At 59.9% G+C, this 54,854-nt stretch carries 55 protein-coding genes and 1 pseudogene (1 of these 56 running past the window's edge); 32 read left to right on the top strand and 24 right to left on the bottom strand.

Features of this window, described 5'->3' with window-relative positions; translation table 11 throughout:
* A protein-coding gene (locus tag AC4PS6_RS06260) for an alpha-amylase family protein (RefSeq protein WP_032902961.1) crosses the window boundary here: on the bottom strand, positions 1-310 show its 5' portion. It extends 59 nt beyond the left edge of the window; the window shows 310 of its 369 coding nt (coding positions 1-310); the start codon lies at positions 308-310; the stop codon falls past the left edge of the window.
* 132 nt (positions 311-442) lie between these two features.
* On the opposite strand from AC4PS6_RS06260, the gene earP reads away from it, so the two are divergent.
* Entirely contained in the window at positions 443-1,576 is a 1,134-nt protein-coding gene (earP, locus tag AC4PS6_RS06255; RefSeq protein ID WP_032902962.1) for an elongation factor P maturation arginine rhamnosyltransferase EarP, read from the top strand.
* A gap of 49 nt (positions 1,577-1,625) precedes the next feature.
* Positions 1,626-2,198 (top strand): elongation factor P, encoded by a 573-nt coding sequence (locus tag AC4PS6_RS06250; protein ID WP_003172723.1) that lies wholly within the window; start codon positions 1,626-1,628, stop codon positions 2,196-2,198.
* Positions 2,199-2,263: 65 nt separating this feature from the next.
* Here the strand turns inward: AC4PS6_RS06250 and AC4PS6_RS06245 are convergent, their stop codons facing one another.
* The 3 genes from AC4PS6_RS06245 to AC4PS6_RS06235 form a co-directional block, all read right to left on the bottom strand.
* Positions 2,264-2,683, bottom strand: coding sequence for an organic hydroperoxide resistance protein (locus tag AC4PS6_RS06245; RefSeq protein ID WP_014717668.1), 420 nt, complete (start codon positions 2,681-2,683; stop codon positions 2,264-2,266).
* Positions 2,684-2,938: 255 nt separating this feature from the next.
* Positions 2,939-3,391, bottom strand: a complete 453-nt coding sequence (locus AC4PS6_RS06240; protein WP_032902963.1) for a MarR family winged helix-turn-helix transcriptional regulator — start codon at positions 3,389-3,391, stop codon at positions 2,939-2,941.
* An 81-nt stretch (positions 3,392-3,472) separates the two neighbouring features.
* Positions 3,473-4,423 (bottom strand): LysR family transcriptional regulator, encoded by a 951-nt coding sequence (locus AC4PS6_RS06235; protein WP_102666498.1) that lies wholly within the window; start codon positions 4,421-4,423, stop codon positions 3,473-3,475.
* A 108-nt stretch (positions 4,424-4,531) separates the two neighbouring features.
* Here AC4PS6_RS06235 and AC4PS6_RS06230 point away from each other — a divergent pair, with 108 nt between their 5' ends.
* Positions 4,532-5,281: a sulfite exporter TauE/SafE family protein gene (locus AC4PS6_RS06230; protein ID WP_032902966.1), complete on the top strand. Its 750-nt coding sequence runs from the start codon at positions 4,532-4,534 to the stop codon at positions 5,279-5,281.
* Here the strand turns inward: AC4PS6_RS06230 and AC4PS6_RS06225 are convergent.
* A complete protein-coding gene (locus tag AC4PS6_RS06225; RefSeq protein ID WP_014717672.1) occupies positions 5,271-6,152 on the bottom strand; it encodes a LysR family transcriptional regulator in 882 nt (293 codons plus the stop codon). The two genes, AC4PS6_RS06230 and AC4PS6_RS06225, sit on opposite strands and share 11 nt — an antisense overlap.
* A gap of 70 nt (positions 6,153-6,222) precedes the next feature.
* Between AC4PS6_RS06225 and AC4PS6_RS06220 the strand changes: the two genes are divergently transcribed.
* Entirely contained in the window at positions 6,223-6,429 is a 207-nt protein-coding gene (locus tag AC4PS6_RS06220) for a DUF1127 domain-containing protein (RefSeq protein WP_014717673.1), read from the top strand.
* Positions 6,430-6,474: 45 nt separating this feature from the next.
* Entirely contained in the window at positions 6,475-7,704 is a 1,230-nt protein-coding gene (locus AC4PS6_RS06215; RefSeq protein ID WP_019820345.1) for a winged helix-turn-helix domain-containing protein, read from the top strand.
* 96 nt (positions 7,705-7,800) lie between these two features.
* On the opposite strand, the gene AC4PS6_RS06210 is transcribed toward AC4PS6_RS06215, so the two are convergent.
* Positions 7,801-9,147: a class II 3-deoxy-7-phosphoheptulonate synthase gene (locus tag AC4PS6_RS06210; protein ID WP_019820346.1), complete on the bottom strand. Its 1,347-nt coding sequence runs from the start codon at positions 9,145-9,147 to the stop codon at positions 7,801-7,803.
* 124 nt (positions 9,148-9,271) lie between these two features.
* On the opposite strand from AC4PS6_RS06210, the gene AC4PS6_RS06205 reads away from it, so the two are divergent.
* Positions 9,272-10,027, top strand: a complete 756-nt coding sequence (locus AC4PS6_RS06205; RefSeq protein ID WP_014717675.1) for a spermidine synthase — start codon at positions 9,272-9,274, stop codon at positions 10,025-10,027.
* Positions 10,028-10,160: 133 nt separating this feature from the next.
* Here the strand turns inward: AC4PS6_RS06205 and AC4PS6_RS06200 are convergent, their stop codons facing one another.
* Positions 10,161-10,952, bottom strand: a complete 792-nt coding sequence (locus AC4PS6_RS06200) for a crotonase/enoyl-CoA hydratase family protein (RefSeq protein ID WP_014717676.1) — start codon at positions 10,950-10,952, stop codon at positions 10,161-10,163.
* Positions 10,953-11,375: 423 nt separating this feature from the next.
* Between AC4PS6_RS06200 and AC4PS6_RS06195 the strand changes: the two genes are divergently transcribed.
* Positions 11,376-13,049 carry a DEAD/DEAH box helicase gene (locus tag AC4PS6_RS06195; protein WP_014717677.1) on the top strand — a complete coding sequence of 558 codons (1,674 nt, stop codon included), beginning with the start codon at positions 11,376-11,378 and terminating at the stop codon, positions 13,047-13,049.
* 193 nt (positions 13,050-13,242) lie between these two features.
* Here the strand turns inward: AC4PS6_RS06195 and AC4PS6_RS06190 are convergent, their stop codons facing one another.
* The gene (locus AC4PS6_RS06190) at positions 13,243-14,010 is read right to left on the bottom strand and encodes a DODA-type extradiol aromatic ring-opening family dioxygenase (RefSeq protein WP_336827066.1); all 768 of its coding nucleotides are present in this window, start codon (positions 14,008-14,010) and stop codon (positions 13,243-13,245) included.
* Between the two features lie 102 nt (positions 14,011-14,112).
* On the opposite strand from AC4PS6_RS06190, the gene AC4PS6_RS06185 reads away from it, so the two are divergent.
* Positions 14,113-14,769 (top strand): thiopurine S-methyltransferase, encoded by a 657-nt coding sequence (locus AC4PS6_RS06185; RefSeq protein ID WP_492180754.1) that lies wholly within the window; start codon positions 14,113-14,115, stop codon positions 14,767-14,769.
* 90 nt (positions 14,770-14,859) lie between these two features.
* Here AC4PS6_RS06185 and htpX read toward each other — a convergent pair whose 3' ends face one another.
* Both htpX and AC4PS6_RS06175 read right to left on the bottom strand, forming a co-directional pair.
* Positions 14,860-15,747, bottom strand: a complete 888-nt coding sequence (gene htpX / locus AC4PS6_RS06180) for a protease HtpX (protein ID WP_003189904.1) — start codon at positions 15,745-15,747, stop codon at positions 14,860-14,862.
* A 304-nt stretch (positions 15,748-16,051) separates the two neighbouring features.
* A complete protein-coding gene (locus AC4PS6_RS06175) occupies positions 16,052-17,263 on the bottom strand; it encodes a pyridoxal phosphate-dependent aminotransferase (protein WP_003209058.1) in 1,212 nt (403 codons plus the stop codon).
* A 202-nt stretch (positions 17,264-17,465) separates the two neighbouring features.
* Between AC4PS6_RS06175 and msrB the strand changes: the two genes are divergently transcribed.
* The gene (gene msrB, locus AC4PS6_RS06170) at positions 17,466-17,858 is read left to right on the top strand and encodes a peptide-methionine (R)-S-oxide reductase MsrB (protein ID WP_014717680.1); all 393 of its coding nucleotides are present in this window, start codon (positions 17,466-17,468) and stop codon (positions 17,856-17,858) included.
* 149 nt (positions 17,859-18,007) lie between these two features.
* Positions 18,008-18,493, top strand: a complete 486-nt coding sequence (locus AC4PS6_RS06165; RefSeq protein WP_014717681.1) for a glutathione peroxidase — start codon at positions 18,008-18,010, stop codon at positions 18,491-18,493.
* A 21-nt stretch (positions 18,494-18,514) separates the two neighbouring features.
* Here the strand turns inward: AC4PS6_RS06165 and AC4PS6_RS06160 are convergent, their stop codons facing one another.
* On the bottom strand, positions 18,515-20,824 hold the full coding sequence (locus AC4PS6_RS06160; RefSeq protein ID WP_014717682.1) for a hybrid sensor histidine kinase/response regulator: 2,310 nt from the start codon (positions 20,822-20,824) through the stop codon (positions 18,515-18,517).
* 164 nt (positions 20,825-20,988) lie between these two features.
* On the opposite strand from AC4PS6_RS06160, the gene AC4PS6_RS06155 reads away from it, so the two are divergent.
* Positions 20,989-21,879, top strand: a complete 891-nt coding sequence (locus AC4PS6_RS06155; RefSeq protein WP_019820351.1) for an ATP-binding protein — start codon at positions 20,989-20,991, stop codon at positions 21,877-21,879.
* Positions 21,876-22,358: a GAF domain-containing protein gene (locus AC4PS6_RS06150; protein ID WP_014717684.1), complete on the top strand. Its 483-nt coding sequence runs from the start codon at positions 21,876-21,878 to the stop codon at positions 22,356-22,358. Before AC4PS6_RS06155 ends, AC4PS6_RS06150 begins: the two co-directional genes overlap by 4 nt.
* Positions 22,359-22,428: 70 nt before the next feature.
* On the opposite strand, the gene AC4PS6_RS06145 is transcribed toward AC4PS6_RS06150, so the two are convergent.
* From AC4PS6_RS06145 to AC4PS6_RS06115, 7 genes are all read right to left on the bottom strand, one after another.
* The gene (locus AC4PS6_RS06145) at positions 22,429-26,064 is read right to left on the bottom strand and encodes a transporter substrate-binding domain-containing protein (RefSeq protein ID WP_492180753.1); all 3,636 of its coding nucleotides are present in this window, start codon (positions 26,062-26,064) and stop codon (positions 22,429-22,431) included.
* A gap of 8 nt (positions 26,065-26,072) precedes the next feature.
* On the bottom strand, positions 26,073-26,699 hold the full coding sequence (locus tag AC4PS6_RS06140) for a response regulator transcription factor (RefSeq protein WP_014717686.1): 627 nt from the start codon (positions 26,697-26,699) through the stop codon (positions 26,073-26,075).
* Between the two features lie 249 nt (positions 26,700-26,948).
* Positions 26,949-27,350, bottom strand: coding sequence for a response regulator (locus tag AC4PS6_RS06135; RefSeq protein WP_014717687.1), 402 nt, complete (start codon positions 27,348-27,350; stop codon positions 26,949-26,951).
* Positions 27,351-27,518: 168 nt separating this feature from the next.
* Entirely contained in the window at positions 27,519-28,850 is a 1,332-nt protein-coding gene (locus AC4PS6_RS06130) for a deoxyguanosinetriphosphate triphosphohydrolase (protein ID WP_014717688.1), read from the bottom strand.
* A 165-nt stretch (positions 28,851-29,015) separates the two neighbouring features.
* Entirely contained in the window at positions 29,016-29,357 is a 342-nt protein-coding gene (locus AC4PS6_RS06125) for a hypothetical protein (RefSeq protein WP_014717689.1), read from the bottom strand.
* A complete protein-coding gene (locus AC4PS6_RS06120) occupies positions 29,354-29,758 on the bottom strand; it encodes a phage holin family protein (RefSeq protein ID WP_005786473.1) in 405 nt (134 codons plus the stop codon). Before AC4PS6_RS06120 ends, AC4PS6_RS06125 begins: the two co-directional genes overlap by 4 nt.
* A gap of 2 nt (positions 29,759-29,760) precedes the next feature.
* Positions 29,761-30,075, bottom strand: coding sequence for an ElaB/YgaM/YqjD family protein (locus AC4PS6_RS06115; RefSeq protein ID WP_019820355.1), 315 nt, complete (start codon positions 30,073-30,075; stop codon positions 29,761-29,763).
* A gap of 345 nt (positions 30,076-30,420) precedes the next feature.
* Here AC4PS6_RS06115 and AC4PS6_RS06110 point away from each other — a divergent pair, with 345 nt between their 5' ends.
* Positions 30,421-31,629, top strand: coding sequence for an ammonium transporter (locus AC4PS6_RS06110; RefSeq protein WP_014717690.1), 1,209 nt, complete (start codon positions 30,421-30,423; stop codon positions 31,627-31,629).
* On the opposite strand, the gene AC4PS6_RS06105 is transcribed toward AC4PS6_RS06110, so the two are convergent.
* Positions 31,616-33,346, bottom strand: a complete 1,731-nt coding sequence (locus AC4PS6_RS06105) for a cation:proton antiporter (protein WP_336827069.1) — start codon at positions 33,344-33,346, stop codon at positions 31,616-31,618. The genes AC4PS6_RS06110 and AC4PS6_RS06105 overlap by 14 nt on opposite strands.
* A 173-nt stretch (positions 33,347-33,519) precedes the next feature.
* On the opposite strand from AC4PS6_RS06105, the gene AC4PS6_RS06100 reads away from it, so the two are divergent.
* The 3 genes from AC4PS6_RS06100 (at position 33,520) to AC4PS6_RS06090 (ending at position 35,126) form a co-directional block, all read left to right on the top strand.
* Positions 33,520-33,756, top strand: a complete 237-nt coding sequence (locus tag AC4PS6_RS06100; protein ID WP_014717692.1) for a glutaredoxin family protein — start codon at positions 33,520-33,522, stop codon at positions 33,754-33,756.
* A gap of 74 nt (positions 33,757-33,830) precedes the next feature.
* Positions 33,831-34,166: a hypothetical protein gene (locus AC4PS6_RS06095; protein ID WP_003189932.1), complete on the top strand. Its 336-nt coding sequence runs from the start codon at positions 33,831-33,833 to the stop codon at positions 34,164-34,166.
* Between the two features lie 69 nt (positions 34,167-34,235).
* Positions 34,236-35,126 (top strand): pseudouridine synthase, encoded by an 891-nt coding sequence (locus AC4PS6_RS06090; protein WP_336827070.1) that lies wholly within the window; start codon positions 34,236-34,238, stop codon positions 35,124-35,126.
* A 55-nt stretch (positions 35,127-35,181) separates the two neighbouring features.
* Here AC4PS6_RS06090 and AC4PS6_RS06085 read toward each other — a convergent pair whose 3' ends face one another.
* Together AC4PS6_RS06085 and mobA are read right to left on the bottom strand one after the other, a co-directional pair.
* Positions 35,182-35,403, bottom strand: a complete 222-nt coding sequence (locus AC4PS6_RS06085; protein WP_003189935.1) for a YgdI/YgdR family lipoprotein — start codon at positions 35,401-35,403, stop codon at positions 35,182-35,184.
* 79 nt (positions 35,404-35,482) lie between these two features.
* Entirely contained in the window at positions 35,483-36,085 is a 603-nt protein-coding gene (gene mobA, locus AC4PS6_RS06080; protein ID WP_014717695.1) for a molybdenum cofactor guanylyltransferase MobA, read from the bottom strand.
* 76 nt (positions 36,086-36,161) lie between these two features.
* Here mobA and moaB point away from each other — a divergent pair, with 76 nt between their 5' ends.
* Together moaB and AC4PS6_RS06070 are read left to right on the top strand one after the other, a co-directional pair.
* On the top strand, positions 36,162-36,701 hold the full coding sequence (gene moaB, locus AC4PS6_RS06075) for a molybdenum cofactor biosynthesis protein B (protein WP_014717696.1): 540 nt from the start codon (positions 36,162-36,164) through the stop codon (positions 36,699-36,701).
* Positions 36,685-37,911, top strand: coding sequence for a molybdopterin molybdotransferase MoeA (locus AC4PS6_RS06070; RefSeq protein WP_032874106.1), 1,227 nt, complete (start codon positions 36,685-36,687; stop codon positions 37,909-37,911). The genes moaB and AC4PS6_RS06070 overlap by 17 nt, the downstream gene beginning before the upstream one ends.
* A gap of 70 nt (positions 37,912-37,981) precedes the next feature.
* Here AC4PS6_RS06070 and AC4PS6_RS06065 read toward each other — a convergent pair whose 3' ends face one another.
* Both AC4PS6_RS06065 and fliK read right to left on the bottom strand, forming a co-directional pair.
* Positions 37,982-38,311, bottom strand: coding sequence for an EscU/YscU/HrcU family type III secretion system export apparatus switch protein (locus AC4PS6_RS06065; protein ID WP_014717698.1), 330 nt, complete (start codon positions 38,309-38,311; stop codon positions 37,982-37,984).
* Positions 38,308-39,885: a flagellar hook-length control protein FliK gene (fliK, locus tag AC4PS6_RS06060; protein ID WP_014717699.1), complete on the bottom strand. Its 1,578-nt coding sequence runs from the start codon at positions 39,883-39,885 to the stop codon at positions 38,308-38,310. Before fliK ends, AC4PS6_RS06065 begins: the two co-directional genes overlap by 4 nt.
* A 200-nt stretch (positions 39,886-40,085) precedes the next feature.
* Here fliK and ccmA point away from each other — a divergent pair, with 200 nt between their 5' ends.
* From ccmA to AC4PS6_RS06010, 10 genes are all read left to right on the top strand, one after another.
* Positions 40,086-40,721 (top strand): cytochrome c biogenesis heme-transporting ATPase CcmA, encoded by a 636-nt coding sequence (gene ccmA, locus AC4PS6_RS06055; protein ID WP_014717700.1) that lies wholly within the window; start codon positions 40,086-40,088, stop codon positions 40,719-40,721.
* The gene (gene ccmB / locus AC4PS6_RS06050; RefSeq protein ID WP_014717701.1) at positions 40,718-41,386 is read left to right on the top strand and encodes a heme exporter protein CcmB; all 669 of its coding nucleotides are present in this window, start codon (positions 40,718-40,720) and stop codon (positions 41,384-41,386) included. Before ccmA ends, ccmB begins: the two co-directional genes overlap by 4 nt.
* Positions 41,387-41,473: 87 nt before the next feature.
* Positions 41,474-42,229 (top strand): heme ABC transporter permease, encoded by a 756-nt coding sequence (locus AC4PS6_RS06045; RefSeq protein WP_014717702.1) that lies wholly within the window; start codon positions 41,474-41,476, stop codon positions 42,227-42,229.
* The gene (gene ccmD / locus AC4PS6_RS06040) at positions 42,226-42,402 is read left to right on the top strand and encodes a heme exporter protein CcmD (protein WP_003172771.1); all 177 of its coding nucleotides are present in this window, start codon (positions 42,226-42,228) and stop codon (positions 42,400-42,402) included. Before AC4PS6_RS06045 ends, ccmD begins: the two co-directional genes overlap by 4 nt.
* Positions 42,399-42,857 carry a cytochrome c maturation protein CcmE gene (gene ccmE, locus AC4PS6_RS06035; RefSeq protein ID WP_014717703.1) on the top strand — a complete coding sequence of 153 codons (459 nt, stop codon included), beginning with the start codon at positions 42,399-42,401 and terminating at the stop codon, positions 42,855-42,857. The genes ccmD and ccmE overlap by 4 nt, the downstream gene beginning before the upstream one ends.
* 3 nt (positions 42,858-42,860) lie before the next feature.
* Complete coding sequence (locus AC4PS6_RS06030) at positions 42,861-44,849, top strand: heme lyase CcmF/NrfE family subunit (RefSeq protein ID WP_014717704.1); 1,989 nt, start codon at positions 42,861-42,863, stop codon at positions 44,847-44,849.
* Entirely contained in the window at positions 44,846-45,382 is a 537-nt protein-coding gene (locus AC4PS6_RS06025) for a DsbE family thiol:disulfide interchange protein (RefSeq protein WP_014717705.1), read from the top strand. The genes AC4PS6_RS06030 and AC4PS6_RS06025 overlap by 4 nt, the downstream gene beginning before the upstream one ends.
* A complete protein-coding gene (locus tag AC4PS6_RS06020) occupies positions 45,379-45,852 on the top strand; it encodes a cytochrome c-type biogenesis protein (protein ID WP_019820370.1) in 474 nt (157 codons plus the stop codon). Before AC4PS6_RS06025 ends, AC4PS6_RS06020 begins: the two co-directional genes overlap by 4 nt.
* Complete coding sequence (gene ccmI / locus AC4PS6_RS06015) at positions 45,845-47,035, top strand: c-type cytochrome biogenesis protein CcmI (protein WP_019820372.1); 1,191 nt, start codon at positions 45,845-45,847, stop codon at positions 47,033-47,035. Before AC4PS6_RS06020 ends, ccmI begins: the two co-directional genes overlap by 8 nt.
* A 16-nt stretch (positions 47,036-47,051) precedes the next feature.
* Complete coding sequence (locus AC4PS6_RS06010; RefSeq protein ID WP_005786516.1) at positions 47,052-47,447, top strand: hypothetical protein; 396 nt, start codon at positions 47,052-47,054, stop codon at positions 47,445-47,447.
* 647 nt (positions 47,448-48,094) lie between these two features.
* Here AC4PS6_RS06010 and AC4PS6_RS06005 read toward each other — a convergent pair.
* On the bottom strand, positions 48,095-49,444 hold the full coding sequence (locus tag AC4PS6_RS06005; protein ID WP_336827071.1) for an MFS transporter: 1,350 nt from the start codon (positions 49,442-49,444) through the stop codon (positions 48,095-48,097).
* 216 nt (positions 49,445-49,660) lie between these two features.
* On the opposite strand from AC4PS6_RS06005, the pseudogene AC4PS6_RS06000 reads away from it, so the two are divergent.
* From AC4PS6_RS06000 to AC4PS6_RS05985, 4 genes and pseudogenes are all read left to right on the top strand, one after another.
* Positions 49,661-49,758 (top strand): annotated as a pseudogene (locus AC4PS6_RS06000) (hypothetical protein); the annotation flags it as partial.
* Between the two features lie 79 nt (positions 49,759-49,837).
* Positions 49,838-50,404: a phosphonate metabolism protein/1,5-bisphosphokinase (PRPP-forming) PhnN gene (gene phnN / locus AC4PS6_RS05995; RefSeq protein WP_014717708.1), complete on the top strand. Its 567-nt coding sequence runs from the start codon at positions 49,838-49,840 to the stop codon at positions 50,402-50,404.
* A gap of 405 nt (positions 50,405-50,809) precedes the next feature.
* Positions 50,810-52,375: a M57 family metalloprotease gene (locus AC4PS6_RS05990; RefSeq protein ID WP_336827072.1), complete on the top strand. Its 1,566-nt coding sequence runs from the start codon at positions 50,810-50,812 to the stop codon at positions 52,373-52,375.
* A gap of 922 nt (positions 52,376-53,297) precedes the next feature.
* The coding region (locus tag AC4PS6_RS05985; RefSeq protein WP_492180752.1) for a M10 family metallopeptidase C-terminal domain-containing protein at positions 53,298-54,854 on the top strand (1,557 nt) is incomplete at its 3' end.

The following is a 54,854-nucleotide window of genomic DNA, read 5'->3' as shown; positions in this document are numbered from 1 at the left end:
GTTGCAGCCAGAACTGGCATTTGGGGTTGGACAGGTTACGCGCGTTGCTTCGGGCCTGGTCCAGGGCCTGTCGTTGTTCCTGTTTTTGCAGGTTCTGTTGGTACTGTTCGAACAGACGGTTCGGTGGCTGCGGCTCAACCATGGCCGGTTTGCCCAATTGCTGAACCGCCTGTGCCACCGGCGCCAGGCTCTGGGGGAACAGGTAGCGAGACGCCAGCCAGGCGGTCAGCGCAATGGCGATAAACCCTAGCCACACGCCGGCGGCAATCGCGATGCAGAGCTTGAACAGCGATAACGGACGGTCAGACATAAGGGCCTCCTGGCAGGCATTGACGGCATGACGGTGATTGTCGCACAGCCTCCGTGCAGAATAATCGCGATCAAGCCTTCTGCATCCACGCATTTATGCGGACAATCGAACCTTTGATCGATGGAGCCCGGAATGAAAGCCCGCTGGGATATTTTTTGCAGTGTCGTCGACAACTACGGCGACATCGGCGTGACCTGGCGCCTGGCCCGGCAGTTGGTGGTGGAGCATGGCTGTGACGTGCGCTTGTGGGTCGATGACCTGCGCGCCTTCGAACGCATGTGCCCGGACATTGATGTGCAGGTGGGCCAGCAATGGCAAGAGGGCGTCCAAGTGCGCCACTGGCCGGCCGAATGGCCAGGCGCACACCCGGCGGATGTGGTGATTGCTGCGTTCGCGTGCCAGCTACCGCCCGAGTACATGGACCGCATGGCCGAGTGTGAACGTGCGCCGTTGTGGATGAACCTGGATTACCTCAGCGCTGAAGACTGGGTGGTGGGCTGCCATCGCTTGCCTTCGGTGAAGTACAAGGGCGTGCAGAAGTACTTTTTCTTCCCCGGGTTTCGCCCTGGTACTGGCGGCCTGTTGCGCGAAGCCGGCTTGTTGGAGCGACGCCGGGCGTTTCAGCAGGACGCGGCCGCGCAACAACGGTTCCTGCAAAGCCTGGGCGTTGCTCCGACGGCCGGCGCGCGTTTGATGTCGCTGTTTGCCTATGAGAATGACGGGTTGGCCGGCTGGCTGGACGTATTGGCGGCCGATGGACGGGGGACGCACTTGCTGGTGCCGGAAGGGCGCATTCTGGGGGACGTGCAACGCTGGCTGGGGGTGAACAGCTTGTCGGCGGGAGACATCCAAGTACGTGGTGCGCTGACCGTACAGGTCATTGCATTCGTACGTCAGGAGCAATATGACCGATTGCTATGGTGCTGCGAATTTAACGCCGTACGTGGCGAAGACTCGTTCGTGCGTGCCCAGTGGGCGGGGAGGCCATTGCTGTGGCACATCTACCGCCAGGACGAAGACATCCACCTGGACAAGCTCGATGCCTTCCTGGAACTGTACACAGCCGCACTTTCACCGGCCGCCAAAGCTGCCGTCGTCACGCTCTGGCAAGCCTGGAACGCTGATGGCGATATGGCACAGTCCTGGAAAATGCTGCTGGAACATTGGCCCGAGGTCAGCCAGCACGCTGAGAACTGGTGTCTGGAACAAGGCTTGCAGGCCGATCTTGCGACGGCGCTGGTACAGTTTTATGAAAGTTGGATATGATACGCCACCTTGATTTTTGTCAATCCCATCCAAATTTCGGATATACGCAATGAAAACTGGTAAAGAACTGAAACCCGGTACAGTGATCCGTCTCGAAAACGACCCTTGGCTGGTTCAGAAAGCTGAGTTCACCAAGTCTGGTCGTAACAGCGCAATCATGAAGACCAAGCTGAAGAACCTGCTGACCGGTTACAAGACCGAAATCGTCTACAGCGCCGATGACAAACTGGACGACGTGATCCTCGACCGCAAAGAAGCGACCCTGTCCTTCATCAGCGGCGACACCTACACGTTCATGGACACCACTGACTACACCATGTACGAGCTGAACGCTGAAGATATCGAAGCCGTTCTGCCGTTCATTGAAGAAGGCATGGAAGACGTCTGCGAAGCTATCTTCTTCGAAGAGCGCCTGGTTTCCGTAGAGCTGCCGACGACCATCGTGCGTAAGGTTGCTTACACCGAAGGCTCCGCTCGCGGCGACACTTCCGGCAAGGTGATGAAGCCTGCCAAACTGAGCAACGGTACCGAACTGCAAGTGGCCGATTTCATCGAAATCGACGACCTGATCGAGATCGACACCCGTGAAGGTGGTTCGTACAAAGGCCGCGCCAAGAAGTAATTCTGGCCCCGGCTATACGAAAAAAGCCCGACCTTGAGTCGGGCTTTTTCATGGGCGTCTGTTTTTCAGACCGTTACATGCAAGCGCACCTCAACGTTGCCACGGGTGGCATTGGAGTACGGGCACACTTGGTGCGCAGCGTCGACCAGGCTTTGCGCCTCATCTTGGGCCAGGCCCGGCAGGCTGATATGCAGGTCGATATCCAGGCCGAAGCCGCCCGGGATCTGGCCGATGCCCACGTGGGCGGTGATCGAGGCGTCATCCGGGATTTTGCGTTTGGTCTGGCTGGCCACGAACTTCAGTGCGCCGATAAAGCAAGCGGAGTAGCCGGCAGCAAACAATTGCTCTGGGTTAGTGGCCTGGCCACCGGCGCCGCCCAACTCCTTTGGAGTCGACAGTTTGACGTCGAGGATATTGTCGCTGGAAACGGCGCGACCATCACGGCCGCCAGTGGCGGTGGCTACTGCGGTATAGAGCGTTTGCATGGGGCGTTCCTCTGTGTGGTTAGCGCTAAACATTTGTGCGCTAAGTAGTTGGTGAGGTGAATGTATAGCGCTAATGTTTAGTGCGCAAGTTAATTTTTCAGCGTTGAAGAATTTAAGGGTGTCGCAGAACAAAAAGTGGGAGCTGGCTTGCCTGCGATGACGGTGTATCAGTCACTGCATGGTTGACTGATGAATCGCAATCGCAGGCAAGCCAGCTCCCACTTTTGAGTATGTTTAGTGCTGGGGCCTAGCGTGTCAGATGCTGGTTTGCAGATTGGCGCGCAACGCGATCAGGTCGCCTTGCAGATTGCGCAATTGCTCCAGCGCCATCCCGCTGGCGCCCAGGATGCATTGCGGAACATCCTTGGCCTTCTCCTGCAAGGCGCGCCCGGCGTCGGTCAGTTTCACCACCACCACCCGCTCGTCTTCGCGGCTGCGCGTGCGGCTGAGCAGGCCCTCGGCTTCCAGGCGCTTGAGCAGTGGCGTCATGGAGCCTGGGTCCGTCAGCAGGCGGCTGCTGATTTCACTGACGGTCAACTCATCCTCTTCCCACAGCACCATCATGGCCAGGTACTGCGGGTAGGTCAGGCCGATGGCCTGGAGCAGGGGCTTATAGACCTTGGTCATTAGCAGTGAGGTGGAGTGCAGGGCGAAGCACAGCTGGTTGTCCAGCAACAGCGATTCGCAAGGATCAGGGTTTTTGCTCATGGTGGCGTCTCGAAAAAGCATGTCTGGGCTGGAATCTAGCGGGCAAATCTTTAATGCGCCAGGTAATTCTTGCCGTAGGCGTCAGACCAAGCCACTTTGCAATGCCAGATCCCAGGGCGGCACCGGGCTGAAACGGGATTTGAGGTATTCAAGCAACAATCGGCTGCGTGCATTGGGCTGTTGCTCCAGGCGCAGCGCATAAATGCCTGCGGTTTCCGGACTGGGCAAACCGTCTTCACAAAACAGCGGCAACAATTCGCCGCGCACCAGGTATTCACTGGCCAACCAGGTCGGCAAGTGAGCGATGCCCAGCCCGGCCAGTGCGCCCGAGAGCAGGGCTTCGGCGTTGTTGGCACTCATGCGGATGCGTCGCGGGCGATAGGTGGTGCGGCGCCCGTCCAGTTCGAAGCGCCAGGCGAACATTGGCGCCAGCCCGTCCCAGTCCAGGCCGTCATGTTCGCTCAGCTCTCGAGGATGGGCCGGCGTGCCACGGCTTTTCAGGTACGCGGGGCTGGCACAGGCGATACGCACGATACTCGCCAGCGGCGTAGCGACCAGTCGGGTGTCGACAATATGCCCTGCGCGCAGAACCAGGTCGACCTTGCCCAGATGCGCGCCGTGCATATCGACAAAGCTGTCGATCAAGTGCAGGTGCACGTCCAGGCCTGGATACAGGCTCAAAAAATCCGCAATGACCGGCGCCAGGTGCCGGCGGCCGAATGCTGCGGGCGCATCGACCCGGATCAACCCCTCCGGCGCATGGCTCAGCGAGACCGCCTCTGCCCGTGCCAGCTGCAACTCGCTGACAATCCGTCGCGCCCGCTCGGCAAAGGCCAGGCCTGCGGAGGTGGGCACCACCGCATGGGTGCTGCGTTGGAACAGGCGGCTACCCACGGAGCTTTCCAGGCTGTCGATGCGCCGGGCCACGGCTGAAGGTGTCAGCGGATGGAGGCGCGCGGCGGCGGAAAAACTGCCGGCTTCCATTACGTCGAGAAACAGGCTCAGTTGGTCGGTCAGGGTGTTGGGGTTCATAGCTCAACGCTTATGCGAGATTGGCACAGCCATTGTGCGTTGCTGTGCGTTTCCGCGCCAGGGTCGACTGCGTAGCATGCCAAGCATGAAATTGCGGAGTACCGAGCGGTGTGGGATTTAGTGATGTACCTGGCATTGGGTGCGGCGTTGGGCACTGTAGGTGGGCTGTTTGGCATTGGTGGTGGGCTGATTGCCATCCCGGTGCTGGGCGTGTTGTTCGGCCTGGATCAGCAGATTGCCCAAGGTACCGCCTTGGTGATGGTCGTGCCGAATGTGATGCTCGCGCTGTGGCGCTATCATCAGCGTAACCGCATCGAGTTGCGTCACGCTTTACCCCTGGGTGTGACCGGCTTTTGCTTTGCCTGGCTGGGATCGATCTGGGCGGTGGGCCTGGATGCGGGCGCCATGCGCATCGGTTTTATTGCGTTCTTGGTGGCGTTGTCTGCCTACAACCTGCTGCGCATGTTCACTCGCAATGCGCCGCCCACCGCACAAATGCGTTATTCCTGGCCCTGGCTTGGCGTCTTGGGCGCGGCATCCGGTTCCATGGGCGGGCTGTTCGGGGTCGGCGGCGCGGTGGTCGCCACGCCGGTACTCACCAGTGTCTTCGGCACTACTCAAGTGGTCGCCCAAGGCTTGTCGTTGGCCTTGGCGTTGCCCAGCACCGGTGTGACCCTGGTCACCTATGCCTGGCACCACGAGGTGGACTGGATGATCGGCCTGCCACTGGCGGTGGGGGGCCTGCTGAGTATCAGTTGGGGCGTGAAAGTGGCGCATGCCTTGCCAGAACGTCTGTTGCGCGGCCTCTTCTGTGGCTTCTTGGTGGTGTGCGCGCTGATGCTGACCTTTAAAGTTTGAAGCCTTCGACGATGTAGTCCGCCAGGCATTCGGTGATCGGCGAGGTCATCTGCGGGTTACGCAGCAAGCGCAGGTTCATCGACGGTAAAGGCGGGAAGCCTTCGTCGCTGCCGAGCACTCGCAGGTCGTCGGTGACCAGGCTTTCCATGCTGACCATCGCCGCCAGGCCTGCACTGACCACTGCCAGGATCGCTGCTCCGTTAGAGCTGTGATAGGCCAGGCGATAATCTCGCCCGGCCGCCTCCAGTGCGGCCCGTGCCCAATGGGTGTACAGGCACTCGTCGCCGGACACCGCCAGGGGCAGGGCATCGTGCTCCTCCACACAAAAGCACGGTGATGCTGCCCACACCATGCGCTCGGTACGCAATAACTCACCCAGATCATTGCCGGGCTCGCGGCTGATTACGGTCAACGCCAGGTCCCGCCGTTGCATCAATACGGTCGATGCTTCGCAGTGCATTTCGATCTGGATCAGTGGGTAGGCTTTGGAAAATTGCTTGAGGATGCCTGGCAGAAAGCGCATCACGTAGTCATCCGGCGTGCCGATACGCACCAACCCCACCATATGCGGCTCGCGCAGGGTATTGAACACTTCGCTGTGCAATTTCAGGATGCGCCGCGCATAACCCAACAGCACCTGGCCTTCGGGCGTGAGCCGTACCTGGCGGCCATCGCGCTCGAACAGTTTGCGCTGCAACACGTCTTCTTCCAGGCGCTTCATCTGCATGCTCACCGCCGATTGAGTGCGGTTGACCTGCTCGCCGGCGCGGGTGAAACCGCCCTGGTCGGCAATGGCGACGAAGGTGCGCAGCACATCAGTGTCGATGCTGGGATAGGCGGACAATTGATCAATCTCCGAGATGTAATGCATAAGAAACATTCGTTGGATTGATCATAATGCCGGGCACACACTGTCGTCATCCCCACTGGAGGGCGAGAAGATGAAAGGTCAAAAAGGTTTCATATCGACGGATAAATGGCCGTTTGCCGGGCTGTTTCACACATTCGCGCGTTGGCAGCTGTTGCATCAGGAGCGTCAGATGCTGGCGACCCTGAGCGATGACGCCCTCAAGGACATCGGGCTCAATCGCGCCGACGTCGCGCAGGAAAGCCATCGGCATTTCTGGGAAGACCCGCTGCGAAAATAAGCGCGGATGCAGTAGGGTAGGGGGCGAGCTTCTATGGAGATTGCCATGCCCGCCGACCTGTGTTTTTCACTCAAGCAAGCTCGACGCATGGCGCTGGCTGCCCAGGGATTTTCCGGGCGCCAGGCGCCTGCACAGATAAAGGCTGCGCACCTCAACCGCTTGATCGAACGCCTGGGCGTTTTACAGATCGACTCGGTCAATGCGCTGGTGCGTTCTCACTATCTGCCGGTGTTTTCCCGCCTTGGTTCTTATTCCCCGTCGATCCTTGAGCAGGCCGCCTGGAGCCAGGGGCGGCGACGCTCACTGTTCGAATACTGGGGGCATGAGGCATCGCTGCTGCCCATGGCGCTGTATCCGATGATGGGTTGGCGCATGGAGCGCGCCCGGCAAGGGCGGGGGATTTATGCGCAAATGGCACGTTTTGGCCGTGAACAGCAGGCGACGATCCAACGCGTGTTGCGCACCGTCGAACAGCAGGGCGCCTTGGGGGCGGGTAGCTTGTCGACCCGCGAGGAGCGTGCCGGACCCTGGTGGGATTGGAGTGATGAAAAGCACGCGCTGGAATGGCTGTTCGCCGCTGGCCTGGTCACGGTTGCCGGTCGTCGAGGGTTTGAGCGGCTTTATGATCTGCCCGAGCGTGTTATTCCCGCAGAGGTGCTCAGGGTCTCCATGAGTGAAGGTGAAGCGCAGCGTGGCTTGCTGTTGCACAGTGCGACTGCATTGGGTGTCGCCACCGAAAAAGACCTGCGCGATTATTTCCGCCTCGACCCCGCCGACAGCCGCAACCGCTTGGCCGAGCTGGTTGAGGATGGGCAACTGCTGGCGTGCCAGGTGCGGGGCTGGAAACAACCAGCGTATTGCCTGGCGGCGCCCAAACTGCCGCGCAACGTGCCGGCCAGTGCATTGTTGTCGCCGTTCGATTCGCTGATATGGGAGCGCAGCCGCACCGAGCGCTTGTTCGACTTTCGCTATCGCCTGGAGATCTACACGCCGCAAGAAAGACGCGTGTACGGCTATTACGTCCTGCCGTTTCTCCACAACGAACGCATTGCCGCACGCGTCGACCTGCGGGCCGAGCGTGCCCATGGGCGCCTGGCCGTGCATGCAGTGCACGAGGAAGAACCTGGGCTGGATGAGGAAGGTATGTTGGCGCTGGCCTTGAACCTGCGAAAGATGGCCGACTGGCTAGGGCTGGAACAGATCCAGCTCAATTGCCAGCGGCCCAGTGCTGCTCGGTTAAGGGCAGCGATGCCGAACCGGGATACCAACCTTTAAACCTCTATCGCGGGCAAGCCCGGCTCCCACAGAGAAACGCGTTCAAATGTGGGAGCCGGGCTTGCCCGCGATGGCGTCATCCCCGTCGCTAAAACGTCAGCGCTTTACCTGTTTCAAGGTCTCTGCAATCAGAAACGCCAACTCCAGCGATTGATCGGCATTCATCCGTGGGTCGCAATGGGTGTGATAACGGTCCGACAGGCCATCTTCGGTGATCGGCCGTGCGCCGCCGATGCATTCGGTGACGTTCTGCCCGGTCATCTCGATATGGATCCCGCCAGCATAGGTGCCTTCTGCCTGGTGCACTTGGAAGAAATCCTTCACTTCGCCAAGGATCTGCGCAAAGTCGCGGGTCTTGTAGCCGCTGCTGGCCTTGATGGTATTGCCGTGCATCGGGTCGCAGCTCCACAGCACTTGCTTGCCCTCGCGCTGCACGGCGCGGATCAGGTTGGGCAAATGGTCGCCGACCTTGCCTGCCCCCATACGGGCGATGAGGTTGAGGCGGCCAGGGTCGTTATCCGGGTTGAGGATGTCGATCAGGCGGGTCAGGTCGTCCGGGTTCATGCTAGGTCCGACTTTCACGCCGATCGGGTTGTTCACTCCGCGCAGGAACTCGACATGGGCGCCGTCCAACTGACGGGTGCGGTCGCCGATCCACAACATATGCGCCGAGCAGTCGTAGTAGTCGTTGGTCAGGCTATCGCGGCGCACGAAGGCCTGTTCATAGTTGAGCAGCAATGCTTCGTGGGCGGTGAAGAAGCTGGTTTCGCGCAATTGCGGCGAGCTGTCCATGCCACAAGCGCGCATGAAGGCCAGGGTTTCGTCGATGCGGTCGGCCAGTTGGCTGTACTTCTCGGCGAGCGCGGAGTTGGCGATGAAATCCAGGTTCCACTTGTGCACCTGGTGCAGGTCAGCGAAACCGCCCTGGGCAAAGGCGCGCAGCAGGTTGAGGGTGGCGGTGGACTGGTGGTAGGACTGCAACAGGCGGTCCGGATCTGGCACGCGGCTTTTTTCGTCGAAGCCGATGCCGTTGACGATATCGCCCCGGTAGGCGGGGAGGGTGATGCCGTCGATGGTTTCATCGTTGGCCGAGCGTGGCTTGGCGAACTGGCCGGCCATGCGCCCGACTTTCACCACCGGGCAACCGGCAGCGAAGGTCATGACAATGGCCATCTGCAGCAGCACCTTGAAGGTGTCGCGAATCTTCGCGGCGGAAAACTCGGCAAAGCTCTCGGCGCAATCACCGCCTTGCAGCAGGAACGCACGACCTTGGGTCACTTCGGCAAACTGACGGCGCAATTCGCGGGCTTCCCCGGCAAACACCAGGGGCGGGTAGCTCGCCAGGCTCTGCTCCACTTGCAGCAAGTGTGCAGCGTCCGGGTATTGGGGTTGCTGCTGGATCGGCAGGGCTCGCCAGCTATCGGGGCTCCAGGGTTGGCTCATCATGAACTCGTTTGCGGGTGGATGTTCGGGCGTCAATGTTAGCAGCAATTAGTGCGTGACCTGTTGCTGCCGCTTGGCCGACAATCGCGCCTTTGCCGTGCAGCAGACCCTTTTAGGAGTAGTGATGAGCGAGGAGCGTGTCGAGCACCTGCTGGCCGAAGTCCATGATGAATTCGGCATGATCCGTGTGCTTGAAGTGGCTGATTACCGCTTTCTCGAATTTGGCGACGCCATCGAGCAAAGCTGTGTGTTCACTGCTGACCCGAGCTGGCTGGAGTACGACTACACCCGCGCCATGCTGATCGGCGCGTTGTGCCATGAACAGCCGGAGAGTGCATTGTTTCTCGGCCTGGGCGCGGGCACGTTGACCCAGGCGTGCCTCAAGTTCCTGGCGCTGGAAGATGTCGAAGCCATTGAGCTGCGCCCTGATGTGCCGCGCCTAGCCATCGAATATCTGGGGCTGGATGACGACCCGCGCTTGTACATCCGCATTGGCGACGCGTTGCAATTGCTCGACAGTGCCGAATCGGCCGATTTGATTTTCGTCGACCTCTACACCGATGTCGGCCCGGGCGTGGGGCATCTGGCCTGGACCTTCCTGGAAAACTGTCAGAAGAAACTCAACCCCGGCGGCTGGCTGGTGATCAACCAATGGGCCACCGATGATGGCAAGCCGTTGGGGGCGGCGTTGTTGCGTGGGTTGTACCACCGGCATTACTGGGAGCTGCCGGTGAAGGAGGGCAATGTGATTCTGTTGGTGCCTTCGGAGCTGGATCAGGTGCTGGACCTGGAGGCGCTGTCAGCCCGCGCCGAAGCTTTGGCGCCGCGCTTGGGGTACTCGTTGCAGCCGTTGATCAAGGCGATTCGGCCGGCAACTTAGTTGCCAGTTCGGACGCTTTCGCGGGCAGGCCCGCTCCCACAGGGGATTGCATTTCAACAGAGCATGCAATTCAACTGTGGGAGCGGGCTTGCTCGCGAAGAGGCCCTCACTGCCGACCGCTAATTCAGTTCGTTCAAATCCCCTTGAACACCCCCGGCCGCTTCTCGACCATCGCCCGAACACCCTCCTTGGCATCTTCACTGTTGAGCAGTTTATCCACCATGGGCGGCAGCGCGGCGGCTGCCACAGCCTCACCCTCCATACGCGCCAGCCGTGCCGACATCAACGTGGCCTGTACACCCAGCGGTGCCTGGCGCGCAATGCGGTTGGCCAACTCGATGGCGCGGGGCAACAGGTCTTCACTGGCCATCACTTCCTGCACCAACCCCAGGCGCAGGGCTTCATGGGCGTCGAACTCGTCGCCGGTGAGCAGCCAGCGCATCGCATTGCCCCAGCCGGCAATCTGATGAAAGCGCAATGTCGCGCCGCCAAACGGGAAGATCCCGCGTTGCACCTCCATCTGGGCAAAGCGGGTATTGCTGGCGCAGAGGTTGATATCCGCCGCCAGCATCAATTCGATACCGATCGTCAGGCAATAACCCTGGGCGGCGACGATCACCGGCTTGCTCACGCGCGGGCCGGCAAACACCCCCCACGGGTCGCACCCTCCCAGCGGCGGTTGCCAGCCACCCGCCATCACGCTGCTGACATTGGCCAGGTCCAGCCCGGCCGTGAAGTGGTCGCCATGGGCAAACACCACGGCCACCCGTGCGTCATCGTTTCGATCAAATTCGCCGTAGGCCAGGCTCAGCGCATTGAGCAAATCCAGGTCGAAGGCGTTGCGCTTGGCCACACGGTCCAGGCCCAGCAATAGAACATGACCCTCAAGTGCGCGGCTGACACGGCTACTGCTGGCTTGATTCATGGGGTGTGCCCTCGGGGCGCGGGTAAGGTTTCAGACCAAAGGGTCTCAGCGGGTGGGTGAACCGTTTAAGCTCGATGACCAACAGGGCCGGGCCTTTGAAAAATAGACCCTGGCGCACGGATCTGCAAAGCGCGTGATGCAGTGCGGTTTATCGGTGCCTGGCGATAAAAAAAGCTCCCTTTTTCAGCTATTTCCGGTATAGTGCGCGCCGGCCTTTAACCGGGCCGCGTTTAGGTAGCGCAATTCCCCGAAGTCAGCTTCGGCTGCACGTCCGCACAGCGGACTCTTCCTTGACGAATCTTTTTCATTCATTCGTTTTCGCAAATCCCCGCCGACAAAGCAGCCAGGGCGACTCTTGAGTCTCAACACGGCATGCGCAGCTTTGGAGCATGGGTCTTTGCGGATGCACTTAGAGGCAGACCCATGACCCAGGAAACCGGCGGCTTCGCCGCTTTTAATCTTAACCCGAATATTCTTGCAGCCGTCGCAGCGACCGGCTACGAAGAACCTTCGGCGATTCAGCAGCAATCGATCCCGATCATCATGGCCGGTAAGGACATGATTGGCCAGGCGCAAACCGGTACCGGCAAAACTGCCGCGTTCGCCCTGCCTATTCTGCACTGCATCGATCCTGCCAAGCGCGAGCCGCAAGCCCTGATCCTGGCGCCAACCCGTGAGTTGGCGCTGCAAGTAGCAACCGCCTTTGAAACCTACGCCAAGCAAATGCCGGGTGTAACTGTTGTGGCCGTTTACGGCGGCGCGCCTATGGGCCCACAACTCAAGGCAATCCGTAATGGCGCACAGATCGTTGTCGCCACTCCGGGCCGTCTGTGCGACCACCTGCGTCGTGACGAAAAAGTCCTGTCGACCGTGAACCACCTGGTTCTGGACGAAGCTGACGAAATGTTGAAGCTGGGCTTCATGGATGACCTGGAAGTCATCTTCAAGGCGCTGCCAGCGACCCGTCAGACCGTACTGTTCTCGGCTACCCTGCCGCAGTCCATCCGTGCCATTGCCGAACGCCACCTGCGCGATCCGGAGCACGTGAAGATCCAGACCAAGACCCAGACCGTTACCGCGATCGAACAGGCTCACCTGTTGGTTCACGCTGACCAGAAGACCTCGGCTGTATTGAGCCTGCTGGAAGTCGAAGACTTCGACGCGCTGATCATGTTCGTGCGCACCAAGCAAGCGACCCTGGACCTGGCCAGCGCCCTGGAAGCCAAAGGCTACAAAGCCGCTGCGCTGAACGGTGACATTGCCCAGAACCAGCGTGAGCGCGTGATCGACTCCCTCAAGGATGGCCGTCTGGACATCGTTGTAGCGACCGACGTTGCCGCCCGTGGCCTCGACGTTCCACGTATCACCCACGTGTTCAACGTTGACATGCCTTACGATCCAGAGTCCTACGTTCACCGTATCGGCCGTACCGGCCGTGCCGGTCGCGAAGGCCGTGCATTGCTGCTGGTGACTCCACGTGAGCGCCGCATGCTGCAAGTGATCGAGCGTGTTACCGGCCAGAAAGTTGCCGAAGTCCGCCTGCCGGATGCCCAGGCCGTTCTCGATGCGCGCATCAAGAAACTGACCAACAGCCTGGCGCCACTGGTGGCAGACGCTGAATCGACCCACGGCGACCTGCTGGACCGCCTGACTGCCGATATCGGTTGCACCCCGCGTGCCCTGGCTGCAGCTCTGCTGCGCAAAGCTACCAATGGTCAGGCCCTGACCCTGGCAGCCATCGAAAAAGAACGTCCACTGGTTCCGAACAGCGCGCCACGCGGTGATCGTCCAGAGCGTTCCGGCGACCGTCCAGACCGTGGTGATCGCGAGCGTCGCGCTCCAGTGCCTTTGGCTGAAGGCCGTGCTCGTTGCCGTACCGCGCTGGGTGCGCGTGATGGTATCGCGGCCAAGAACCTGCTGGGTGCTATCCTCAACGAGGGTGGCCTGGCACGTGAAGCCATCGGTCGCATCCAGGTGCGTGACAGCTTCTCCCTGGTGGAGCTGCCGGAAGACGGCCTGGAAAAACTGCTGGCCAAGCTCAAAGACACTCGCGTTGCCGGTAAGCAGCTCAAGCTGCGTCGCTACCGCGAAGATTGATCTGCCCTTGGGCTGATTGATCGCACATAAAAAATCCCCGACTGGTTCGGGGATTTTTTTTGCCTCATGTTTTAGTCTCCGAGGCGATCAACTGTGGGAGCTGGCTTGCCTGCGATAACGGTGAGTCAGCAAGCCAGTGTGTGACTGATACACCGCTATCGCAGGCAAGCCAGCTCCCACAGATGTGGCGGTGTCAGCCAAAACGATAGATATCCATGCCCAGGGCGCCCAGAGTGAAGCCCTGATGCGCCACACTGAAATCACCCCCGGCACCCCGCGCAAAGTACAGCGGCAGCAAATGCTCATCGCTGGGATGGTTGCGCACGGCATGTGGCGCCTGGCGCCGATAGTCATGCAAGGCGGCGTCGTCATTGGTCGCCAGTTTTTCGACCACCCAGTCGCGAAACTCCCGCGCCCACGGGGTGATCGTTTCCGGCCCGGCGCGCCAATCCAGTTCGCCCAGGTTATGAGTGATGCTGCCGGAGCCGATCAACAGCACGCCCTGTTCGCGCAGGCTGGCGAGCGCATGCCCGACCTGGGTTTGCAGGGCGGGGCCCAGGCGGCTGGGCAAGGAAACTTGTACCACTGGAAGGTCTGCTGCCGGATACATCAGCGACAGCGGGACCCAGGTGCCGTGGTCGAAGGGACGTTGCTCGTCAATACGTGCAGCCAGACCGTCGGCGTGCAGCAGCTCGACGATCTCACTGGCCAGCTGTGGGTCACCCGGCGCGGGGTATTGCACCGCAAACAACTCGCGCGCAAAGCCGCCAAAGTCGTGCCAGGTTTCCGGTGCAGTACCGCCGCTGACCAGCAGTTCCGGGCTTTCCCAATGCGCCGACACCACCACAATGGCTTTGGGGCGGGGTAGCTCGGCAGCCAGGCGCTGTAGCGCGGGGCCACTGGCGCCGGGTTGCAAGGCCAGCATGGGCGAGCCGTGGGAGATAAACAGGCTGGGGAGCATGAGCGGGTCCTGAGGGTTAAGATAACGCCATCTTCAATCAGATCATTGATCTAAATCTAATATAAGTTTTAGCGCCTTTTGATCGAATTTTCGGAGTGATTCATGCAGCCTGAATTTTGGCAGGACCGCTGGGCGAGCAATCAGATCGGTTTCCATCAGCGCGAGGTCAATCCCTACTTGCGACGGCACTGGCCCGTGTTGGGGTTGCCCGAGGGGGCAAAGGTGCTGGTGCCGTTGTGTGGCAAAAGCCTGGACTTGGTATGGCTCGAGAGCCAGGGGTACCCGGTAATGGGCGTGGAGCTGTCGGAGCAGGCGGTTGAGGCGTTCTTCAGCGAGCAGGGGCTGGTGCCGCACGTCAGTCATAAGGGCGTCTTCAAGGTCTACCAGGCGGGCCAGATCGAACTGTGGTGTGGCGATTTCTTCAGCCTGGATACGCAGGCGCTGGTCGGTTGCCGCGGCGTATATGATCGCGCCGCGTTGATTGCATTGCCTCCGCTGATGCGTGCGCAATACGCCGAGCACCTGAATGCCTTGCTGCCGTCAAGCTGCCAGGGGTTGCTGGTTACCCTCGATTACGACCAGGCGCAGAAAGCCGGCCCACCCTTTGCTGTCTCGGACGAGGAAGTGCAGGTGCTGCTAGCACCGCATTGGGCGTTGGAGCGGCTGGAGGAGCGAGACATCCTGGGGGAGAGCTGGAAGTTCGTGCAGGACGGAGTGACTCGCCTTGAAGAGCGTGCTTATCGGCTGACCAGGCTCTAAAAGGCCTTTTCCTTTTGTAGGCGCGAGCGGGGAAATCAGCAGGCACAAAAAAGGGGCGATTAGATCGCCCCTTGTCGAGTCATCCGGCTATCAGCCGCGGCGACGCAATGCGTCAATCCGCTCTTCCAGCGGCGGGTGGCTCATGAACAGGCGAGCCAGGCCCTGCTTGATGCCGCCGTTAATGCCGAAGGCGGTCAGGCTGTCGGGCATATGCACCGGCAGGCCCTGTTCAGAGCGCAAGCGTTGCAGCGCGCCGATCATTGCGCTGGTGCCCGCCAGGCGTGCGCCGGCTTCGTCGGCGCGGAACTCGCGTTTGCGCGAGAACCACATCACGATGGCGCTGGCCAGGAAGCCCAGGACCAACTCGGCGAAAATGGTCGCCACGAAGTAGGCAATGCCGCGGCCTTCTTCGTTCTTGAAGATGACCTTGTCGACGAAGTTGCCGATGATCCGCGCGAAGAACATCACGAAGGTGTTCACCACGCCCTGTACCAGCGCCAGGGTGACCATGTCGCCGTTGGCCACGTGACCGATCTCGTGGGCCAGCACCGCCTTGACTTCATCGGGCGAAAACCGCTCCAGCAGGCCCTGGCTCACGGCCACCAGCGCGTCGTTCTTGTTCCAGCCGGTCGCAAAGGCGTTGGCCTCATAAGCCGGAAAGATCCCCACTTCGGGCATTTTGATGCCGGCTTCTTGAGACAACTGTTCCACGGTTTGCATCAGCCATTGTTCATGGCGAGTGCGGGGTTGAGTGATGATCTGGGTGCTGGTGCTCATCTTCGCCATCCACTTGGAGATGAACAGCGAAAACAGCGAACCGGCAAAACCAAAGACCGCACAGAAAATCAGCAGCTGATTGAGGTTCAGATCAACCCCATTGGCCGCCATGAACCCGTTGAAGCCAAAAAGGCTCAGGGTGACGCTGGCAATCAGTACGACCGCCAGGTTAGTGGCCAAGAACAGCAGGATGCGCATCATGGTTGTAGAATTCTCCTCATGCTTAATATGTCGCTCACTGCGGGGTATATAAGGTGCGGCATGGGGTGATTCAACCGGGGGACTATTTCAAACTGTGTCCTACGCCTCGGGCGTAGGGCCTTGAAGGGATTTTCCGACCTGTATCGTCAGCCCTTATCAACCCGATACTACCTCGCCGCCCCGTGATTATAAGGGGTACGTCCTCGGCAGGGGCCAAATGAAGTACAACCGCAAGTAAGTGACGCAGAAGTGTTGCCAGATAATCGCTGTACGACCCCAAGTGAGTCGTACAGCGTCAATGGCCTTACTGGCGATAGGACTTCAGGAAGTTGCCGATGCGACCAATGGCCATTTCCAGGTCATCCACGCGTGGCAAGGTCACTACGCGGAAGTGATCCGGCCATGGCCAGTTGAAGGCGGTACCTTGCACGACCAGCAGTTTTTCCGACAGCAGCAGGTCGAGCACGAACTTCTCATCGTTGAGGATCGGGCAGACTTTCGGGTCGATCCGCGGGAACGCATAGAGCGCACCCATGGGCTTCACACAGCTCACGCCGGGGATAGCGTTGAGCAACTCCCAGGTGCGGTTACGCTGCTCCAGCAGGCGGCCTTGAGGCAAGACCAGGTCATTGATGCTCTGGTAGCCGCCGAGGGCGGTCTGGATCGCGTGCTGGCTCGGTACGTTGGCGCACAGGCGCATGTTGGCCAGCATGTCGATGCCTTCTATATAGCTTTGCGCATTGTGCTTGGGCCCGGAGATGGCGATCCAGCCGGAGCGGAAACCCGCCACGCGGTAGGACTTGGACAGGCCATTGAAGGTCAGGCACAGCAGGTCCGGGGCCAGGGAGGCGGTGCAGATATGCACGGCGTCATCATAGAGGATCTTGTCGTAGATCTCGTCGGAGAACACCACCAGGTTGTGCTGACGCGCCAGTTCCAGCATGCCCAGCAATACTTCCCTGGAGTACACGGCGCCGGTGGGGTTGTTCGGGTTGATGATCACCAGAGCCTTGGTGTTGGGAGTGATCTTGGCCTTGATGTCGGCCAGGTCCGGGAACCAGTCGGCGCCCTCATCACACAGGTAATGCACCGGGTGGCCGCCCGCCAAGGTCACGGCGGCGGTCCACAGCGGGTAATCCGGGGCTGGCACCAGGACTTCATCGCCGTTGTTGAGCAATGCCTGCATGGACATCACGATCAGCTCGGACACGCCGTTGCCCAGGTAGATGTCCTCGATGCCGACACCTTCGACCTGCTTCTGCTGGTAGTACTGCATCACCGCCTTGCGCGCGCTGAACAGGCCTTTGGAGTCGCTGTAGCCCTGGGCGGTCGGCAGGTTGCGGATCACATCCTGGAGGATTTCGTCCGGCGCTTCGAAACCAAACGGCGCCGGGTTGCCAATGTTCAGCTTGAGGATGCGATGGCCTTCCTCTTCCAGGCGTTTGGCGTGCTTGAGCACCGGGCCGCGAATGTCATAGCAGACGTTGGCGAGCTTGTTCGATTTGCTGACCTGCATGGCGATGTGATCCTGAAAATGAACGATCCCGACGGCGTAGGCACTACCGTAGGGTGAAGCCTGCACGGCCCGCACCCATAAATACGTTTGAATGCCGATGGCGCGGGTGCCAGACTGGCGTTTTGAAGAGGCGCAATCATACGTGCCGTCTGATCCATGGAAAAGACACAGATCAGGGTTTTTCAGTTGCCGAGGTGTACCGATGGAAAAGTTGCAGAAAACTGTAGATGAATGGAAGGCGATGCTCGATCCGGAGCAGTACAACGTGTGCCGTCTCAAGGGTACCGAGCGACCGTTCAGCGGCAAGTACAACGCCACCAAGACCGACGGCGTCTACCACTGCATCTGCTGCAACGAGCCGCTGTTCGATTCCAAGGCCAAGTTTGATTCCGGCTGTGGCTGGCCCAGCTTCTATGAGCCGATTGCCGACAGCGCGATGGTCGAGATCCGCGATGTCAGCCACGGCATGATTCGTACCGAAGTCACCTGTGCCAAGTGTGATGCACACCTGGGGCATGTGTTCCCGGATGGTCCGCCGCCGACGGGCCTGCGCTACTGCATCAACTCGGTATGCCTGGAGCTGGTGCCGCGCTAGGCTTGCATGGTCCCTGCAGGAGCGAGCGTGCTCGCGAAGAACGTCAACGATAACGCGGGTTTTTCTGAATGAACGCGGCGCCTGATAGTTTTCCGCGAGCAAGCTCGCTCCTACAAATAAGGCTCTTTTTTCCTGACTGAGGCATTGCCATGAGCGACTCCCTGCTGAGCATCCCTTGCACCACCATAAAGGGTGAACAAAAGACCTTGGCCGATTTTGCCGGCAAGGCCATTTTGGTGGTCAACACCGCCAGCAAATGCGGCTTCACCCCGCAGTACAAGGGCCTTGAGCAGCTTTGGCAGCAATACAAGGACCAGGGCCTGGTGGTGCTCGGCTTTCCCTGCAACCAGTTCGGCAAGCAGGAACCGGGCAACGAAGGCGCGATATCCGAGTTCTGCGAGCTGAATTTCGGCGTCAGTTTTCCGCTGTTCAAGAAAATCGACGTCAATGGCAGCGATGCCCACCCGCTGTTCGTGCAGTTGAAAAAACAGGCCCCGGGACTACTGGGTTCCAAGAACATCAAGTGGAACTTCACCAAGTTCCTCATCGGCCGTGATGGCCAGCAGGTCAAGCGCTTTGCGCCAACCACCAAGCCCCAGGACTTGACCCAGGAGATCGAAGCCCTGCTCAAATGACCTAAGCATTGCGGGTACCCCTCAGAGGCTGATGGTCTTCGGTACCCACAGCTCCAGCAAGGCGTTGAGTTCTTCCCGGCGAAACGGCTTGGCCAGGTAATCGTTCATTCCCGCGGCCCGGCAACGCTCGCGTTCTTCGGCCATCGCGTTGGCGGTCAAGGCCACGATGGGCAAGTCCGGCCACCGCCCGCTGCGACGAATCTGTCGGCTGGCCTCATAGCCATCCATCACGGGCATGTTGCAGTCCATCAACACCATATCGAAGCGCTGATCCTCCAGCAGCTTGAGGGCTTCGCCACCGTGGGCCGCGACGATCACCTCGCACCCGAGCTTGCTGAGCATGCCCTTGGCCACCAGTTGGTTGACCGCGTTGTCCTCCACCAGCAGGATGCGCGCGCGGTGCGCAAGCGGTGCGGCTTCTATCTGCACCGGATCGAGGACCAGTTGCGCGTCGCTGCGCAGGTTGCGTTGCAGGATCTGGTACAGCGCATTGCGGCTCAACGGGCGGGCTTGTTGCTGCAGCGGCGCCAGGGCCGCGACTTCAGCGCTGGGCAAAAAGTTGCCGTAGGCGGTGACCAGCAGAATCGGCGCGCTGATGCCCGGGCGCAAGCGGAACAGGCATTCAGGGCAGTCGGTGATCAACAGGTCGGGCGCCAGCCCGCTCAGATCATCGTCCTGGGAGTAGCAGCGCGGCGTCAGCCCCCAAGAGGGTAGCAGGGTGGTGAGCAGCTCCGTCAGCCCGCCGCCGGCGTTGGTGATGGCGATCACCTCGCCGGTGAGCGGTGCATAGCGTGTGGCAGGCAGATGCGCGGGCAGCGGGAGGTCGGCGCAGAACTGGCTGCCAAAGCCCACCTCCGAGCTGATACTCAAACGACCTTGCATGGCTTCGCACAGGTTATGGGTCAACGCCAGGCCCAATCCCGTTCCACCAAACTGGCGGGTGATGCCAGCGCCGGCCTGGGTGAATGGTTGGAAAATTTTCACTTGGGCTTCCTGAGCGATACCAATGCCGGTATCGCACACTTCGATGCTGACCCTGCCTGCCGAGGCGCGCAGGCGCACGTCGACGCGGCCAAAGCGGGTGAACTTCAAGGCATTGGAGAGCAAGTTGCTGACGATTTGCCGCACACGGGTTGGGTCGCCGATCACCTGGGCGGGAAATCGCGGGTCGATCAGGCAGGTCAACTCAACACTCGGCGCCGCGTTTTGCGACAGCAGGTTGGCGGTGTCCTCCACCAGGGAGCCCAGGTCGAACGGAATATGCTCCAGCTCCAGTTGCCCAGCGTCGAATTTGGACAGATCGAGGATATCGTTGAGCAACTCCACCAGCACTTTACCTGAGTCATGGGCAATGGACAGTTGCTGGCGCTGTTCGGCAGTCAGCGGGCTGTCCAGTGACAGGGCAATCATGCCCAGCAGCCCATTGAGTGGCGTGCGGATTTCATGGCTCATATTGGCCAGGAATGCCGCCCGCGCCTGGGCCATGCCCAACGCCGTCATTTTCGCTGCTTCCAGCTCATCGTTGGACTGGCTCAAGCGTTGGTTGCTGGCCTTGAGTTCAAGGGTGCGCGCCGAAACGATATTTTCCAGCTGCCCCAGGTACTCCGTGAGGCGGTCTTCGGCGTGGCGCCGTTGCTGGATCTCGGTTTCCATGTTTTCAAATTGCTGGTTAGCGACATTGACCAGCACGCCGATTTCATCGTGTTCATGCCCTGCGGGGCAATCCAGTCGCGCCTGTTTGCGTGTGCTCAGTTCGCGAATAATGCGCACCAGCGGTTGGGTGAGCATCACATAGAACAGGCCCAGCAAAATCCCGGTGAGCAGCAGGCTGCGGGCGAAGCCGTTGAGCAGGGTGATCTCGGCGCGATGCAGGAAACGGCTGCCAAAGGCATAGGTATCGACGTCCAGGCGTAGCACACCCAGGGAGTCGTTGGGCATATGGCTGAGAAACAGCCGGTCTTCAAACTGGCGATTGGCCCCAAACAGAAAATCGCTGACGGGCCGATAGTTGCTTTCTTTGCGCGGGCGGTTGACGTCGGCCAGCACCACGCCATTGTTGTCGATCAACTGCGCGCGGATGATGGCAGGGGAGTGCAGCAGGCCCAGGGTCAGTTCCTGGGCGAGTTCGGCATCGATGTTGTAGGCGATGCGTGACGCCGGGTTATGGCTGATTTCAATCAGTGAGCGTATTTCACGGTTGATGGATGCGTCTTCGCTGGCATAATCAATGCCGATTTGGATCAGGCTGAGCAAGGTTCCCAACACGAAACCGACCAGCACAGTCAATCTGGCTTGTTTATAAGACAAGCGGTGGGCGAACTTGATATCCATCGAGTGTTGAACCACTTAGCGTTTCCCTTCGCCCGGCAAGCATAGCTGAACATCCACAAGCTTTGGCTTGCCCGGCATGAATCGTTTGTTTGATGCAGCCCATGCAGTGTGCCGCAGGGTTGCCAATACGCCATCTTTTGCAAGAACTTGCCAGAGGAATAGCTGTGGATTCTCGATTGAATGCCTTTCTTGAGCGTGCCGATGCGGTGCTGGCTCGCCTGGAACCGTTGTTACCCGCACCGCGCCAAGCGATCGACTGGAACCAATGCCTCGCCGCCCGTTGGCAGCGCGAAGGCCGCAATGGCTTCCTGTTGCCGCTGGAGGTCAGCCTGGACATGCGCTTGTCGGACCTGATAGGTGTCGACAAGCAACGTGAACAACTGGCGCGCAACACCCAACAGTTCCTCGACGGTTTGCCCGCCAACCATGCGCTGTTGTGGGGTTCGCGTGGCACCGGCAAGTCTTCCATGGTCCGTGCCTTGCTCGCCCAGCACGCCAACGCGGGCCTGCGCTTGATCGAGATCGAGCGTGACCACCTGGCGGACCTGCCGCGGGTGGTCGAGCAACTGATCAAGCTACCACAACGCTTTATTTTGTTTTGCGATGACCTGTCGTTCGAGGCCGGCGAAGGTGACTATCGGGTGCTCAAGAGCGTGCTGGATGGCTCCCTGGAGCAGGCGCCGGAAAACGTGCTGCTGTATGCCACGTCCAACCGTCGCCATCTGGTGCCGGAAAACCAGAGCGACAATGACAACTGGAAACGCGTGGATGGCGAGTTGCACCCGAGCGAGGCGGTTGAAGACAAGATTGCCTTGTCGGATCGTTTTGGTTTGTGGTTGTCTTTTTACCCGTTTAGCCAGGAGCATTTCCTGGATGTGGTGGAGCACTGGATCGGTGAGCTGGCCAGCAAGGCCGGCTTGCAGTGGCAGCGCGATGAACAGCTTGATGTCCTCGCGGTACGCTGGGCCACTGGGCGCGGCAACCGCAATGGTCGGTGTGCCTATCAATTCGCCCGTTACTGGGTAGGTCTCAAATTGCTGGAACGTCAACCATGATCGATCTACAACAGGCCGGCAGCGGCCTTGATGGCTATGCCATGCTGTGCGCGCAACTGGAGTCGCTGTTGGCTGATGAACGCGATTTTATTGCCAACAGTGCGCAGTTTTCCGCGTTCCTGTTCAACCAGCTGGATGACTTGAACTGGGCGGGTTTTTACCTTAATCGCAATGAAGAGCTGGTGCTTGGGCCATTTCAGGGGCAAATCGCCTGTGTGCGCATTCCGTTCGGTCGTGGCGTGTGTGGTGCGGCTGCGGCAACGCGGCAAACCCAGCGCGTGGAAGATGTGCACGCATTCCCAGGCCATATTGCCTGCGACAGCGCTTCGAACAGTGAATTGGTGGTGCCCTTGGTCAAGGACGGTCAATTGATTGGCGTCCTTGACCTCGACAGCCCGTCCTTGGCCCGGTTTACCCCCCAGGACCAGGTGGGGATCGAGCGTTTGGCGGCGATTTTCCTGCGATTGACCGACTGCTGAAGCGGCGGGTGTTTATGCTGGTAGCGCAAGGAGCGCGTTTGCTCGTTCCTTGGGCTACCGGCTGTTGCACTTATTGGCCTGGCAGCTCATCCAGCTGAACCTGCAACATCTTTTCCAATTCCAGCATGAGTTGTTCCAGGGCCTTGATGCCGCTTTCGATCACCGCCCACTCCTCATTGCGAGAGCAGGTTTGCTCCAAGGCTTCGCATTGCCCCGCCAATGAGTGGGCTTGCACGATACGGGCCGCGCCTTTGATCTTGTGAGCTTGCTCGATGATTTCTGAGGGGGGCGCGTGTCGATCCAGCAGTTCGATAAGCAGCTGGCGGTCGTGAAGGCTGCTGCTCAGCAGTTCCTCCAGCAAGCGTCGACTCAAGTGGGGATCACCGCCGGTCAGCGCTTCCAGGCATTCGAGGTCCAGCCGTGGGTGCACGGCTTTAGGGACAATGTGTGTCAGTTGGCGCTCCAGCACGGTAAGGCTGATGGGCTTGAACAGGCAGTCATCCATGCCGGCTTGCACGCACCGTTGCCTTTCCTCTGGCTGGGCGTTGGCGGTAAAGCCCAGTACCACGCAGGGCACCAATTGCTCGCGCTGCTCATACTCACGGATTGAGCGACTCAGTTCATAGCCATTCATGATGGGCATATTGCAGTCGGCAATCACTAAGTCGAAATGCTCTTTACGCCAGGCCTGGAACCCCGCCGCACCGTGCTCGGCAGCGGTGAATTTATGGCCCAGGTAGCCCAGCTGCTGGCACATCAGCAGGCGGTTCGCCGGGTGATCGTCGACCACCAGTACATTAAGCATCAGTGCGGTAGCCGGCTTTTGCGGCGTCTGGTCACCTACCGGCTGGACCGCTTGCAAGCGGGGCATGCTCAGGTTGACGTGCACCTGGGTGCCCACCATGGGCACGCTGCTCAGGCTCAGTTGGCCGCCCATCATCGCGCACAGGCTGCGGCAGATCACCAGCCCCAGGCCCGCACCACTACGGGCCAGTTGCCCGGAATTGTCTGCTTGCGCAAAGGGTTCGAACAGGCGTAGTTGGTCCTCCCGACTGATGCCGATGCCGGTGTCTTCCACCACCAGTTTCAGCTCGATCTGCTCCGGTGCCTGGGTAGGCTGCAGTTCAACCTTGATCTTGACCTGTCCCTGTTCGGTGAACTTGATCGCGTTGCTCACAAGGTTCGAGAGCACCTGCTTGAAGCGCAGCGGGTCTATCAGCACCTCGATATCGTTAAGGTCGGGCTTGAACTCCAGCAGCAGGCTGAGGGTTTTTTGCCGTGCAAGACCGTCGAACACGCGCACCACTGATTCAATGACCTCCCGCAGGTTCACGCGCTCCGGCGCCAGGCTGAGGCGGCCCGACTCGATACGCGCGATGTCGAGGATGTCACCGATCAGTTCCAGCAGGTCTCTGGCCGAGTTGTACGCCACTTCGATTGCCGGACGGTCAAGATGCCCTTGATCGGCGCGCTTGAGCGTCAGTTCGAGCATGCCGATCACGGCGTTCATCGGGGTGCGAATCTCGTGGCTCATGGTGGCCAGGAACGTGCTCTTGGCGCGATTGGCCTCGTCGGCACGCTCCTTGGCGGCGCGCAGTTCATCGAATAGCTGGCGTCGGTCACTGATATCGATCCAGCCACCGATGATGCCTTGGACTTCACCCGTGGAGTCGCGGTAAGGCAGGATCCAGTGATAGATGGTCAGTTTCCTGTCGTGGATATGCAGGCTGCGATCGAGGATCAGCGGGTTGCCCTCGGCCACCACGCGCAGATAGTCAGCATGGTACTGGGCCGCCTCCGACTCCAGGGCCATGCTCATCTGGGTCACGCTTTTGCCGATCACGTCTTCACGCTTGACGTCGAACACCTGCAGGTAGCTGTCGTTGCAGGTCTGCAGCAGGCCATTGCGGTCGCGCACGTAGATCGGATGCGGCGTCTCATTGACCAGCGCGCGCATGAACTCGAACTGATCGTTGAGGGCGCGTTCGGCCATTTTTCGATGCTTGATCTGGCGCCGCATGTAGGCGTTCCAGGCCAAGGAAATTAACAGCAACAGGCCGGTGCCGATGATGATGCGCGCGATCAACTGATGATAGTTTCGCCAGTAACTGTCGGACGCGGCGGTGTAGCCCCGCCAGCGGCTGTTGATCACGCCCATTTCATCCGGGGCAATGCTGAGCAGGGCCTTGTCGAGGATCGAGCTCAACTCCGTGGCTTGGCGCGAGGTGGCCAGGGTGAATGTTGCGGGGGTGGTGCCGATGCTGGCGCTGATTTGCAGGCGGTCCTGGAAAACCTGGGAAGACAGGAAGTAGTTGGCGATCACCAGGGTGTTCACGGCCCCATCTACTTGTCCCTGTGCGAGCAGCTCGGATGCTCTGAATGTATCACTGGTTTCCACCAGGTGAATCTCAGGAAAGTCCTTGGTCAAGGTTGCGGCCAGGGGGTTACCCTGGGTTATCGCCAGGCGCTTTCCGGCCATTTGCTCCATGTTCGACGGCGCTCCTGGCTCTTTGCGCGTCAACAGCACATAGGAGTTTTCGAGGTAAGGGCGGCTGAAATTAAGTTGTGGGTCTCGCTCGTTGCTGGGAACGATGGCCCCGATCATATCGACTTTCTGGGTCGCGACCTGGTCGATCATCGCGTTGACGTCGCGCCCACGTTGTACCGAAAAACGCAGGCCGGTGCGCAGGCGGATCAATTCCAGCAGGTCCGCGGTGATCCCGCGAAAGTTGCCGTCCGCATCGAAAAATGTCAGTGGCGCGAAGGTTTCGTTGACGATGACCCTCACCACCGGGTGGTCTTTGAGCCAACGCTCTTCGCGCTGGGTCAGTTGCAGTTTCTTGTCGGTCAGCAGGATATCGCTGCCGGCGCTCCAACGCTTGGCGATGCTCTCCCGTTCATTGATGGGCACCGAAGCCAGCGCTGAATCGACAATGCTCAAGAGCATCCGGTTGTCCTGACGCGTGGCAAAGCTGAAGCCATAAGCTTCATGCTTGCCGAAGTTGGCCATGCGAATGTTTTTGAGGTAGCCCTTGTTGATCATGTAATGGGTGGAAATGGTGTCACCGAGAAACACATCCGCCTGGTCGAAGGCCACTGCATTCAAGGCATTCTGATAAGAGGGGTAGGCGCGGATGATCGCCTTGGGGTACAGCTTTTCCACCTCATTAAGCGGCAGGTAGTGATAGACAAGGCTCAGGCGCAGCCCGTCGAGGCCTTCACTGAGGCTGCGGGTTTCTCCCTCGCGTGTGACCAGGACTGGCTGGTCTACCGCATAGGGTTCGGAGAGGATCAGATTCGGCGTTGCAGCCTCAAAGCCGTTGGAGGAGCCCAACAAGTCGATTTCCCCGGCTTCCAGGGCGCGAATGGCAGCCGCCCGGGACGGGTAGCGCATCACAGTGATGGGCAGGGAGAGTGCCTTGGCCAGCAATCCCGCGTAATCGGCGGTAAGGCCTTCATAATCATGTCCGCTGGACGTGAGGTCAAAGGGTGGGTAGTCAGGACTGGATGTACCCAGCGTTAGTTCACGTTTGTTATGCAGCCACTGGCGCTGGGCCTTGTCAAAATGAGTGTCCAGTTGTACAGCTCCCGCACGACTCAAGAGGGTGAAGCGTTCCGGGCTGGTTTGGTGCTCTGCCAGCACAGTTGTGCTGAAGTACAAACCGGCACTTAATATAATCAGATAGTCCTTTATACGCCTGGGCATCCGCTTTCTCACACTAGCGCGTTTCGTTTTGCCAACTCGATGAGGTCGACCAAGGATTTGGCTTGGAGTTTTTGCATTAATCTTTTCTTATAAGTACTGACGGTCTTGTTACTCAGGAACATACCTTTGGCGATTTCCTTGTTAGTGCGACCTTGTGCAAACAGTTGCAGCACCATCAGCTCCCGGTCGTTGACGGTCTTGAACAGTTCCAGCTCCTGAGCATCCATGCCTTCCGTTCCGGGGCCATTCAAGGCCTGGCTGGGGAAGTAGTTGTAGCCGGATAGCACCGCGCGGATGGCGCTCAGCAACTCGCTCAGGTCACCCTCCTTGCACACATAGCCCTCTGCCCCCGAGCGCATGCACCGCGTGGCAAACAACGTCGGACATTGAGCCGTGAGGACCAGGGTTTTCATCGAGGTGTTCATGGCGTTGAACCGGCAGAGCACCTCAAGGCCATCAAGTTTCGGGATGCTGATGTCGAGAATCACCAAGTCTGGAAGGCATTCACGCACCATCTGTATGGCATCGCACCCGTTATCTGTTTCGCCGACGACTTTGTAACCTTCATGTTCCAGCAACATTCGAATGGCAAGCCGGATAACGGGATGGTCGTCGATAATAAAAACTGAGTTCATAGTCACATTCCATGCAGGTGCAGATAAAGCGGGCACATTAGCTCAGAAGGTGAGTCCGCAGTATGAAGCTCGCAAGGAGTAGATGCAGAACAGGAAAGTTCCTACATTTAAAAAGGTATAGACCTACAAGTTGTTAGGTAATCGTGACAAGGCATGTGAGCGTTTCGAGGTCGATCATGACAAGACGCAAGGCTGGGGAATTTACGGCGGGCCTCGTATCTATTTTCGTTGAAAGGAATGTTTAAAATCCTACATGAGGGGGTCGAAAGTTAAGCCGATTAATATTTCAAGATCATCTTTGTTCAAAGGTTTTGGCAAATAGCCAAGGAGGGGGAGATTTCGTTGCGCGGCTTGTGTCGTCAGGTTGACCAGTTCTGGCGTAGGTAAGCCGCTCAACAGGATGGCACTGCTGATGAAGCGTCGGCGGCTGGCGATTTCCACCAGTTCAAGCCCAGGCAGGTCTGGCAGGCATTGGTCGCATAACATCAGGTCGAAAGGGTGTTCGGACTGGCTCATCGCGCGTATGGCCTGCTCGGCATTTTCCACCGCGGTCAGTTGGTCGAAGCCGAAACTTCTGAGCAGGCATTGGGTGGCCAGGAGTTGAAAGGGGTGATCCTCCACCAAAAGAATACGGAGAGAATAGCTGGGCATAAAGAGCACACAGTAAGGCAAGCGTCGATGGGGGCAGTAGGAATGACTCGGCTGGTCCGTTGGGAGCGCGCGTGATTATTCTTCGAGTGTCTGTACGAATTCGATCAGGCCGCTCTGTTCCCGTCGTAGGGCAATTCGCTTCAGGGAACAGGTTGCCTGATGAAGTCGTTATTGGGGGCCGGAGCGCCCGGTCATTTCTCGTGCCATTTCGGTGGCGTAGCTGTCGGTCATACCGGCGATGAAGTCGATCATCCGCAGGAACGAGGCGTGCAGTGACCAGGCGGGGTCTGGCGCGCTATTGCCTAGCAGGTCGAGAATGCGCCGGTTCTTGAACGACGGGGTGCGCCCGCCATGTTGTTCAAGGGCCGCGCCGCAGAAGGCGTTCAGCAGGATTTCCAGGGTGGTGTAGGCCCCGATTTCATGCAACGTCTTGCGCTTGTCCTGGAAGATTTTCTTGCGCGCCATGTCCTTGGCATCCAGCACGCAGCGCTTTGCCGGGCCGTGCATGTGCTCCACCAGATCCCCCGGCAGCGTGCCGGCCAACAGGGCGTCCTGTTGTTCGACGAACGCCTGCGCCGCTGCGTTGGTCAGGTGCTCGATGGCTTTGCCGCGCAGGATCGCCAGCTTGCGGCGGCGCGAGTCCATTGGCCCCAGTTGGCGATAGGTTTGTGGCAGATCATCGCCGACCAGGTCCAGCAGCAATGACTCGACTTCGGCGTACTCCAGCAACTCCATTTCCAGGCCGTCTTCCAGGTCGATCAACGCATAGCAGATGTCGTCGGCGGCCTCCATCAGATACACGAGCGGGTGACGCGCCCAACGTTGTTCCTCCAACTGAGGCAACCCCAGCTTGTGGGCGATTTGCTCAAGAATCGGCAGCTCGCTCTGGTAACAGCCAAACTTGTGTTTCTTGTAGCCCAGCGAGTCGGCGTGGCGGGCGGTCCAGGGGTATTTAAGGTAAGTGCCCAAGGTGGCGTAGGTCAGCCGCGTACCGCCGTCGAACTGATGGTATTCAAGTTGGGTGAGCACCCGAAAACCCTGGGCATTGCCTTCGAAGTTAAGGAAGTCATTGCGTTCGGCGCTGCTCATGTCATCCAGCCAGCCGCGCCCGGCGGCCTGTTGGAACCAGTGGCGAATGGCGTCTTCGCCAGAGTGCCCGAACGGTGGGTTGCCGATGTCATGGGCCAGGCAGGCCGATTGCACCACCATGCCCAGGTCGCTCGGGTCGCACCAGTCGGGCAGGGCGCCGCGCAGGGTTTCGCCTACGCGCATGCCCAGGGAGCGCCCCACGCAGCTGACTTCCAGCGAGTGGGTCAAGCGTGTGTGGATATGGTCGTTGCTCGTCACCGGGTGTACTTGGGTCTTGCGCCCCAGGCGCCGGAACGCGCCAGAGAAAATAATGCGGTCGTGATCTTTGTGAAAGGGACTGCGGCCCAGTTCTTCAGGGCTGTGCAGGGGTTTTCCAAGACGTTCGCGGGTCAACAGGGTGGGCCAATCCAAGGCAGAGGCTCTCCGTAGGGTGAATGACAGCGCCAGCTTCCCGGTTCGGCCTTTATGGGGCAAGCGAATCCAGCGGTCGGCCGCGTCAGTATCAATTAACAGGCAGCGCAAAAAACCGCAATGACCAGCAGGTGTCTGGTCGTTGCGGTCATTGGCTTTCGAAGGTCAGCTTTTGCGCGAAGCGCCTTGCATGGCCAACTTGATCAGTGGGATCAACCCGGCACCCAGCCGCACCAGGCGCGTGATGCTGCTGATACTGCCGCCCTTGGCGCCCTTGCCGGTAAAGAAGCCCATCAGCGTGACCGCCGCCACGCCCCACAACGGCGCGTGCTTGATGCCCAGGCTGTCCTGCCAGTTGTGGCGCATATTGCGCATTTTATGCAGGGGCGCCATGAGTTGTTGGGACTCATGCCGGATTTCCTGGCGGTGCATTTCCATGCGCAGGCGGATCAAGGCTTTGCGCATTTCCCGGCGTGACGTATTTTGCGGGATCTCAGTCATGCTCATGGCAGCAGGCGCTCCCGGTCATTGGCCAGTTCTTCGAGCGTGGCATGGAAGGGCGTGGACTCATCGAATACCGCCGCCTTCAAGCGCACGCCGCAGAACGCAGCGGCCAGGCTATAGAACACGCAGAGGCAGATGATGCCGGTCAGGCGATAGCCCGTGTCCCACACCAGGATCATCACCAGCGTCGACAAGCCCACCAGCAACAGCAGGGCAAACACCAATGCCAGGCCGGCAAACAGCAACAGGCTGACGGTACGGGCCTTTTGCTCTTGTAATTCAATGCCGAACAACTCGACATGACTGTGCAGCAAGCCCAGCACAGCTGCGCCCAGGCGTCGGGAAGTTGAACCGCTTGCTGAGGAATGTGCGCTCGTGGATGAGCTGGATTCGCCGATAGACATGGTTAGCGCCTTGTAGCCAATAGACCGATCAAAAAGCCTACGCCGGCAGCAATGCCGACTGACTGCCATGGGTTGGCTTGCACGTAGTCTTCAGTGGCAGTGATCGCCGCCTGGCCGCGCTCGCGCAATGAGTCTTCGGTCAGTTGCAGGGTCTGGCGGGCCTTGAGCAGGCTCTCGTGGATCTTGGTGCGCAGCTCGTCAGCCTGGTCACCGGCCAGCACGGCAGTGTCGTCCAGCAGCTTTTCGGTATCGCTGACCAGGGTTTGAAAATCCTCCATCAGTATCTCTTGAGCAGTCTTTGCTGTTTTACCGGCCATGGTTATCTCCGTGGGTAGCTGATCTGTACGTGTGGTTTCGAGTCGCGGCGTTCGCTGAAGGTTCACTGCAATTGTGTGGTACAGCTTTTGCTTTGCCTTGGTGCGCAGGCCCTGGAGCCTGCGCTGAATCCGGGCGGTCGAGGTGAAAACCTTGAAAAACCTTACCCTAAATCACTTAACTTCGCGGAAAAACCCTGTCGGCAACGGCCTGTTGTGTTGATCGCTGCGCTAAAGCGGTTCACGCCCTCTGAAGAAGGGCGAGGCCGGCGGTGCCAATTTAGTGCGCGAAACCCTGGCTTGAACCGCTTTGGTGCTTTTTGCCTTGATGCAGGCCTGCCAACCTCCATGGAAAACTTGCAAAGCGCGGTGGACACCCTCGTCCACAGTTCCAACACCTTGTTCATTCTGATTGGCGCGGTCATGGTGCTGGCCATGCACGCCGGCTTTGCCTTCCTTGAGGTTGGCACGGTGCGCCAGAAGAACCAGGTCAACGCCTTGTCGAAAATCCTCAGTGATTTTGCGATTTCAACGCTGGCCTATTTCTTTATAGGCTATTGGATCTCCTACGGTGTGAGCTTCCTGCAACCGGCCGCCGTGATCAGCGCCGATCATGGCTACGGCCTGGTGAAGTTTTTCTTCCTGCTGACGTTTGCCGCGGCGATTCCGGCGATCATTTCCGGTGGGATTGCCGAGCGTGCCAAGTTTGCGCCGCAGCTGTGTGCCACCGCGTTGATCGTGGCGTTTATCTACCCGTTCTTCGAAGGTCTGGTGTGGAACGGCAACCTTGGCCTGCAAGCCTGGCTGCTCGCAACCTTTGGTGCCAGCTTCCACGACTTTGCCGGTTCCGTGGTGGTTCACGCCATGGGCGGCTGGCTGGCGCTGGCGGCGGTGTTGCTGCTGGGCCCGCGCAATGGGCGTTATCGTGAAGGGCGTCTGGTGGCGTTTGCGCCGTCGAGCATTCCTTTCCTGGCGCTGGGCTCGTGGATTTTGATCGTGGGCTGGTTCGGCTTTAACGTGATGAGCGCCCAAACCCTCAATGGCGTCAGTGGCCTGGTGGCCGTCAATTCGCTGATGGCCATGGTCGGTGGCACCGTGGCTGCCCTGGTAATTGGCCGTAACGATCCTGGGTTTCTGCACAACGGTCCTTTGGCCGGGTTGGTGGCAATCTGCGCCGGTTCCGACCTGATGCACCCGGTGGGCGCGCTGGTCACGGGCGTGGTGGCTGGTGGCTTGTTCGTATGGTGTTTTATCGCTGCCCAGTCGCGCTGGAAGATCGATGACGTGCTGGGCGTGTGGCCATTGCATGGCTTGTGCGGTGTGTGGGGCGGTATTGCCTGCGGTATTTTCGGGCAGGCCGCCCTCGGTGGGCTGGGCGGCGTGAGCCTGATCAGCCAGTTGATCGGCACCGGGTTGGGCGTGGCCGTGGCGTTTGGCGGCGGCTTGCTGGTGTACGGTGTGATCAAGCGTGTGCAAGGGCTGCGCTTGAGCCAGGAGCAGGAGTATTACGGCGCAGACCTGTCGATTCACAAAATCGGCGCGGTCAGTCAGGACTGATCGGCGCGTCTTCGTCAGTGTGTTCCGGTGGGTAGAAACCGTGCAGCAGGCGATAGTGGTTGCGCCGTACTTCGTTCACTCGCGCCTGCACCTGTTGGTCCGGCAGACCCAGCAGGATCAGGGCATGGGAGGCGAGCATCAGGCTCGACTCCAACAGCTCGGGCACCACTTCGCTGGCGCCCGCGGCCTTGAGCTCAGCCAACTGGCTGTCATCGCGGGTGCGCACCAAAATCGGCACGTCAGGGTTGATCTGCCGCGCCTCCTTGAGCACCACCAGCGCGACATCGCTGTTGTCCACCGCGATCACCACCAACCGCGACCGTTCCAGGCCGACGGCGCTGAGCAAAGCGCCACGGCGGCAGTCGCCGTAATGCACGCTGCTGTCCTCGGTGGCGGCTTCCTGCACCCGTTCGGGGTCATCATCCAGGGCGATAAACGCCTGTTGTTCGCGGCGCATAAAGCGCCCGATGGACTGGCCTACCCGGCCATACCCGCAAATCACCACGTGCCTATGCAGTTGGGCGTTGAGCGCGGTGATGTGTTCCAGTTGCACTTGTTGGTTGGGCTTGCGATGCAGGCGCAGGGCGATGGCCGGTGCCGCACGTAACAGCAGTGGTGTCAGCAGCATTGAGCAGAAGGTGGCAGCCAGTAGCAGGCCGTTGAACTCATCGGGAATCAACCGGCTCTGCTGCATCTGCGCCATCAGCGCAAAACAGAATTCGCCGCCCTGGGCCAGTGCCAGGCCGCTGCGCCAGGCCGTTTCGGTGTCGCTGCCACGCCACTTGACCAGCGCCGCGACGACCATGCCTTTGACCAGCATCAACGTGAGCGTCAGGCCGAGGATCAACAGGCTGTGGCTGACGAACAACTGCAGATCGATGAGCATGCCGATGCTGACAAAAAACAGCCCCAGCAGGATGTCGCGAAACGGGCGGATATCGGCTTCGATCTGGTGTCGGTAATGGCTCTCGCCCAGCAGCATGCCGGCCAGGAACGCGCCGAGGGCAGGGGACAGGCCCAGCAGGTGGGTGAGCCAGGCGGTGAGCAAGACAATCACCAGCGCCAGCAACACAAACAGCTCCGCCGAATGAGACGCGGCGACTTCACGGAACAGGCGCGGCAGCAACCAGCGGCTGGCGAACAACAGGCCCACGAACAGCACCACGGTCTTAGCCAGCGTCAACGGCAGCGCCCAGTACCAGGCGTGGTCGCTGCTGCCGGCAAACACCGGCACCAGTGTCAGCAGCAACACCGCCACGACATCCTGGAACAGCAACACGCCTATCGCATTCTGGCCATGACTGCTGAAGATTTCCCCGAGGCTGGTCAATTCCTTGCTGACAATGGCCGTGGACGATAACGCCAGCCCTGCGCCCAGCAATAACGCGATGCCAGGCGCGAGGCCAAAGCTCATCAACAAAGCGCCCAGCAATGCCCCGCACCCCAGCACCTGCAGGCTGCCCAGGCCAAATACCACGCTGCGCAGCGCCAACATTTTCGACAGGGAAAACTCAAGCCCCAGGGAAAACAGCAGGAACACCACGCCCATCTCGGCCAGGTCCGGCAGGTCTTCGTTGTCATTGACCCAGTCCAGCGCGGTGGGCCCCACTGCCAGGCCCACGCACAGGTAGCCCAGCACGGGAGGCAACTGCAGCCGGCGAAACAACGCAATCACCACCAGGGATGAAGCCAGAATAATCAGCAGGTTGGCGAACACAGGCATCTCCGTTGCAGGGTGAGCGGCAAAAAGCCGCGAGAATCGCTGAATCAGTTATAGGCCATGGTGATCTGGGTCAGGCTTTTTGCACCGTAGGAGCGAGCAAGCTCGCTCCTACAAGGGGCTTGTTGGGCTTAGAATGGAGATTCGTTTTGTGACCGAGTCCTTTCATCATGCTTCCTGAATGCCAGCTGTTCGGCACCCTGGGTTGCCATTTGTGTGAGATCGCCGAAGCCGAAGTCATGCCGCTCGTCGAACACGGGCTGTTGGTGGAGTTGGTGGATATCACCGATCCGCAGGACCTGACAGACGTCTACGGCCTGCGGATTCCGGTGCTTCGCCGCACGGACACCGGGGCGGAACTGGACTGGCCGTTCGACACCGAGCAGGTGGTTGCCTTCCTGCGCTGAGCTTTATGCGATGGCGGCTTTTCAAATATTCAGTTACTGTATATTCGTACAGCGATTGAATAGAGGGAACGCCCGTGGTGAATGTTGAACAACTTAAAAGCAGCGTCAATCGCATGTCCGCCGATGTGGTGCGTGACGCGGTGAACGAACTGCGCCTCGATGGCTTGGTCACGGAAGGCAAGACGCCGTTTAACAAAGTGCATTTCAACACCTGCTTCGCGGAAATCGAGGCGCTGTTCCAGCGCGCCGGTTATCACAAGCAGCTGGATGTGGTGGGTTATCAGGGCTTGCTCTACGCGCTGTATGACCCAGGCCGTTGGGAAGCGGTGGACGTGCTGCGCTGGCTCAAGGAATTCACCGAGGCGGCGAGCGCCTCGCCGGTGCTGCGGGCTCAACTGGCCAAGGCCTGAGATAGGCCCTAGGCAATCGCGCGCCATGGGCGATAATGCCCGCCTGTTTTCCAGGCTTTGAGCGTCGGCATGTCCACTTTGGTTTTTTCCCCCTCCCAGCACCAAGCCAGCACCCTGTACTTGCCGCCGGGCTCCTGGGTGACGGTGCTCGACTGCCTGTGCGCACACTTCCCGGCCATTAGCCGCGAACAGTGGCTGGACCGCATTGCCCGCGGCCGGGTGCTGGATGTCAATGGCAACCCGATCAGCCTGGGCCTGGGCTACAAGGAAGGCCTGTGCATCTATTACTTTCGCGAAGTGCTCAACGAGAAAGTGATTCCGGTGCAGGAAAACATCCTGTACGCCGATGAACACCTGGTGGTGGCGGACAAACCGCATTTCCTGCCAGTGACACCCGCTGGCGAGTACGTCGAGCACACCTTGTTGCGACGCTTGATCCGGCGCCTGGACAATCCCGCCCTGGTGCCTCTGCACCGCATCGACCGGCATACGGCGGGGTTGGTGCTGTTCTCCGCCAACCCGCACAGCCGTTCGGCCTATCAGCAATTGTTTCCCACACGGCGTATCGACAAATTCTACGAAGCCATCGCACCGGCCTTGCCGCACCTCAGCTTCCCGTTGGTGCACAAAAGCCGTTTGGTGGATGGCGAGCCTTTCTTTCGCATGCAGGAAGGGCCGGGGGCCAGCAACACCGAGACGGCGGTAGAAGTGCGCGAGAAAAACGCTGATCTATGGCGCTACGGCCTGTTCCCGGTGACCGGTAAGAAGCACCAGTTGCGCGTGCATATGACGGCACTGGGGGCAAGCATCTGTAATGACCCGTTTTACCCCGAAGTAATCAAGGATGCCGAGGACGATTACGCCAAGCCACTTAAGCTGCTGGCCCAGGGCGTGCGCTTTATCGACCCGGTGAGCGGTGAACAACGCAGCTTCCGCAGCCAGATCACCCTGGACTGGTAAACCCCAGGAACAACAAGGCCCGCGCTAGGCGGGCCTTGTGTGCAAGCGTTAAGGCTTACAGGTCTTTAACGGTGCGAACCTGATCTTTGTTGATACGGGTGTGCTTGCCGTCCAGTTGTTCGAATTCGTAGAAGCCCGAATCTTCATCGTATTTCGGGGTGTCGACGGCCTGGATTTCGCGACCGTCATTCAGGGTGATCACTGTTGGCGAGGCGCAACCGGCGAGGGTGGCGAGGCCCAGTGCAAGCATGAGAGCGGCGATGGTCCGTTGAGTCATGAGTTTGTCTCCGAGAGAATACTTTTAAATTGCTGACCTTGTGACGTACGGGACGCCGGCAAAGTTCCTTGTGCAGGGTTCATTCTGACATGCCAGCCCCGGGGTGCAACAGCTCGGGCGTATTAAGATTGGCCAGGCGTGGGTCATCGGCCGGGCATTCCACGGCCACCGCGCCCAGTTGCAGCCAGAGCTTGCGCGGGCTGCGCTCACCCGCTTGCCATGCCTGTTCCACCTGGTTTTTCAGGCTTGTGGGAAGGATGCACAGCAAGGGTTCCCAGCATTCACCCTGGCGCACCATCACCGGTATCTGCGGGTTGCGTCGTGCGGTCGCACGCAGGTCGGCCAGCAGTCGCGCATCGACCTGCGGCACATCGCAAGGCAATATCAGCAGATGCGCATGGCGTGCGGCGAAGAGTCCGGCACGGATACCGGCCAGCGGGCCGGGGAAGTCCGGGTTGTCGTCACTCACCTGCTGGTCGGCATAGGGCGCGTAGCGTTCATGGTTGCGGTTGCACGAGATGATCAGGTCATCGGTGAGCGGCCGGGCCAACTGGTGCAGGTGGGCGATCAAGGGCTGGCCTTGCCATTCCAGCAGCCCTTTGTCCTGGCCGCCCATGCGTTGGCCGCGACCACCGGCGAGCAATAGGATCGAACACGGCAGTGAGGAAAATTCAAACGTCATGGTGGTTGCGCTGCGGCAGGGAAACAGGGGCCTGTGATATAACACCGGGCTGTTCCTTCGACAACCGGACCGTGCCATGAAAGCCAAGGCCGATGCGCCCTTTGTACCCCTGAATATTGCTGTATTGACCGTCAGCGACACCCGCACCCTGGAGACTGACACCTCCGGCCAGGTCTTCGTCGACCGCCTCACCGCCGCCGGCCACCGCCTGGCCGAGCGCGTGCTGCTCAAGGACGACCTCTACAAGATTCGCGCCCAGGTGGCCCACTGGATCGCTGAAGACGTGGTGCAGGTGGTGCTGATTACCGGCGGCACCGGCTTCACCGGTCGCGACAGTACCCCTGAAGCAGTGAGCTGCCTGCTCGACAAGCAGGTCGATGGTTTTGGCGAGCTGTTCCGCCAGATATCCGTGGCCGATATCGGCACCTCCACCGTACAATCGCGCGCCTTGGCGGGGTTGGCCAACGGCACCCTGGTGTGCTGCCTGCCAGGCTCCACCAATGCCGTGCGCACCGGTTGGGACGGCATCCTCGCCGAGCAGTTGGATAACCGTCACCGCCCGTGCAATTTCGTCCCGCATCTGAAGCAGGCAGAACCTTGTGAATCCCGTGGATAAGCCCGGCAAGACCGGCGCCCTGATGCCGGTGGAGGCAGCCCTGCAACGTTTGCTCGACATGGCCGCCGCCGCGCCGATCCGCGAGGAGGAAGTACTGTCCCTGGCTGAGTGTGATGGCCGGGTATTGGCCCAGGATCTGATCTCCACACTCGACCTGCCACCGTGGCCCAACAGTGCCATGGACGGCTACGCCGTGCGCCTGGCGGACTGGACCGGCGAACCCTTGGTGGTGAGCCAGCGGATTTTCGCCGGCACTGCCCCTGAACCCTTGGCGGCCGGCACCTGCGCACGCATCTTTACCGGCGCACCGGTGCCCCAAGGCGCTGACTGCGTGCAAATGCAGGAAAACGCCGTGGTGCATGCCGACCAGCGCGTGAGTTTCACCGAGCCATTGCAGATGGGCGACAACATCCGTCCCCAGGGCCAGGAAACCACGGTCGGCGAGACCGTACTCAGTGCCGGTACCCGCCTGGGCCCTATCGAACTCGGTTTGGCCGCGTCTCTTGGACGTGATCGACTCGAGGTGGTGCGGCGCGTGCGCGTGGCCGTGTTGTCGACCGGCGATGAACTGATCGAGCCAGGGTTGCCGCTCGGCCCTGGGCAGATCTACAACAGCAACCGCCGCGTGCTGTGCAGTTGGCTTGGGCGCATGGGCTGCGAAGTGATTGATGCCGGGATTCTACCGGATGATCTGGAACAGACCCGCGCGCGTCTGGCGGGGCTGGGCAACGTTGACCTGATCCTCTCGACCGGCGGTGTGTCGGTGGGCGAAGCGGACTTCCTTGGCATTGCCTTGCGGGAAGAGGGTGAGCTGGCGCTGTGGAAACTGGCGATCAAACCGGGCAAGCCGCTGACCTTCGGGCATTTTCGTGGCGTGCCGGTGATCGGCCTGCCGGGAAACCCGGCCTCGACCCTGGTGACTTTTGCGCTGCTGGCGCGCCCGTATCTGCTGCGCCGTCAAGGTGTGCTGCAGGTGCAGCCGCTGCGCTTCGAAGTGTCGGCAGGGTTCGTCTGGCCCAAGCCCGGCAACCGCCGCGAGTACCTGCGCGGGCGGATCGAACAGGGCAAGGCGATCATCTACCGCAACCAAAGCTCCGGGGTGCTGCGCAGTGCGGCGTGGGCTGAAGGCTTTGTGGAGGTAGTGGAAGGCACCACGCTGGCCATCGGCGACCGGGTCAACTTCATTCCTTTGAGCGAAGTCCTGAACTGAACACAGATCAAAAATGTGGGAGCAGGCAAGCCAGCTCCCACAGTTGGATGTGTGGGGAGCTCATGAGCAATCAGTAATCGTCACCCTGCTCAGTGACATCCCGCTCTACTGGCCCTGCTTCCGGGTCGTAGCCGGCCGGGAACTTGCCCTTCAACGTCCAGGCAAACGCAATGATCTCGGCAATCGTGCGGTACAACTCTTCCGGAATGCTGTCCCCCAGTTCCATGCGCGCCAGCAGCTTCACCAACTCGGCGTTTTCATAGATCGGTACTTCATTCTCCCGTGCCAATTTGAGGATGGCTTCGGCCAGGGCGTCGTCGCCTTTGGCCGTCAGGGTGGGGGCCTGTTGGCCGTCGTACTTGAGGGCGATGGCCTGGCGGGGTGGGGCGGCGTTTTTCATGCGGTTTCATCCACCCAGCGTTGCTCCAGTCCGGTTTTTGGCCCACGGGGCGGGGTGCCCAGATGGCAATCCAGGTCGCCGACGTTAAGCCCGGATGACACCAGGCGCTCGCGCAGGCTGCCCAAATGGCTTTCGATCAGGCTGGCGGTGAATGGGCGGCTGGCCCACAGCTGGCTGGACAGTTTGCCTTGAGACAACTGCGCCTGAACCTGCAGTGGCCCCAGCGGCTCCATGTCGAAGGCCAGTTCTACGCGCCAGAGCATCTGTTTCGGGTCTTTTTTATCCTTGCGCTCGGGCTGGTCCTTGTCTGGCGCGGGCTCCTCGCGTTGGAACTTGACCTGCAACGGCACAATGTCTTGCAGGGTGCGCATGGGGATCTCCAACTGCCAGGTCGTTTGCAGGCGGCCATCGGCGGTGATGCCGGTCTGTTCCAGGCTCGACAGTTGATGGCTCTGCAAGCGCGAGATCGCCCCGGCGGCCAGGCGTAGCAGGCTTTCCAAGTCGCCTTCACCTTCCAGTTTTGCCATGAGCCGCTCGGGCAGCGGGAAGCCGGCGGGTATCTGCCGGGCGCCGACCTGGCCGAGGGTGTTCAACGGGCTGCGCACGAAGTGCGGCAACACCTGGGCCAGGGTATTGGCGGCGAGGATCGCATTCAGGTTGGTACTGGCAGGCAAGGCGGGCAAAAGGTCTGCGACCAGGCGTAACAGCGCGCCTTTCATGTCCAGCGGTGGGATTTGCGGGTTCTGCCCGGCAAGCAATTTGGCTTCCAGAAAGGCGCCGCTGTTCTGCACCACCTGGGCCAGTATTTTGGGATTGCTGACCTGTGCCAGATCGGGCAACGCCGCCAGCAAGCGCTCGGCGGCGGCCCGCAGCTCGGCCGATGTGCTGTCGCCACGGGGCAGGTTTTGCAAGGCGGTGAACACCGCATCCAGCGAGCCTTGGCGACTTTGCTGAGTGGCAAGTTGCTGCGTCACGGCCAGTTGGTCCTTCAGGCCGCTTAGCGGTACGAAGTTCAGGGTCTGCGCGTTCTGCACCACGGCGCTGAGCAAGCTGCCCACCCTCAGCGGTTGAGGGCTTTCCAGGGTGAGGGTGGCACCGGCCAGGGCGTTATTGAGCACACTCACCAGCGAGCGATAGATCGCCGGTTGCGCCGTGCCCTGGGGCAGCATCTGCGTGGTCAGCACCTTGGCCTGCAATAACGTACCCACCGGTATTTGGTTAGTGTCGAGGCGGGTGAGGGCGGCCACGTTGGCACTCATGGCTTGCTGCAAGGTAATGGCCAGGTTGCCCGCAGGCGTCTGGCTCACCGCCACATTGCTGCCCAGGGGCAAGGGCTGGGCGCTGCTGGCTTGCACCAGCGTCTGGCGACCGCCGGCGAGGGTCAGTTTGAGCAATAACTGAAAGGCCTCGCCGCCTTGTTTAAGCGCGATGACCTCGGCGTTCACGGTTTTCCCCGGGTCGATCAGCCCGGCCTGCGGCTCCAGCAGTTTGAGCAACGCGCCGGCCCCAGGCAGCGGAGTGGGCCCGGGTGCGGAGGTTGGCGGCAGTGGAGGAAGGTTGATCTCGCCGGTCATCGTGCGCATCGTCTCTGGGGAAATTGCCCTCTTTAGAGTAGGACATCGCATGTATAATGCCGTCCGTCTGCAAAGAGAGCGGTAAAAACCTCACAACTATTTGATCCAGCTCTCTAAAATCGGTCGCCAAAGTCGTTATTGTGCATCTCACTATAACGGCCGCTGCACCGCCGACTTGAACCGTAAAGGCCCGCGATCTCTTGACCAGCCCTCTTCTTGAAGCCGTAGCGCTTGCCTGTGAACGCGACCTGCGCCTGCTGTTCGAGCAACTCGACCTGCGGCTTTCGGGGGGCGACATGGTGCAAATCAGTGGCCCCAATGGCAGCGGCAAGACCAGCCTGCTGCGCCTGCTGGCCGGGTTGATGCAGCCGACGGCCGGCGTGGTGCGGCTCAACGGCAAACCGTTGCACGAGCAGCGTAGCGAGCTTGCGCGCAACCTGGTCTGGATCGGCCACGCCGCTGGCATCAAGGACGTACTCACCGCTGAAGAAAACCTCAGTTGGCTCAGCGCCCTGCATCATCCTGCTTCCCGTGACGCCATCTGGCAGGCCCTGGCCGCGGTGGGCCTCAAGGGCTTTGAGGACGTCCCCTGCCACACCCTGTCCGCCGGCCAGCAGCGCCGCGTGGCCCTGGCCCGCTTGTACTTGCCCGGCCCGCCGTTGTGGATTCTCGACGAACCTTTCACGGCCCTCGACAAACAAGGCGTGGCTCAACTCGAAGCACATCTGGCCCAGCACTGCGAGCAAGGTGGCCTGGTGGTGCTCACCACCCACCACACCTTGGCGCGTATGCCCGCTGGCTACCGTGAGCTGGACCTTGGGCGGTGGTCGCTATGAGTGTGTTCGCCCTGTTGGTCGCCCGCGAAGCCCGGCTGTTGTGCCGTCGCCCCGCCGAACTGGCCAACCCGCTGGTGTTCTTTGCCATCGTGATCGCGCTGTTCCCGCTGGCGGTTGGCCCGGAGACTAAACTGTTGCAAACCTTGTCCCCAGGACTGGTGTGGGTCGCCGCACTTTTATCGGTTCTGCTCTCGCTGGACGGGCTGTTTCGCAGTGATTTCGAAGACGGTTCCCTGGAACAGTGGGTCCTTTCGTCGCACCCTTTGCCACTTCTGGTACTGGCCAAGGTGCTGGCACACTGGGTTTTTTCCGGCTTGGCGCTAGTCTTGCTCTCGCCACTGCTTGCCATGATGCTCGGGTTGCCCGTTGAATGCCTGCCGGTGTTGCTCCTGTCCTTGTTACTCGGCACGCCGGTGCTCAGCCTGTTGGGGGCGGTGGGCGCAGCGTTGACCGTCGGCTTGAAACGGGGCGGCCTGTTGCTGGCCCTGTTGATTCTGCCTTTGTATATCCCGGTGTTGATCCTGGGCAGCGGCGCTTTGCAAGCCGCGCTTATGGGGATGCCGGCGACCGGTTACCTCTTGTGGCTGGGTAGCCTGACCGCCCTGGCGGTAACCCTGACACCCTTTGCTATAGCCGCCGGCCTGAAAATCAGCGTCGGTGAATAATGAGGTCTGACCCGGCGTCAATAACGCTGAGTCAGTAAAGACCCTGAGCTTTTCGCCACGACGAAAAGCACCGTGATGGAAACAGCAATGAACTGGACCTGGTTTCACAAGCTCGGCTCGCCCAAATGGTTTTATGGCATCAGCGGCAAGCTGCTGCCGTGGTTGAGTATCGCCGCCATCCTGCTGATCGGCATCGGCCTGGTCTGGGGCCTGGCCTTTGCGCCGCCGGACTATCAGCAAGGCAACAGCTTTCGCATCATCTATATCCACGTGCCTGCCGCGATGCTGGCCCAGTCCTGCTACGTGATGCTGGCGGTGTGCGGCATCGTCGGCCTGGTATGGAAGATGAAGCTGGCCGATGTAGCCCTGCAATGCGCCGCGCCCATCGGTGCGTGGATGACCGCCGTGGCGCTGGTGACCGGTGCGATCTGGGGCAAGCCGACCTGGGGCTCATGGTGGGTGTGGGATGCGCGCCTGACCTCGATGCTGATCCTGCTGTTCCTGTATTTCGGCCTGATTGCCCTGGGCAACGCCATCAGCAACCGTGACAGCGCCGCCAAGGCCTGCGCGGTGCTGGCGATTGTCGGCGTGATCAACATCCCGATCATCAAGTACTCGGTGGAGTGGTGGAACACCCTGCACCAGGGCGCCACCTTCACCCTCACCGAAAAACCGGCGATGCCCGTGGAAATGTGGGCGCCGTTGCTGCTGATGGTGCTGGGTTTCTACTGTTTCTTCGGCGCCGTACTGCTGCTGCGCATGCGCCTTGAAGTGCTCAAGCGTGAAGCCCGTACCAGTTGGGTAAAGGCCGAAGTGCAAAGCTGCCTGGGAGCACGTGGATGAGTTTTGCTTCTTTCAGTGATTTTCTCGCCATGGGCCACCACGGCCTGTATGTCTGGACGGCCTATGGCATCTGCCTGGCGGTGCTGGCCCTCAACGTCGCCGCGCCGATCCTGGCCCGCAAGCGTTACCTGCAACAAGAGGCGCGACGTCTGCGCCGGGAGACCGAAAAGTGAATCCGCTGCGTAGAAAGCGTCTGTTGATCATCCTTGCCATCCTGGCCGGCGTCGGCATTGCCGTGACCCTGGCCCTGAGCGCCCTGCAGCAGAACATCAACCTGTTCTACACGCCCACCCAGATCGCCAATGGCGAGGCACCGGTCGATACGCGCATCCGCGCTGGCGGCATGGTGGAGCAGGGCTCGTTGAAGCGTTCCGGCGATTCGTTGGACGTGACCTTCGTGGTCACCGATTTCAACAAGGCCGTGACCATCACCTATCGGGGCATCCTCCCGGACCTGTTCCGTGAAGGCCAGGGCATTGTCGCCCTGGGCAAGCTCAACGCCGACGGCGTGGTGGTGGCTGACGAAGTGCTGGCCAAGCACGATGAAAAATACATGCCGCCCGAGGTCACCAAAGCCTTGAAAGACAGCGGCCAAACCGCGCCCGCCACCCCAGTCAAGGAGGGCTGAGCCATGACGTCCGCACTGTTTATTCCGGAGCTGGGCCAGTTGGCGATGATCCTCGCGCTGTGCTTTGCCGTGGTCCAGGCCGTGGTGCCCTTGCTCGGTGCCTGGCGCGGCGACCGCCTGTGGATGAGCCTGGCGCAGCCTGCCGCCTGGGGCCAGTTTGCCTTCTTGCTGTTCGCCTTTGGTTGCCTGACCTACGCCTTCATGACCGACGATTTTTCCGTCGCCTACGTCGCCAACAATTCCAACAGCGCTTTGCCCTGGTACTACAAGTTCAGCGCCGTGTGGGGCGCCCACGAAGGTTCATTGCTGTTGTGGGCCTTGATCCTCGGCGGCTGGACCTTCGCTGTATCGGTGTTCTCGCGCCAATTGCCGCAAGTGATGCTGGCGCGGGTGCTGGCGGTGATGGGCATGATCAGCATCGGCTTCCTGCTGTTTTTGATCATGACCTCCAACCCGTTCACCCGCATCCTGCCGCAGATCCCGGTGGACGGTCACGACCTCAACCCGTTGCTGCAGGATATCGGCCTGATCGTGCACCCGCCGATGCTCTACATGGGCTATGTGGGCTTTTCCGTGGCCTTCGCGTTCGCCATCGCCGCCTTGCTGGGCGGGCGTCTCGACGCCGCCTGGGCGCGCTGGTCACGGCCATGGACCATCGTCGCCTGGGCCTTCCTCGGTATCGGTATCACCCTGGGCTCGTGGTGGGCCTATTACGAACTTGGCTGGGGCGGCTGGTGGTTCTGGGACCCGGTGGAAAACGCCTCCTTCATGCCGTGGCTGGTGGGTACCGCGCTGATTCACTCCCTGGCCGTCACCGAAAAGCGTGGCGTGTTCAAGAGCTGGACGGTACTGCTCGCCATCGCGGCGTTTTCCCTCAGCCTGCTCGGCACTTTCCTGGTGCGCTCGGGCGTGCTGACCTCGGTGCATGCGTTTGCCTCAGACCCTGAGCGCGGCGTGTTCATCCTGATCTTCCTGCTGTTTGTGGTCGGCGGTTCCCTGACCCTGTTCGCCCTGCGTGCTCCGGTGGTCAAGAGCCACGTCGGTTTCAACCTGTGGTCGCGGGAGACCCTGTTGCTGGGCAATAACCTGGTACTGGTGGTGGCTGCATCGATGATCCTGCTCGGCACCCTCTACCCGCTGGTACTGGATGCCTTGAGCGGCGCCAAGCTGTCCGTGGGGCCGCCGTACTTCAATGCGTTGTTCATCCCGTTGATGGGCCTGTTGATGGTGGTGATGGCGGTCGGCGTGCTGGTGCGCTGGAAAGACACCCCGGTGAAATGGCTGGCGGGCATGCTGATGCCGGTGCTGCTCGGCAGCGTGGCCCTGGCGGTGATCGCCGGGTTTGCCTACGGCGACTTCAATTGGGCGGTACTCGCCACCTTCCTGCTGGCGGCCTGGGTGTTGCTGGCGGGGGCGCGGGACATCGTCGACAAGACGCGCCACAAAGGCCTGATCAAAGGCCTGCCCACTCTGACCCGCAGCTATTGGGGCATGCAGATCGCCCACATTGGTATTGCGGTGTGCGCCCTTGGGGTGGTGCTGTCCAGCCAGAACAGCGCCGAGCGCGACCTGCGCCTGGCGCCGGGCGAGTCCATGGACCTGGCCGGTTACCACTTCATCTTCGAAGGTGCCAAGCACTTTGAAGGGCCGAACTTCACCTCCGACAAAGGCACGGTGCGCGTGGTGCGCAATGGCAAGGAAATCGCCGTGCTGCACCCGGAGAAACGCCTGTACACCGTGCAAAGTTCGATGATGACCGAGGCTGGCATTGACGCAGGTTTCACCCGTGACCTGTATGTGGCCCTCGGTGAACCTCTGGGCGATGGCGCCTGGGCCGTGCGCGTGCATGTCAAACCGTTCGTGCGCTGGATCTGGTTCGGCGGGTTGCTCACCGGGTTCGGCGGGTTGCTCGCAGCGCTGGACCGGCGCTATCGGGTCAAGGTCAAGAGCCGGGTGCGTGAAGCGCTTGGCCTTTCGGGAGCTGCGGTATGAAGCGTTGGTTGATGGTTGTGCCGCTGGCGATGTTCCTGCTGGTGGCGGTGTTCCTGTATCGCGGGTTGTACCTGGACCCGGCCGAGCTGCCTTCGGCGATGATCGGCAAGCCGTTCCCCGCCTTCAACCTGCCAACGGTGCAGGGTGACAAGACCCTGACCCAGGCAGATTTGCAGGGCAAGCCGGCGCTGGTCAACGTGTGGGCCACCTGGTGCATCTCTTGCCGCGTCGAACACCCGGTGCTGAACAAGCTGGCCGAGAAGGGCGTGGTGATCTACGGCATCAACTACAAGGACGACAATGCGGCGGCCGTGAAGTGGTTGGCGGAATTTCATAACCCGTACCAGCTGGATATCCGCGACGAAGACGGCAACCTGGGGTTGAACCTGGGCGTGTACGGCGCGCCGGAAACCTTCTTCATCGATGCCAAGGGTGTGATTCGTGACAAGTTCGTCGGCGTGATCGACGAAACGGTGTGGCGCGAGCAACTGGCCGCCAAGTACCAGGCCCTGGTCGATGAGGCCAAGCCATGAAGCGTTGGTTGACCGCTGCCGTTTTAACCCTGGGCCTGGCCGGCGTGGCCCACGCCGCCATCGACACCTACGAATTTGCCAACGACGCCGAGCGCGAGCGTTTCCGCGACCTGACCCAGGAACTGCGCTGCCCCAAATGCCAGAACCAGGACATCGCCGACTCCAACGCCCCGATCGCCACCGACCTGCGCAGAGAGATTTTCCGCATGCTGGGGGAGGGCAAGGACGACCAGCAGATCATCGACTTCATGGTCGACCGCTACGGTGATTTCGTACGCTACAAACCGGCACTCACCGGCAAGACCGCGCTGCTGTGGTTTGGCCCGGCCGGGCTGCTGCTGGCCGGCGTGGTGGTGATGGCCGTGATCGTGCGTCGGCGCCGTGTCGCACCGATTGATGGCGCCGATGCGCTGTCCCCTGAAGAGCGTAAACGCCTCGACCAATTGCTGGACACCAAGACTGATGATTGATTTCTGGCTCGCAGCCGGTTTGCTGCTACTGATTGCCCTGAGTTTCCTGTTGATCCCTGTGTTGCGTGGCCGTCGTGCCCAGCGTGAAGAGGATCGCACCGCGTTGAACGTGGCGCTGTACCAGGAACGCGTCGCCGAGCTGCAAGCGCAGCAGGACGAAGGTGTGTTGAATACCGCGCAACTCGACACCGGCCGCGCCGAAGCGGCCCGCGAGTTGCTGGCCGACACCGAAGGTGTGGAAAAACCCCGCGAATCGCGGTTAGGCAAACCGCTGCCGTTTTTGGCGGCGTTTCTGGTGCCTGTGCTGGGCGTGGCGCTGTACCTGCATTATGGGGCGAGCGACAAGGTTGAACTGACCCGTGAGTTTTCCCAACCGCCGGTGTCCATGGCCGACATGACCCGCCGCCTGGAACGCGCCGCCGCCGCGCAACCGGATTCGGCAGAAGGTTTGTACTTCCTTGGGCGCGCCTATATGGCCCAGGACCGTGCCGCCGATGCCGCCAAAGTCTTTGAACGTACGGTTGCGTTGGCCGGGCGCCAACCGGAACTGCTCGGCCAATGGGCCCAGGCGCAGTACTTTGCCGACAACAAACAATGGTCGCCTCAGGTTCAGGCGCTGACCGACGAAGCCTTGAAGCTCGACCCCAAGGAAGTCACCAGCCTTGGCCTGTTGGGTATCGCTGCCTTTGAGGGCCAGCGTTATCAGGAAGCCATCGACTACTGGAACCGCCTGCTCGCGCAACTGCCGCCAGAGGACAATTCCCGTGTCGCCTTGCAAGGCGGAATTGACCGCGCAGCAGAGAAGCTCAAGGAGAGCGGTGGCAGCCTGGCTCAGGCGCCCAAGGCGCTGCTGACCGTGCGGGTGGACGTATCTGCCGAGGTGAAAGCCAAGGCCCTGCCAGGCGACAGCGTGTTCATCTTCGCCCGCGCCGTAAACGGCCCCCCGGCGCCCTTGGCGGCCAAGCGTGTAACCGTCGACGCATTGCCGGTCACCGTCGAACTGGGCGATGCCGACGCGATGATGCCGCAGTTGAAACTGTCCAACTTCCCCGAAGTCCAACTGGTTGCGCGCATATCCCGGGCCGGCCAACCGACCGCTGGCGAATGGATCGGCCGCAGCCAACCGTTGGCCAGCAGCACCACTGCGCTGCAGCAATTGACCATCGACACTCCGGACCAGTAATTCTGAGGACACACCCATGACCGCATTTGCACGCATCACCCTGCTCAGCCTGGTACTGGGCCTGAGCGCCTGTGCGGTCCACCGCCCACCTGCGGCGCCGACCGGCCCGACTATTCCACCGTCTGGCCCCTCGACCCAGCCGAGCACCAAACCATCTGGCCCGGTGACGCCGCCGCCCAAGCCTCTGCCAAGCAAATCGCCGACCTTCGCCCCACCGCCGGGCGCCGCCAGCCACTGGGACGGCAAGATGCAGGTGTACGTGCTGGATGACCAGCCTGACACCTTCTACCGCCAGCGCACCTACTACCGCTGGAGCAACGGCTGGAGCCGGTCCATCAGCCCCAACGGGCCATGGGAAGAAACCAACGTGCAGGGCGTGCCGCCGGGGCTGAGCAAGCAGTACGCGCAATGACAAAAGGCGACCGTGTTCAGGTCGCCTTTTTTATTTCCGATTTGAAATGCTCTCCACTGTGGGAGCGGGCTTGCCTGCGATGACCATAGGTATCTACACAACTTTGTAGATTGTAGCCGCCGTTGCTCGGAACCCTAAGTGGCTGTTACCTCAATAACGGATATGTACTCGGTCTGGATCCAACATATTGGTCGGCTGCCAAGCCGCCTTCGCAGGCAAGCCAGCTCCCACATTTGGATCGCAGCGCTTCAGTTGGCCCAGCGTCGGCTGTCAAGCCGTCACGGGAGCAAGCTCCCTCGCATCGCCCTATAGTTGGGCGGCAGCTTGCCTGACAGCCGACACCTGACCAATTGTGGGAGCTGGCTTGCCTGCGATGACGGCCTGCCAGCCGATACCTATCTACCTGACGCCCCGCAATCCAAGTGTGGGAGCGGGCTTGCTCGCGAAGGCGGCCTGACAGTCGATCGGGATGTTGGATCTAACCCGGCGTCCTGTCGGGTTACCCCCGCACTCAAGATGTACTTGGTTCGTCCGCCCGCACCCACTTCACACCGGCGCAGTCTCCTGGCCTTTCAATGTGCGCCTGGCGATGACAATGGCCAGCACTGCCAAGCTGAAGGTGGCCCAGGCCATCAGTTGAGTCCCTCCTACAAATGCCTGTATAGCGTTGCCCATGACTTCACTGGCCTGGTCGTGCGCCAGGGTGGCCGAGATTGCGTGGCGCCTGCCAAGGTTTCGCTTGCCAGTTGCATTTGCATAGGGCTCAAGAAGTCCGGTAGGTGCAGCGTGCCACGGTAGTACGCCGTCACCAGGCCACCGAGCACGGTGGTGCCGAGTACTACGCCGACTTCATAGGCCGTCTCGCTGATGGCTGACGCGGCGCCGGCTTTGTTGGCTGGGGCGGCCGACAGGATCACGTCGTTAGAGACGGTAGCAATGGCGCCGACGCCAATGTTCAACAAGGCAAACGCAACCACGATCACCGTCAAACTGCTACCGAGGCTGGCCACCAGCAAAAACGCGCCGGCAGTGAAGGCCAGCAGGATGGGAATCAGGACATTGACCGAGACGCGCTGGGCGACCGGGACGATCAGGATCCCCACCACAATCGCCATGAGCTGGCCCGGTATCAACGCCAGGCTGGCGTTCAAGGGCGACATGCCCAGGACGATTTGCAGCAACTGAGTGGCAAAGAACACGAAGCCGATCATGAAGGCCAGGCTCATCAGGTTAATGGTCACCGAGCCGCTGAACGTCTTGTTGCGAAACAGGCTCAGGTCCATCAAGGGGGTAGGGAGGCGCAACTGACGGCGTACGAATTGCCAGCCGCTCACGATTGCAACGGCCAATACCGCCAGTGCCCAGGCGTCCGGCCCTTCACTGGCGACATGCTTGATGCTGTACACCAGCGCACTGAGGGCGACCATCGAGAGCGCAATGCTGATGACATCCATCGGCCCCGACGCGTCCGGCTCGGACTCAGGCAGCAGCCAGAGGCCGAGGATCAACAGAGGCACCAGCACCGGTACGGCCAGGAGAAAAATCGACCCCCAACTGAAGAACTCCAGCAATATGCCGCCGACCAACGGCCCAAGCGCAGAACCGACGGTCAAGGTGGTTGCCCAGATCGCCACGGCCAGGCGACGCTCTTCCCGGTCCTCGAACACTGAGCGAATCAGCGCCAGCGTTGACGGCATCAACATCGCCCCGAAAACCCCCATGCATGCGCGTCCCACGACCAGCTGCGTGGCGGTGCTGGAATAAGCGGTCATCACCGACACCAGGGTAAACCCCAGTGAGCCGATCAGCAGGAGTTTGCGATGGCCTTTGCGATCCCCCAGGCTACCCATGGAAATGAGCAATCCTGCCAGCATGGGCGGCGGCATGACCTCCGCCACGATGTCCAGGTCTACCGAAGATTGGGCCAAGGCCATGCCGAAGCCGAGAATGGCTGCATGGGGCAATGCCTGACACAGGGCCATCAATTCATTCGGCACATGCACACTCCCTGAACGGCACGCGCCTACTACAATTACGTCGAACGCTATGTTCTAGATTCTTGTTTAAACTGTCAGCTGTAGGATGAAAAACATTCCCATGTAGGAACGTGCTGAGCTTTCTATAGATTGTGAGTAGGGGCGACCATTGAGCATTTGTTTCATGTTGTATCGTTGTTACAAATTTACATACTCACTCCAATAAGCCCGGAAAGCCTGGTGCACGTGCCGAGCGTGGTGCGCGGTGGGTCACACTCGGGTAATGTGGCCGCCGCCGGCCTGCAAGGGCAGGTTGGCTGGAAATACTTTCCAGCCCTGACGATGGCTTGACGCGCCGAATGCTGACACCGGGGCGCCGGTACAGGTCTGGAGACAAGCGAAGAGGGTGTTTTGATGGCGGGCAGGTTGATCTATCTCATCGGGCCATCGGGGTCGGGCAAGGACAGCCTGCTGGACGCCGCGCGCCCACGCCTGGTCGAGCGTGGGTGTCGCCTGGTGCGGCGGGTAATCACACGGTCAGCGGAGGCGGTGGGCGAAGCGGCGCAAGGCGTGAGCCCCGAGCAGTTTGCGGCGATGGAGGCCGAGGGTGCATTTGCCTTGAGCTGGCAGGCTAATGGCTTGTCCTACGGCATCTCCAAGGACATCGACGATTGGCTGGCCGCCGGCGACGATGTTTTGGTCAACGGCTCCCGTGCCCACCTGGCGCAGACCCGCGAGCGTTATCCGACCTTGCTGGTATTGCTGCTGACGGTGGACCAAGCGGTGTTGCGCCAACGTCTGATTGCGCGTGGGCGGGAGTCGTTGGCGGATATCGAGCAACGCCTGGCGCGCAATGCGCGGTTCACTGCCGAATTGATCGCAGGTCACGGCGCGGGTTTGTTCGTGTTGGATAATTCCGGCCCATTGGCGCACACCGTTGAACGCTTGCTGTGCTGCCTGGACCACCGGCATTGCGTATGAGCCTGACCCAAGTCCCGGTAGGTTAGGACAACCCCGTCATGTAGTGCCTGATGAGGCCAGGTCTCAGATAAAACCCTGGCACTGAGCTTATTTTTTTCTGATGTGTTTGAGTGGGTTGCTGAATGTTTGAAGTTTAACTGTCGACCCGATTAAATTAACGCTTTGCGCGTTTTTACGTCTGTAGTATCAGGGTTTTAGCGTGATTGATAAGGGGCGGCTGTGCTGCGCTGAATAAACTGTGTGCGGATTTTTTGCGGTCGTGTTTATAGGGTTTTCTTGCAAAGAATTAGCGATGGTGAAGGCGTTTTCAATATGGGAGCTTTATCGGGCTGACTACGGAACAGTCGGCATCGATAACTCCTGTACATGGACGATTCATTTCACTGTTCAGAGTAGTAAAGTGCCATGCATATCCCAGTTAGACAGTCTTTCCAGTCGCATCCCCCTGAGACATTGAACTCCAATTTTTCACCTGATGAGAAGCAAGTTATTCGTTGGGCCAATAATAAAAAATCTTTCACCACGGACCAGGCGGCGAAACATATTACGCGCAGTAATGCGAAGTTTAAGGACAGTAATAGAGATGGAAAAGTTGTGGTGGGGTTTAACTTTTCCGGGGGGTTCAATGCGGCGCAGAAAGAGCGAGCCAGGCAAGCCCTTCAATACTGGGCGGATATCGCCAATATCGAATTTGTTGAAAATGGCTCAAACACCGATGGCAAGATCACTATCAAGGGGACTGGCGGATCGGGAGGCTGGGCAACCTTTCCGTTCGGTCAGCATGCAAAAGTCCAGGCCAATATAGGCACTTCGGGTGGGCAGAACCCGACCATGGGCAGCCACTTTCTGGGTTTGTTGATCCATGAACTGGGGCATACCCTGGGGCTCAGTCATCCAGGTGAATACAATGGCCAAGGCTTCAACTACGAGCGCAGTGCCGAATATGCACAGGACACCAAGGCACGCAGTGTCATGAGCTATTGGGCCGAGACCCATCAACCGGGGCACAAGTTTGCCGGCCGCAGCCCGGCGGCACCGATGATGGACGATGTCGCGGCAGCACAGCGGCTCTATGGCGCCAATACGAAGACCCGCAATACCGACACTACCTATGGCTTCAATTCCAATGCCGGTCGCGAGGTCTACAGCCTCAAGCAGGGGAGTGACAAGCCGATTTTTACCGTCTGGGATGGCGGCGGTAACGATACGCTCGATTTATCCGGGTTTACCCAGAACCAAACCATCAACCTCAAGGCTGAGGCGTTTTCGGACGTGGGAGGCTTGCGCGGGAACGTATCGATTGCCAAGGGCGTCATTGTCGAAAATGCCATCGGCGGTGCCGGCAACGATACCTTGACGGGAAACGAGGGCAACAATCGCCTTACGGGCGGCAAGGGTGCCGATAAGTTGCACGGCGGTGCAGGGGCAGACACGTTTGTGTATCACCGCATCGGCGATTCGACACCGCAGAACCCAGACGTTATTCAGGACTTCCAAAGCGGGCTCGACAAGATCGACCTCACCGGCGTTCTCCAGGAGGCAGGGATCAAGTCGTTGAATTTCGTTGATAAATTCGGCACAAAAGCGGGAGATGCCGTGCTCGGTCATGACTCGAAGACTGGCCGTTCCACTTTGGCTGTGGATACAACGGGGAACGGCACGGCGGATCTGATGATCGCCAGCCAAAGCCAGATCAAGCAGACGGATGTGATCTGGAACGGTGAGGCGCCGACTGTCACACCGACGCCTGGGCCCACTGTTGTCCCTGTATCGGAACCCGTTCCGAGTCCCGTTCCCAGTCCCATTTCGGAGCCGACTGACTCCAAGCCTGATCCCAAGCCTGACCCTGACCCACAGCCAGAGCCGAGGCCAAGCCCCGGCCCGGCGCCCCGGCCGGGGAGAAGGTTTATCCAGAAAGTTTTTTCATCGTTCAAGGGGTTTGTAAATAAGGTGCGGTCGATATTCCGGTGAGTCCGGTGGCTATTGGCTAGTCCCTTGATCAGCCCAGAGCATGCCATCGCAGCGTCTGACCAACAACACGCGTACCTTTCACCGCCTTGAGCTTGCAGCTTTTCCTGACGGTGATTGCCTGGGAATGCCAGCCCCTGCAACCCAACGATTGCGCTTGCACCTTTGTGCCGTAGCGCCGCTCTCCCGGTTACCTCTGTCCAGGCTTGAACGCGCGCATCACCGCGTTCAAGCCTGCCTGCCGTACGTTTTCTCCCTTCAGCCGTGTCCTTTGCAGCGGGCTATCAGCGCTCGGTGATCGTTCTGCTTCGTCGCTTCATAGGGCGCCTGCAAGGCTCTGCTCAACCGTCGAACACTCCCGTTGAGGCACACACTGGCCGTATTGCAGTGCGTTTTTCATGTTTCAGTTTTGGAGCGTCAGCCGGATCGGTTGTTGCAGTACATTCAATGACCGTCCTCGGCCAGACTAAAGCCGTTGTATGAGCACCGCAGGTTTTTTCTTTCAATACGAACTCTGCTATTCGTCTGTGCATTGGGTTGTTGTGTAGGACGGGTTAAAAGTTGCCAGTCGGGTATAGGTTTTTGGGCGATTGGGGTGTTGTCTGATTGTGAATAACGCTTTGCAATAAAAATTATGTAAAGTGTGTTTGTGAGGTTTAATGTTCATGCAAAACAAAGAGTTATCATGTTTGCGGTTAAAGTGCTATCTGTTCTGGGGTTTCGGAAGTTTTCAAGTATAAGATTAAGGTGTTTTTAAATTTTAGAGTGTGTCGAGTTGAATTATTTCACCGCTGGTGTACGGCAAGGGAGTGTGCGAATTTAACGCTGTGCCGATAACTACTGCTGCTCTTGGTGGGCGGGAATCGGTATCTCGAACGTGCTGATGTTACAGCCTCGAGTCTGATTTTTATGAGGACGTTGGTTTATGAGAGTGCCAGGACCATCCACACCTAATATTGTTATACCCAAGGAACCAGCTCTTAATAGCAGTATCAGCCCAGAAAGCCCTGCCGGGGCCTATACACTCAATAGTAAAAAGCCGGTGTTTACTACGGAACAGGCGGGAAAACACATCACCCGCAACGGTTTCAAGGTTCATGATAATAATGGTGACGGCAAAATTACCTTGTCCGTTCGCGTCTCCAAGGGCTTTACCCCGCAGCAGGCAGAGCAGGTCAGGCAGGCACTGCAATCCTGGCAGGATGTCGCTAACGTTACATTTACTGAAAAACCGCAACATTCAGACGGTCATGTTGATATCAGTGAAATGCCCGGAACACCGGGGGGAGTGGCCTCACTGCCTGATAAGTTCATGACTCGAACCTTCGTAAATATTGGAACGGCGAATGCGGGGGCGAACCCTCCACTGGGTCATTATTTTCGCGGGGTGCTTATCCATGAAATAGGTCATTCAATCGGCCTGGAACACCCGGGGCGTTATGATGGTTTTGGTAACTATGGGCGTGACGCAGTCTATGCAGGGGATACTCGAGCGCGTTCGGTGATGAGTTACTATTCAGAAAAAAACCAGCCAGGCCACGACTTCAAATTGTTGAACCCTTCTGCGCCGATGATGGATGACATCTCGGCTGTCCAGAAACTGTATGGGCCGAATACCAATACGCGCAATACCGATACAACCTATGGGTTTAATTCCAATACGAACCGTGAAGCGCTTAGTTTGAAGTCGCCAAATGACAACCCTGTTTTTTGTGTGTGGGATGGTGGTGGGAAAGACACGTTGGATTTCTCTGGGTATTCACAGCCTCAGAAAATCAATCTCAATGCCGAGTCTTTTTCGGATGTCGGTGCGTTGAAGGGTAATGTCTCCATAGCCAAGGGCGTCACACTGGAAAACGCGGTGGGCGGCAAGGGAGATGACGCTCTCATAGGTAACCAGGTCGCCAATCGTCTCAAAGGGGGCGGTGGAGCAGACCGGTTGTCAGGGGGAGGGGGGGCAGACACTTTTGTCTATGACCATGCCAATGATTCCACGCCGGATAACCCCGATGTAATTCTGGATTTTGAAAGTGGTGCAGACAAAATTGACGTCTCCGGGGCTTTGAAAAGGGCCAATCTCAGTGCGCTTAAATTCGTTGATCGCTTAACGGGTCAACCCGGCCAGGCTGTGATGAGTTACAGCGAGGGCAGTAATGAGGGAAGTCTGGCCCTGGACCTGACGGGCAACGGCAAGGCTGACCTGTTCGTAAAAAGCATCGGCCGGATAAACGCGGGTGATGTCGTGGCACACGGCGATACCCCTACGCCAAACCCTGAACCGAAAGACCCCAAGCCTGCGCCGCGGCCTCAATTCGACGAACCCAAAACCAAGCCTGAGCCCAAACCGAAGGAGCCAAAGCCTGAGGAGCCCAGGCCAAGTCCAGACCGCTGTGAGCCGAAGCCACAGCCAGACCCTTGTGAGCCGAAGCCAAGTCCAGACCGCTGTGAGCCGAAGCCACAGCCAGACCCTTGTGAGCCGAAG

Source organism: Pseudomonas sp. DW-iso17 (genome assembly GCF_058725345.1).
The sequence above is the reverse complement of the archived record's forward strand: the minus strand, read 5'-3'. Positions and strand labels throughout refer to the sequence as shown.

Excerpts from the sequence above, each read along its gene's own strand:
- AC4PS6_RS06085 (WP_003189935.1), bottom strand. The coding sequence starts at position 35,403 with ATGACTCAACGGACCATCGCCGCTCTCATGCTTGCACTGGGCCTCGCC.
- AC4PS6_RS06145 (WP_492180753.1), bottom strand. The coding sequence starts at position 26,064 with ATGCCCAGGCGTATAAAGGACTATCTGATTATATTAAGTGCCGGTTTG.
- htpX (WP_003189904.1), bottom strand. The coding sequence starts at position 15,747 with ATGATGCGCATCCTGCTGTTCTTGGCCACTAACCTGGCGGTCGTACTG.
- AC4PS6_RS06220 (WP_014717673.1), top strand. The coding sequence starts at position 6,223 with ATGAAAGGTCAAAAAGGTTTCATATCGACGGATAAATGGCCGTTTGCC.
- msrB (WP_014717680.1), top strand. The coding sequence starts at position 17,466 with ATGGAAAAGTTGCAGAAAACTGTAGATGAATGGAAGGCGATGCTCGAT.
- AC4PS6_RS05990 (WP_336827072.1), top strand. The coding sequence starts at position 50,810 with ATGCATATCCCAGTTAGACAGTCTTTCCAGTCGCATCCCCCTGAGACA.
- ccmB (WP_014717701.1), top strand. The coding sequence starts at position 40,718 with ATGAGTGTGTTCGCCCTGTTGGTCGCCCGCGAAGCCCGGCTGTTGTGC.
- AC4PS6_RS06025 (WP_014717705.1), top strand. The coding sequence starts at position 44,846 with ATGAAGCGTTGGTTGATGGTTGTGCCGCTGGCGATGTTCCTGCTGGTG.
- mobA (WP_014717695.1), bottom strand. The coding sequence starts at position 36,085 with ATGACGTTTGAATTTTCCTCACTGCCGTGTTCGATCCTATTGCTCGCC.
- AC4PS6_RS06165 (WP_014717681.1), top strand. The coding sequence starts at position 18,008 with ATGAGCGACTCCCTGCTGAGCATCCCTTGCACCACCATAAAGGGTGAA.
- phnN (WP_014717708.1), top strand. The coding sequence starts at position 49,838 with ATGGCGGGCAGGTTGATCTATCTCATCGGGCCATCGGGGTCGGGCAAG.
- AC4PS6_RS06250 (WP_003172723.1), top strand. The coding sequence starts at position 1,626 with ATGAAAACTGGTAAAGAACTGAAACCCGGTACAGTGATCCGTCTCGAA.
- AC4PS6_RS06240 (WP_032902963.1), bottom strand. The coding sequence starts at position 3,391 with ATGAGCAAAAACCCTGATCCTTGCGAATCGCTGTTGCTGGACAACCAG.
- AC4PS6_RS06215 (WP_019820345.1), top strand. The coding sequence starts at position 6,475 with ATGCCCGCCGACCTGTGTTTTTCACTCAAGCAAGCTCGACGCATGGCG.
- AC4PS6_RS06185 (WP_492180754.1), top strand. The coding sequence starts at position 14,113 with ATGCAGCCTGAATTTTGGCAGGACCGCTGGGCGAGCAATCAGATCGGT.
- ccmI (WP_019820372.1), top strand. The coding sequence starts at position 45,845 with ATGATTGATTTCTGGCTCGCAGCCGGTTTGCTGCTACTGATTGCCCTG.
- AC4PS6_RS06010 (WP_005786516.1), top strand. The coding sequence starts at position 47,052 with ATGACCGCATTTGCACGCATCACCCTGCTCAGCCTGGTACTGGGCCTG.
- AC4PS6_RS06210 (WP_019820346.1), bottom strand. The coding sequence starts at position 9,147 with ATGAGCCAACCCTGGAGCCCCGATAGCTGGCGAGCCCTGCCGATCCAG.
- AC4PS6_RS06030 (WP_014717704.1), top strand. The coding sequence starts at position 42,861 with ATGACGTCCGCACTGTTTATTCCGGAGCTGGGCCAGTTGGCGATGATC.
- AC4PS6_RS06190 (WP_336827066.1), bottom strand. The coding sequence starts at position 14,010 with ATGCTCCCCAGCCTGTTTATCTCCCACGGCTCGCCCATGCTGGCCTTG.
- AC4PS6_RS06090 (WP_336827070.1), top strand. The coding sequence starts at position 34,236 with ATGTCCACTTTGGTTTTTTCCCCCTCCCAGCACCAAGCCAGCACCCTG.
- moaB (WP_014717696.1), top strand. The coding sequence starts at position 36,162 with ATGAAAGCCAAGGCCGATGCGCCCTTTGTACCCCTGAATATTGCTGTA.
- AC4PS6_RS06140 (WP_014717686.1), bottom strand. The coding sequence starts at position 26,699 with ATGAACTCAGTTTTTATTATCGACGACCATCCCGTTATCCGGCTTGCC.
- AC4PS6_RS06100 (WP_014717692.1), top strand. The coding sequence starts at position 33,520 with ATGCTTCCTGAATGCCAGCTGTTCGGCACCCTGGGTTGCCATTTGTGT.
- AC4PS6_RS06235 (WP_102666498.1), bottom strand. The coding sequence starts at position 4,423 with ATGAACCCCAACACCCTGACCGACCAACTGAGCCTGTTTCTCGACGTA.
- AC4PS6_RS06115 (WP_019820355.1), bottom strand. The coding sequence starts at position 30,075 with ATGGCCGGTAAAACAGCAAAGACTGCTCAAGAGATACTGATGGAGGAT.
- AC4PS6_RS06200 (WP_014717676.1), bottom strand. The coding sequence starts at position 10,952 with ATGAATCAAGCCAGCAGTAGCCGTGTCAGCCGCGCACTTGAGGGTCAT.
- AC4PS6_RS06195 (WP_014717677.1), top strand. The coding sequence starts at position 11,376 with ATGACCCAGGAAACCGGCGGCTTCGCCGCTTTTAATCTTAACCCGAAT.
- AC4PS6_RS06160 (WP_014717682.1), bottom strand. The coding sequence starts at position 20,824 with ATGGATATCAAGTTCGCCCACCGCTTGTCTTATAAACAAGCCAGATTG.
- AC4PS6_RS06175 (WP_003209058.1), bottom strand. The coding sequence starts at position 17,263 with ATGCAGGTCAGCAAATCGAACAAGCTCGCCAACGTCTGCTATGACATT.
- AC4PS6_RS06135 (WP_014717687.1), bottom strand. The coding sequence starts at position 27,350 with ATGCCCAGCTATTCTCTCCGTATTCTTTTGGTGGAGGATCACCCCTTT.
- AC4PS6_RS06125 (WP_014717689.1), bottom strand. The coding sequence starts at position 29,357 with ATGAGCATGACTGAGATCCCGCAAAATACGTCACGCCGGGAAATGCGC.
- AC4PS6_RS06205 (WP_014717675.1), top strand. The coding sequence starts at position 9,272 with ATGAGCGAGGAGCGTGTCGAGCACCTGCTGGCCGAAGTCCATGATGAA.
- earP (WP_032902962.1), top strand. The coding sequence starts at position 443 with ATGAAAGCCCGCTGGGATATTTTTTGCAGTGTCGTCGACAACTACGGC.
- AC4PS6_RS06225 (WP_014717672.1), bottom strand. The coding sequence starts at position 6,152 with ATGCATTACATCTCGGAGATTGATCAATTGTCCGCCTATCCCAGCATC.
- AC4PS6_RS06120 (WP_005786473.1), bottom strand. The coding sequence starts at position 29,758 with ATGTCTATCGGCGAATCCAGCTCATCCACGAGCGCACATTCCTCAGCA.
- AC4PS6_RS06045 (WP_014717702.1), top strand. The coding sequence starts at position 41,474 with ATGAACTGGACCTGGTTTCACAAGCTCGGCTCGCCCAAATGGTTTTAT.
- AC4PS6_RS06065 (WP_014717698.1), bottom strand. The coding sequence starts at position 38,311 with ATGAAAAACGCCGCCCCACCCCGCCAGGCCATCGCCCTCAAGTACGAC.
- fliK (WP_014717699.1), bottom strand. The coding sequence starts at position 39,885 with ATGACCGGCGAGATCAACCTTCCTCCACTGCCGCCAACCTCCGCACCC.
- AC4PS6_RS06020 (WP_019820370.1), top strand. The coding sequence starts at position 45,379 with ATGAAGCGTTGGTTGACCGCTGCCGTTTTAACCCTGGGCCTGGCCGGC.
- AC4PS6_RS06245 (WP_014717668.1), bottom strand. The coding sequence starts at position 2,683 with ATGCAAACGCTCTATACCGCAGTAGCCACCGCCACTGGCGGCCGTGAT.
- AC4PS6_RS06110 (WP_014717690.1), top strand. The coding sequence starts at position 30,421 with ATGGAAAACTTGCAAAGCGCGGTGGACACCCTCGTCCACAGTTCCAAC.
- ccmD (WP_003172771.1), top strand. The coding sequence starts at position 42,226 with ATGAGTTTTGCTTCTTTCAGTGATTTTCTCGCCATGGGCCACCACGGC.
- AC4PS6_RS06150 (WP_014717684.1), top strand. The coding sequence starts at position 21,876 with ATGATCGATCTACAACAGGCCGGCAGCGGCCTTGATGGCTATGCCATG.